At 63.1% G+C, this 56520-nt stretch carries 52 protein-coding genes and 7 tRNA genes; 22 read left to right on the plus strand and 37 right to left on the minus strand.

Annotation, left to right across the window (positions count from 1 at the left end):
* Window positions 1-254: 254 nt before the first annotated feature.
* From murA to L8V00_RS06230, 4 genes are all read right to left on the minus strand, one after another.
* Window positions 255-1511, minus strand: coding sequence for a UDP-N-acetylglucosamine 1-carboxyvinyltransferase (gene murA, locus L8V00_RS06215; RefSeq protein ID WP_239316422.1), 1257 nt, complete (start codon window positions 1509-1511; stop codon window positions 255-257).
* Between the two features lie 70 nt (window positions 1512-1581).
* Complete coding sequence (gene ramA / locus L8V00_RS06220; protein WP_035004588.1) at window positions 1582-2439, minus strand: acetate metabolism transcriptional regulator RamA; 858 nt, start codon at window positions 2437-2439, stop codon at window positions 1582-1584.
* Window positions 2440-2620: 181 nt separating this feature from the next.
* Window positions 2621-3157 (minus strand): DUF2505 family protein, encoded by a 537-nt coding sequence (locus tag L8V00_RS06225; protein WP_035004938.1) that lies wholly within the window; start codon window positions 3155-3157, stop codon window positions 2621-2623.
* A gap of 38 nt (window positions 3158-3195) precedes the next feature.
* Complete coding sequence (locus tag L8V00_RS06230) at window positions 3196-3993, minus strand: enoyl-CoA hydratase-related protein (RefSeq protein WP_420840043.1); 798 nt, start codon at window positions 3991-3993, stop codon at window positions 3196-3198.
* A gap of 193 nt (window positions 3994-4186) precedes the next feature.
* Between L8V00_RS06230 and cysK the strand changes: the two genes are divergently transcribed.
* Complete coding sequence (gene cysK, locus L8V00_RS06235) at window positions 4187-5122, plus strand: cysteine synthase A (RefSeq protein ID WP_239202224.1); 936 nt, start codon at window positions 4187-4189, stop codon at window positions 5120-5122.
* 186 nt (window positions 5123-5308) lie between these two features.
* Complete coding sequence (gene epsC / locus L8V00_RS06240) at window positions 5309-5893, plus strand: serine O-acetyltransferase EpsC (protein WP_034986168.1); 585 nt, start codon at window positions 5309-5311, stop codon at window positions 5891-5893.
* 15 nt (window positions 5894-5908) lie between these two features.
* On the opposite strand, the gene L8V00_RS06245 is transcribed toward epsC, so the two are convergent.
* From L8V00_RS06245 to L8V00_RS06275, 7 genes are all read right to left on the minus strand, one after another.
* Entirely contained in the window at window positions 5909-6193 is a 285-nt protein-coding gene (locus L8V00_RS06245; RefSeq protein ID WP_049049879.1) for a GNAT family N-acetyltransferase, read from the minus strand.
* A gap of 116 nt (window positions 6194-6309) precedes the next feature.
* Window positions 6310-6382: transfer RNA gene (locus L8V00_RS06250), tRNA-Phe, on the minus strand.
* Window positions 6383-6418: 36 nt separating this feature from the next.
* Window positions 6419-6492, minus strand: a tRNA-Asp gene (locus L8V00_RS06255).
* A 251-nt stretch (window positions 6493-6743) separates the two neighbouring features.
* Window positions 6744-6820: transfer RNA gene (locus L8V00_RS06260), tRNA-Asp, on the minus strand.
* 1 nt (window position 6821) lies between these two features.
* A tRNA-Glu gene (locus tag L8V00_RS06265) sits at window positions 6822-6894 on the minus strand.
* A 185-nt stretch (window positions 6895-7079) separates the two neighbouring features.
* Window positions 7080-7152, minus strand: a tRNA-Lys gene (locus tag L8V00_RS06270).
* Window positions 7153-7246: 94 nt separating this feature from the next.
* Complete coding sequence (locus L8V00_RS06275; protein WP_269944528.1) at window positions 7247-8752, minus strand: acetyl-CoA hydrolase/transferase family protein; 1506 nt, start codon at window positions 8750-8752, stop codon at window positions 7247-7249.
* A gap of 290 nt (window positions 8753-9042) precedes the next feature.
* Here L8V00_RS06275 and dusB point away from each other — a divergent pair, with 290 nt between their 5' ends.
* Both dusB and phoU read left to right on the plus strand, forming a co-directional pair.
* Complete coding sequence (dusB, locus tag L8V00_RS06280; RefSeq protein WP_035004594.1) at window positions 9043-10167, plus strand: tRNA dihydrouridine synthase DusB; 1125 nt, start codon at window positions 9043-9045, stop codon at window positions 10165-10167.
* Between the two features lie 88 nt (window positions 10168-10255).
* Window positions 10256-10996: a phosphate signaling complex protein PhoU gene (phoU, locus tag L8V00_RS06285; RefSeq protein ID WP_269944529.1), complete on the plus strand. Its 741-nt coding sequence runs from the start codon at window positions 10256-10258 to the stop codon at window positions 10994-10996.
* Between the two features lie 68 nt (window positions 10997-11064).
* Here phoU and L8V00_RS06290 read toward each other — a convergent pair whose 3' ends face one another.
* From L8V00_RS06290 to mshD, 6 genes are all read right to left on the minus strand, one after another.
* On the minus strand, window positions 11065-11616 hold the full coding sequence (locus L8V00_RS06290) for a gluconokinase (RefSeq protein ID WP_049050080.1): 552 nt from the start codon (window positions 11614-11616) through the stop codon (window positions 11065-11067).
* A gap of 199 nt (window positions 11617-11815) precedes the next feature.
* The gene (pstB, locus tag L8V00_RS06295) at window positions 11816-12592 is read right to left on the minus strand and encodes a phosphate ABC transporter ATP-binding protein PstB (protein WP_035004600.1); all 777 of its coding nucleotides are present in this window, start codon (window positions 12590-12592) and stop codon (window positions 11816-11818) included.
* Between the two features lie 71 nt (window positions 12593-12663).
* Window positions 12664-13584: a phosphate ABC transporter permease PstA gene (gene pstA / locus L8V00_RS06300; protein ID WP_049050081.1), complete on the minus strand. Its 921-nt coding sequence runs from the start codon at window positions 13582-13584 to the stop codon at window positions 12664-12666.
* Between the two features lie 12 nt (window positions 13585-13596).
* Complete coding sequence (gene pstC / locus L8V00_RS06305) at window positions 13597-14658, minus strand: phosphate ABC transporter permease subunit PstC (protein WP_049050082.1); 1062 nt, start codon at window positions 14656-14658, stop codon at window positions 13597-13599.
* Between the two features lie 142 nt (window positions 14659-14800).
* On the minus strand, window positions 14801-15898 hold the full coding sequence (gene pstS, locus L8V00_RS06310) for a phosphate ABC transporter substrate-binding protein PstS (protein ID WP_370642202.1): 1098 nt from the start codon (window positions 15896-15898) through the stop codon (window positions 14801-14803).
* A gap of 384 nt (window positions 15899-16282) precedes the next feature.
* Window positions 16283-17320, minus strand: a complete 1038-nt coding sequence (mshD, locus tag L8V00_RS06315) for a mycothiol synthase (protein ID WP_269944617.1) — start codon at window positions 17318-17320, stop codon at window positions 16283-16285.
* 165 nt (window positions 17321-17485) lie between these two features.
* Here mshD and L8V00_RS06320 point away from each other — a divergent pair, with 165 nt between their 5' ends.
* Together L8V00_RS06320 and L8V00_RS06325 are read left to right on the plus strand one after the other, a co-directional pair.
* The gene (locus L8V00_RS06320; RefSeq protein WP_269944530.1) at window positions 17486-18304 is read left to right on the plus strand and encodes an LmeA family phospholipid-binding protein; all 819 of its coding nucleotides are present in this window, start codon (window positions 17486-17488) and stop codon (window positions 18302-18304) included.
* A 10-nt stretch (window positions 18305-18314) separates the two neighbouring features.
* Window positions 18315-18956: a heme-binding beta-barrel domain-containing protein gene (locus L8V00_RS06325; RefSeq protein ID WP_034986150.1), complete on the plus strand. Its 642-nt coding sequence runs from the start codon at window positions 18315-18317 to the stop codon at window positions 18954-18956.
* Here the strand turns inward: L8V00_RS06325 and L8V00_RS06330 are convergent.
* Window positions 18953-19915 carry an aminodeoxychorismate lyase gene (locus tag L8V00_RS06330; RefSeq protein WP_269944531.1) on the minus strand — a complete coding sequence of 321 codons (963 nt, stop codon included), beginning with the start codon at window positions 19913-19915 and terminating at the stop codon, window positions 18953-18955. The two genes, L8V00_RS06325 and L8V00_RS06330, sit on opposite strands and share 4 nt — an antisense overlap.
* A gap of 81 nt (window positions 19916-19996) precedes the next feature.
* On the opposite strand from L8V00_RS06330, the gene ygfZ reads away from it, so the two are divergent.
* Both ygfZ and L8V00_RS06340 read left to right on the plus strand, forming a co-directional pair.
* Entirely contained in the window at window positions 19997-21247 is a 1251-nt protein-coding gene (gene ygfZ / locus L8V00_RS06335; RefSeq protein ID WP_269944618.1) for a CAF17-like 4Fe-4S cluster assembly/insertion protein YgfZ, read from the plus strand.
* Window positions 21248-21472: 225 nt separating this feature from the next.
* Window positions 21473-21727, plus strand: coding sequence for a DUF3073 domain-containing protein (locus L8V00_RS06340; RefSeq protein ID WP_035004612.1), 255 nt, complete (start codon window positions 21473-21475; stop codon window positions 21725-21727).
* A 115-nt stretch (window positions 21728-21842) separates the two neighbouring features.
* Here the strand turns inward: L8V00_RS06340 and purM are convergent, their stop codons facing one another.
* The 3 genes from purM to L8V00_RS06355 all read right to left on the minus strand — a co-directional run bounded on the left by purM (window position 21843) and on the right by L8V00_RS06355 (window position 24924).
* Entirely contained in the window at window positions 21843-22934 is a 1092-nt protein-coding gene (gene purM / locus L8V00_RS06345) for a phosphoribosylformylglycinamidine cyclo-ligase (RefSeq protein WP_269944532.1), read from the minus strand.
* Window positions 22935-22960: 26 nt separating this feature from the next.
* Window positions 22961-24433 (minus strand): amidophosphoribosyltransferase, encoded by a 1473-nt coding sequence (gene purF / locus L8V00_RS06350; RefSeq protein WP_153245992.1) that lies wholly within the window; start codon window positions 24431-24433, stop codon window positions 22961-22963.
* Window positions 24434-24543: 110 nt separating this feature from the next.
* Entirely contained in the window at window positions 24544-24924 is a 381-nt protein-coding gene (locus L8V00_RS06355) for a sterol carrier family protein (protein ID WP_269944533.1), read from the minus strand.
* Between the two features lie 146 nt (window positions 24925-25070).
* On the opposite strand from L8V00_RS06355, the gene L8V00_RS06360 reads away from it, so the two are divergent.
* Window positions 25071-26126: an acyl-CoA thioesterase gene (locus tag L8V00_RS06360; RefSeq protein ID WP_049050094.1), complete on the plus strand. Its 1056-nt coding sequence runs from the start codon at window positions 25071-25073 to the stop codon at window positions 26124-26126.
* 144 nt (window positions 26127-26270) lie between these two features.
* On the opposite strand, the gene purL is transcribed toward L8V00_RS06360, so the two are convergent.
* The 10 genes from purL to purD form a co-directional block, all read right to left on the minus strand.
* Window positions 26271-28700: a phosphoribosylformylglycinamidine synthase subunit PurL gene (gene purL / locus L8V00_RS06365; RefSeq protein ID WP_269944534.1), complete on the minus strand. Its 2430-nt coding sequence runs from the start codon at window positions 28698-28700 to the stop codon at window positions 26271-26273.
* Window positions 28701-28731: 31 nt separating this feature from the next.
* The gene (purQ, locus tag L8V00_RS06370) at window positions 28732-29403 is read right to left on the minus strand and encodes a phosphoribosylformylglycinamidine synthase subunit PurQ (protein WP_011273065.1); all 672 of its coding nucleotides are present in this window, start codon (window positions 29401-29403) and stop codon (window positions 28732-28734) included.
* Window positions 29404-29658: a phosphoribosylformylglycinamidine synthase subunit PurS gene (gene purS / locus L8V00_RS06375; RefSeq protein WP_011273064.1), complete on the minus strand. Its 255-nt coding sequence runs from the start codon at window positions 29656-29658 to the stop codon at window positions 29404-29406.
* Window positions 29659-29738: 80 nt separating this feature from the next.
* The gene (locus L8V00_RS06380) at window positions 29739-30473 is read right to left on the minus strand and encodes a DUF2334 domain-containing protein (protein ID WP_269944535.1); all 735 of its coding nucleotides are present in this window, start codon (window positions 30471-30473) and stop codon (window positions 29739-29741) included.
* A gap of 85 nt (window positions 30474-30558) precedes the next feature.
* A complete protein-coding gene (locus tag L8V00_RS06385; RefSeq protein WP_269944536.1) occupies window positions 30559-32793 on the minus strand; it encodes a S9 family peptidase in 2235 nt (744 codons plus the stop codon).
* Between the two features lie 50 nt (window positions 32794-32843).
* Window positions 32844-33737, minus strand: coding sequence for a phosphoribosylaminoimidazolesuccinocarboxamide synthase (locus L8V00_RS06390; RefSeq protein WP_035004628.1), 894 nt, complete (start codon window positions 33735-33737; stop codon window positions 32844-32846).
* A 110-nt stretch (window positions 33738-33847) separates the two neighbouring features.
* Window positions 33848-35278 (minus strand): adenylosuccinate lyase, encoded by a 1431-nt coding sequence (gene purB / locus L8V00_RS06395; RefSeq protein ID WP_269944537.1) that lies wholly within the window; start codon window positions 35276-35278, stop codon window positions 33848-33850.
* Window positions 35279-35307: 29 nt separating this feature from the next.
* Entirely contained in the window at window positions 35308-35967 is a 660-nt protein-coding gene (locus tag L8V00_RS06400) for a potassium channel family protein (RefSeq protein ID WP_269944538.1), read from the minus strand.
* On the minus strand, window positions 35960-37324 hold the full coding sequence (locus L8V00_RS06405) for a TrkH family potassium uptake protein (RefSeq protein ID WP_269944539.1): 1365 nt from the start codon (window positions 37322-37324) through the stop codon (window positions 35960-35962). The genes L8V00_RS06400 and L8V00_RS06405 overlap by 8 nt, the downstream gene beginning before the upstream one ends.
* Window positions 37325-37398: 74 nt before the next feature.
* Window positions 37399-38655: a phosphoribosylamine--glycine ligase gene (gene purD / locus L8V00_RS06410; protein ID WP_035004634.1), complete on the minus strand. Its 1257-nt coding sequence runs from the start codon at window positions 38653-38655 to the stop codon at window positions 37399-37401.
* 65 nt (window positions 38656-38720) lie between these two features.
* Between purD and L8V00_RS06415 the strand changes: the two genes are divergently transcribed.
* The gene (locus L8V00_RS06415) at window positions 38721-39158 is read left to right on the plus strand and encodes an HIT family protein (RefSeq protein WP_070488484.1); all 438 of its coding nucleotides are present in this window, start codon (window positions 38721-38723) and stop codon (window positions 39156-39158) included.
* A gap of 63 nt (window positions 39159-39221) precedes the next feature.
* Window positions 39222-40427 (plus strand): esterase/lipase family protein, encoded by a 1206-nt coding sequence (locus tag L8V00_RS06420; RefSeq protein ID WP_269944540.1) that lies wholly within the window; start codon window positions 39222-39224, stop codon window positions 40425-40427.
* A gap of 30 nt (window positions 40428-40457) precedes the next feature.
* Here the strand turns inward: L8V00_RS06420 and L8V00_RS06425 are convergent, their stop codons facing one another.
* Complete coding sequence (locus L8V00_RS06425; protein ID WP_269944541.1) at window positions 40458-42047, minus strand: sensor histidine kinase; 1590 nt, start codon at window positions 42045-42047, stop codon at window positions 40458-40460.
* A 12-nt stretch (window positions 42048-42059) separates the two neighbouring features.
* Window positions 42060-42767 (minus strand): response regulator transcription factor, encoded by a 708-nt coding sequence (locus L8V00_RS06430; protein WP_035004640.1) that lies wholly within the window; start codon window positions 42765-42767, stop codon window positions 42060-42062.
* A 263-nt stretch (window positions 42768-43030) separates the two neighbouring features.
* On the opposite strand from L8V00_RS06430, the gene L8V00_RS06435 reads away from it, so the two are divergent.
* Together L8V00_RS06435 and L8V00_RS06440 are read left to right on the plus strand one after the other, a co-directional pair.
* The gene (locus tag L8V00_RS06435; protein WP_239316392.1) at window positions 43031-43702 is read left to right on the plus strand and encodes a L,D-transpeptidase; all 672 of its coding nucleotides are present in this window, start codon (window positions 43031-43033) and stop codon (window positions 43700-43702) included.
* Window positions 43703-43824: 122 nt separating this feature from the next.
* A complete protein-coding gene (locus L8V00_RS06440) occupies window positions 43825-44337 on the plus strand; it encodes a GNAT family N-acetyltransferase (protein ID WP_035004644.1) in 513 nt (170 codons plus the stop codon).
* A 36-nt stretch (window positions 44338-44373) separates the two neighbouring features.
* On the opposite strand, the gene L8V00_RS06445 is transcribed toward L8V00_RS06440, so the two are convergent.
* Together L8V00_RS06445 and L8V00_RS06450 are read right to left on the minus strand one after the other, a co-directional pair.
* Window positions 44374-44444 (minus strand) — tRNA-Gly (locus L8V00_RS06445).
* A 110-nt stretch (window positions 44445-44554) separates the two neighbouring features.
* Window positions 44555-44627: transfer RNA gene (locus tag L8V00_RS06450), tRNA-Thr, on the minus strand.
* Window positions 44628-44822: 195 nt separating this feature from the next.
* On the opposite strand from L8V00_RS06450, the gene thrE reads away from it, so the two are divergent.
* From thrE to otsB, 5 genes are all read left to right on the plus strand, one after another.
* The gene (gene thrE, locus L8V00_RS06455; RefSeq protein WP_420840045.1) at window positions 44823-46415 is read left to right on the plus strand and encodes a threonine/serine exporter ThrE; all 1593 of its coding nucleotides are present in this window, start codon (window positions 44823-44825) and stop codon (window positions 46413-46415) included.
* 70 nt (window positions 46416-46485) lie between these two features.
* The gene (locus L8V00_RS06460; protein WP_269944543.1) at window positions 46486-46893 is read left to right on the plus strand and encodes a hypothetical protein; all 408 of its coding nucleotides are present in this window, start codon (window positions 46486-46488) and stop codon (window positions 46891-46893) included.
* 45 nt (window positions 46894-46938) lie between these two features.
* Window positions 46939-48405, plus strand: coding sequence for an alpha,alpha-trehalose-phosphate synthase (UDP-forming) (locus tag L8V00_RS06465; RefSeq protein WP_269944544.1), 1467 nt, complete (start codon window positions 46939-46941; stop codon window positions 48403-48405).
* On the plus strand, window positions 48405-48887 hold the full coding sequence (locus L8V00_RS06470; protein ID WP_070487279.1) for an META domain-containing protein: 483 nt from the start codon (window positions 48405-48407) through the stop codon (window positions 48885-48887). The genes L8V00_RS06465 and L8V00_RS06470 overlap by 1 nt, the downstream gene beginning before the upstream one ends.
* A 4-nt stretch (window positions 48888-48891) precedes the next feature.
* A complete protein-coding gene (gene otsB, locus L8V00_RS06475; protein WP_269944545.1) occupies window positions 48892-49728 on the plus strand; it encodes a trehalose-phosphatase in 837 nt (278 codons plus the stop codon).
* Here the strand turns inward: otsB and L8V00_RS06480 are convergent.
* Window positions 49693-50802 (minus strand): LacI family DNA-binding transcriptional regulator, encoded by a 1110-nt coding sequence (locus L8V00_RS06480; RefSeq protein ID WP_269944546.1) that lies wholly within the window; start codon window positions 50800-50802, stop codon window positions 49693-49695. The two genes, otsB and L8V00_RS06480, sit on opposite strands and share 36 nt — an antisense overlap.
* Before the next feature lie 139 nt (window positions 50803-50941).
* On the opposite strand from L8V00_RS06480, the gene L8V00_RS06485 reads away from it, so the two are divergent.
* From L8V00_RS06485 to L8V00_RS06500, 4 genes are all read left to right on the plus strand, one after another.
* Window positions 50942-51952, plus strand: a complete 1011-nt coding sequence (locus L8V00_RS06485; RefSeq protein ID WP_239388512.1) for a metal ABC transporter solute-binding protein, Zn/Mn family — start codon at window positions 50942-50944, stop codon at window positions 51950-51952.
* Window positions 51952-52653 carry a metal ABC transporter ATP-binding protein gene (locus L8V00_RS06490; protein WP_239388467.1) on the plus strand — a complete coding sequence of 234 codons (702 nt, stop codon included), beginning with the start codon at window positions 51952-51954 and terminating at the stop codon, window positions 52651-52653. Before L8V00_RS06485 ends, L8V00_RS06490 begins: the two co-directional genes overlap by 1 nt.
* Window positions 52650-53588: a metal ABC transporter permease gene (locus L8V00_RS06495; protein ID WP_269944547.1), complete on the plus strand. Its 939-nt coding sequence runs from the start codon at window positions 52650-52652 to the stop codon at window positions 53586-53588. The genes L8V00_RS06490 and L8V00_RS06495 overlap by 4 nt, the downstream gene beginning before the upstream one ends.
* An 87-nt stretch (window positions 53589-53675) precedes the next feature.
* Complete coding sequence (locus tag L8V00_RS06500; RefSeq protein ID WP_269944548.1) at window positions 53676-55331, plus strand: carboxylesterase/lipase family protein; 1656 nt, start codon at window positions 53676-53678, stop codon at window positions 55329-55331.
* Window positions 55332-55376: 45 nt separating this feature from the next.
* Here L8V00_RS06500 and rlmB read toward each other — a convergent pair whose 3' ends face one another.
* Complete coding sequence (gene rlmB, locus L8V00_RS06505) at window positions 55377-56333, minus strand: 23S rRNA (guanosine(2251)-2'-O)-methyltransferase RlmB (RefSeq protein WP_035004662.1); 957 nt, start codon at window positions 56331-56333, stop codon at window positions 55377-55379.
* Window positions 56334-56520 lie beyond the last annotated feature (187 nt).

The raw sequence follows: 56520 nt of genomic DNA on the forward strand, positions 1-56520 counted from the left end.
TTGCACTCGCACACAAACGAATCGTTCTTACAGCTTTAAAATGATTGGCCAGACGCTTATGACTTCCAGCGTTCCGAGAGTGTGTAACTCGCGGTGCTGTGTCGCGCTGACTTGGATTAATGTACACACACCCCACACCAAACACAAACCCGCAGGCCACAAGGTATTTTCACATGGCTTGAAATCACACTAAAGTGCACATGCGCCCACATAGAGCTTTCAACGCTGCATAGGCCGCTGCACAAGCGCACCCTTTAGCGCTTCACGCGCTCCACTTCTGCACCCAGCGAGCACAGCTGTTCCGGGAACTCCGGGTAGCCACGGTCAATGTGGTAGACGTCGTGCACTTCGGTCTTCCCATCCGCCACCAGGCCGGCCAGCACCAGACCCGCGCCTGCACGAATGTCGGAGCTCCACACCGGCGCAGAGGAAAGCTGCTCCCTACCCCGGATAACTACGTGGTGGCCGTCGATGCTGGCGTCCGCACCTAAGCGCATCATCTCATCAACAAACCGGAAGCGGGACTCGAAGATGTTTTCCGTGATCACGCTCATGCCTTCACTCACCGTGCACAGCGCAATAGCCATGGGCTGCAGGTCAGTCGGGAATCCTGGGAACGGAAGCGTTTGGTAGTCCACCGCCTTGGGGCGCTCGTGCTGCACCACCCTAAAGCCGGTCGGATACGTCTCGACCTGCGCCCCCGCGAGCTTTAGCTTCTCCAGAACCAGGTGCAGATGCTGCGGATCGATACCGCCGACTGTGATGTCTCCCCGCGTCATAGCTGCAGCGTATGCCCAGGTACCTGCGACGATGCGGTCGCCAACAACCTCGTGGTCCACCGGGTTGAGTCGCTCCACGCCCTCGACGGTGATGGTGTTGGAACCAGCGCCGCTGATCTTTGCGCCCATCGCCACCAGCATGTCGCACAGGTCCACGATCTCCGGCTCGCGCGCCGCATTGTCCAGCGTGGTTATGCCCTCAGCCAGCACAGCGGCGGTCAGAATGTTCTCTGTCGCGCCCACCGAGGGGAAGTCCAGCTTGATCTGCGCGCCATGGAGCTCTTCCGCTTCGGCGACCAGACAACCGTGCTCGATCTTGGTGGTTGCACCCAGCAGCTCTAGGCCGGATTGGTGCATGTCGAGCGGGCGGGAGCCGATGGCGTCACCACCAGGAAGAGCAACCCGCGCCTTGAGGCACCGTGAGGTCAGCGGCCCCAGCACCGCGACGGAAGCACGGAACTGGCGTACGGCCTCAAAGTCCGCGTTGTACTCGATGTGCTCGGGAGTCGTGATGCGCACAACGTCGCCATCGAGCTCCACCCCACAGCCCAGGCCGCGCAGAACCTCGGCCATGTAGGGCACGTCGGCGATTTCGGGGCAATTGGTCAACGTGGTGGTTCCGGGTGCCAAAAGCGCTGCCGACATGAGCTTAAGCACGCTGTTCTTGGCGCCGGACACCTTGATGGCGCCCTGCAGTCTGGTTCCACCTGTCACTACGAAGCTGTCTTTCACGCCACCCAGCCTATAAAAAAATCGCCCCGCGCAAAGCGGAGCGATTCTTCGAAGCAATATCAGGGCAATATCAGGGCAGCGCGCCGATGCGTCGGGCTGCGTTGACCGCCTCGTAGCGGGTGTGCGCACCGAGCTTGCGCATCACGGAGCGCAGGTAGCTCTTCACGGTCTCCGCGCCAATGCCCATCTCGGCCGCGGCCTCCACATTCGTGTGCCCCAGGGCCACGCAGGCCAACACGTCGAGCTCACGCGCCGAAAGCTTGGTGGTCTGCTTCACGCGCACCGGGGAAACCATCTGATCGCATAGAACCTCGAGGTCGCGGCGCAGGTCCTCGTCCTCCACGCGGTTTGCGAGCATGCGCAGCTTGCTGTGCGTGGCGCGGACCTGCTCCCATTCCGCCCCGGACATCGATCGGACCTGCTTGTTTGCGGTCGCTCCCGCCGTGGCACCGCGTCCAGCGTCGTTTGCGCGCAGCGCCTCGTTGACCGCGATCTCCTGCTCCAGGCAGCGGGCGGTCATGGTGACCTCTTCGAGCACCTTGTCGCCCATGCGGGCACGGGAGTGGACGCCAGCGTAGAGAACGCCCCTGACTTCCCGCTTCACAATCACGGGAACTGCGACGACGGAGTGCAGGCCCTCATCGCGGATGTGGCGATCGAAGTCATGGCTGATGGCCTTTGCCCGGGTGTAATCAGAAACTCCCACTGGGCGGCGGGTGGTCACCACGCGGCCACCAACTCCCGCACCCGGAGCGATCTCGAGGTTGTGCAATGCCGGGGTGCGCAGGCCCACCCACTTGGAGATCCGCAGCTTTCCATCCGCCGAGCTCGTGGCGTACATGGTCACCGGAATGCCGGTCGCGTTCTTTAGAGAATTCAGCGCAGAAATGATGACGTCGTCGTCATCGCGTTGCCGCTGCTGGTCCACCTGGTTCACTCCTCAAACTTGACCTGTGGCGCCCACCCCGAAGGGCTAAGACGTCGTGTGAGAGGGAGTATAGTTCACCCCCTTGCTACCCCCAAAACTGCCCCCATGTTTCTTTTACAAAAAGAGACGGGAGCGCACACAACCTTATCGGGGCTAATCGACTGGGTTTTCTCAGAAAAAGCTAAGCGCTACCTAGGTTTTTGATACGCGCCAAACTGTTGTCCACCGTCTTGTCGGCAGCCTTCAAAAGATGCTTTTCCAGCCTTCCGGCGATCAGCGGTACCGACACGTCTGCGGTCAGAATCGCCTCCACTGCGGTCTCCGCTGCACCCTCTGCGGCGACCTCCCCGCTACCTTCAGCGATAGGCGCGTAGACGAAGTGGGTATCCATCGTCCCCATCTTCATCGGTAGGTCCATCTCGGCCTTGACCTCGAACGCACCGGTCTCATCCGGGCGCGAAACATAGGTCTCTTGATATGCGATGGGCGACTCGCCGTCTTTGGAGAGTTCTTGTAGCTCTTTTTGTGACGCCCTCACGCCAACCCGCGCCCATACCCGACCATCGGGCAGAACCTCCCGCTCGGCCTCGATGATCTGGGATTCCGTTTGCTCCACCATTCCTTCGTCGGTCAGCAGGAACGCCTCGCTGGAGACGACCTCGTAGACATCATGAATGGACAGGTCAATGGTGCGGTTGACTTGCTTCGAATGCGACATATCCGCAATTGTGCCAGGAATGGCGCCCGGTGGCGCGACTAGCGGTGCTGCCACTCCGGCTTGCGCTTCTCCACGAAGGCCGCCATGCCTTCCTTCTGATCCGCGGTGTCGAAGAGTCGCCAGAACTGCTGGCGCTCCACCTCCACGCCCTCTTCCAGGGTGGTGCGGTAGGCCTCGTCCACCATTTCGGTGGCGGCAGCCGTTGCGACGTGGGACATGCTTGCCACCTTGGCGGCTACCTTCTGCACCTCGTCGGCGAAGCCCTCTGCCGGGAGCACGCGGGAAACCAGGCCGCTGCGCTCAGCTTCTTCGGCATCCATCATGCGACCGGTGAGGATCAAATCCATGGCCTTGTACTTCCCCACTGCGCGGGTCAGTCGCTGGGTGCCACCCATGCCCGGGATGATGCCCAGGGTGATCTCCGGCTGGCCGAACTTTGCGCTCTCGCTGGCCAGCAGAATGTCGCCGAGCATCGCCAGCTCGCAGCCGCCGCCCAGGGCGAAGCCGGATACGGCGGTGATCAGCGGGGTCTTCAGCTGCGCCAGCTTCTCCCAGTCGCCGAACAGGCGCTTCTCTGCCACCTCGGGGTAGGTTTCATCCTTCATTTCCTTGATATCCGCGCCGGCGGCGAATGCCTTTTCGCTGCCGGTGATGACGATGGCACCGATCTGCGGATCCGCGTCCAGCGCCTCCGCTGCCGGGACAATCTCAGAGAGCACTCCACTGTTCAGTGCGTTGAGGGCCTTCGGGCGGTCCAGGGTGATGGTCGCAACGGCGCCGTTAACGGCCACCTGGATGTTTTCGTAATTCTGGTTTTCGGTAGTCATGCTTGCCATTGAACCAAATCCCCTGCTGCCGTGCCTGAGAATCTGGCGAAGCTTGGGTGCGTAGGGGCGTCAATAAGAATCATTAGGCGCCCTTAAACACAGTGTTCAAGCAACCAACGAGGAATCACAGTGGTGCCCAGCGAACGAGCAGTGTAGACTACCCGGTATAGACCGATCAGTCTAGAACGAAAGGATCGCCCCAATGGCGAAGATTTACAACAACATCACCGACCTCATCGGCGGAACTCCGCTAGTTAAGCTGGGCGCATACGGCGAAGGCCTGAAGGCCAACGTCCTGCTGAAGCTGGAGGCCTTTAACCCGGCCAACTCCGTGAAGGACCGCATCGGTAAGGCCATCATCGAGGCAGCCGAGAAGGACGGCACCCTGAAGCCGGGCGGCACCATCGTCGAGGCAACCTCCGGAAACACCGGTATCGCGCTGGCCATGGTCGGCGCCGCTAAGGGCTACAAGGTAGTCCTGACCATGCCGGAAACCATGTCCAACGAGCGTCGCATCATGCTGCGTGCTCTGGGCGCAGAGCTGGTCCTTACCCCGGGCTCCGCCGGCATGCAGGGCGCAGTCGACAAGGCCAACGAGATCGTCGAGAACACCGACAACGCCATCCTGGCCCGCCAGTTCGCCAACCCGGCAAACCCGGAGATCCACTACAACACCACCGGCCCGGAGATCTGGGAAGACACCGACGGTGAAGTAGACATCTTCGTTGCCGGCGTGGGCACCGGCGGCACCATCTCCGGTGCGGCTAAGTACCTTAAGGAGAAGAACGACAAGATCGAGATCGTCGGCGTGGAGCCGGCGGACTCCCCGCTGCTGACCGAGGGCCGCTTCGGCCCGCACAAGATCCAGGGCCTGGGCACCAACTTCTTCCCGGAGAACCTGAACAAGGACATCCTGGACCGCGTAATTGACGCTCCGCTGGAGAACGCAACCAAGACCGCCCGCGAGCTGGCTGTCTCTGAGGGCATCCTCTCCGGCATCTCCTCCGGTGCAGCCGTGTGGGCAGCCGTGCAGGAAGCCCAGAAGGACGAGAACGAGGGCAAGACCATCGTCGTCATCGTTCCCGACTTCGGCGAGCGCTACGTCTCCACCCTGCTGTTCGACGACCTGCGCGACTAATTCCGCTCTGGCAGTCGGCCGCAATTTAGTGAATCTAGTGGCCGCGGCTGTCCAGTAGCTACTGGCTGCAGGCAAGTAGGCGCTACCGCCTTTCCACCCAGCGGTGGAATAGGGGGCAGCGCCTTCTCGTTATAGTGGCTGCGAAAGCTTTTAAGCCGATACCCAACCAACCGAAAGACCACACCGTTGAGCATTCTTGGACGCATCCGCGAAGACCTGGCCAATGCCCGCGAACATGACCCAGCAGCGCGCGGAGACGTAGAAAACGCCATTGTGTACTCCGGCCTGCACGCCATCTGGGCGCACCGCGTATCCCACGCACTGTGGAAGCGCGGGCACCGTGGCATCGCGCGCATCATTAGCCAAGCGACCCGTGGCTTCACCGGCATCGAAATCCACCCGGGCGCCACCATTGGCCGCAGATTCTTTATCGACCATGGCATGGGTGTGGTCATCGGCGAGACAGCGGAGATCGGCGATGACGTCATGCTCTACCACGGTGTGACGCTCGGCGGCTCCGAACTGGTGCAGCGCAAGCGCCACCCCACCATCGGCAACGGCGTGATGATCGGCGCAGGCGCGAAGGTGCTGGGCCCCATCACCATCGGCGAGGGCTCCGCGATCGGCGCCAACGCGGTGGTGACCAAGGACGCTCCCCCGAACTCCATCCTGACGGGCATCCCGGCGAAGATTCGCCCCCGCAAGCCCAACCAGAACACCCCGCTCGTCGACGCCGTGAAGTGGGTCGACGACATGCAGAACAACATCTAGGCGCGCAGCCAGAGCTTAGGCCAGCAGCTCCTTAAAGTCCGGATTCTTCTCCACGAAGGCCGCGACAGCGGAGCAGCTGGCCTTAATCTTTAGCCCCGCCTCCTTGGTCTCCAGCAGAGCCTCGCTAATCAGCGGCTTGGATAGCCCCTGGCCACGGAACGCTGGATCCACCACGGTGTGGTTGAAGTCGCGGACGTTGCCCTCCTGGGAGTACTCGGCGAAGCCTGCCTCCTGGTCGTCCACGTAGATGACGAAGCGGCTCTGCTCTTGATCGTGAACGATGCTCTTGGTGCCTGACATACTGCTGGGGCTCCCTTCCCTATTGCTCTTCTTATCCTCTAGTAGCTGTGCTAGCTTCTAGCCCCCAGTGTACGTACGGCAAAACCCCGGTAGCTTTCCGCTACCGGGGTGGAATGTGGCCAGAGCCGGGATCGAACCGGCGACCTTTCACTTTTCAGGCGAACGCTCTACCAACTGAGCTATCTGGCCTTCGTTGCCCGACCGCTTCCGATTCGAACATCGAAGCGACCCTGACGGGACTTGAACCCGCGACCTCCGCCGTGACAGGGCGGCGCGCTAACCAACTGCGCCACAGGGCCAATCTTGCCTGCGCAACTAAATAAAACGACCAGACAACAACTTGTCTAAGCCGTCCGTTGCACGAGAATAGACTCTACACAGTGTCAAAGTTCTTAAGCAAATCAGCTGTTCAAACGTCATTTCTGACAGGCTTTCACGTCACTGTTGAAGTGTCCAACACGCAAGCTAGGGGCGTCACAAAGAAAGACAAAAAGAAAAAGAACCTCCCCGGCGCGAAAAGCACCGGAAAGGCTCTCCATGAGGTCTTTTATGGCGACCCTGACGGGACTTGAACCCGCGACCTCCGCCGTGACAGGGCGGCGCGCTAACCAACTGCGCCACAGGGCCGTACTCCCAACGGGATTCGAACCCGTGTTACCGCCGTGAAAGGGCGGGGTCCTAGGCCTCTAGACGATGGGAGCTCTACAAAGTAAGCCAGCAAGAAACTCTAGCTTTCCTTAGCAGCTTGAACAGTTTAAACCAGGTGCGAGCGCCAGAACAAATCGCCCGGTGAAGTGGAGAAATAGACAGCCGCAGGCAACGCAAAACCCCGCCGCGGCGCGACCATGATCTCCATGGAAGCGCCCCGACGGGGTAATCGCGAACGTGGGCCCTGCGGGGCTCGAACCCGCGACCTGCGGATTAAAAGTCCGTAGCTCTACCAACTGAGCTAAAGGCCCAACGGGAGCATTCTATCTAACGTTTCTTTGAAGCAGAAAATTGCCCCCTAGCACAGCGCCGGCGCTGTGCCGGAGCCGGAGACTAGCACCAGCGCTAGCCCTTCATGGATCCCTTCTCCGCCAGGTTGAGGTGGAAGCTGAAGGCGGTCTTCAGGTCGTGCGGGGTCTGCAGGTGGTTGCCCTCGGCGCAGGCGCGCTCGTAGTACTCCTCCAGCAGTGGACGGTAGTCCGGGTGCGCAACGGAGATGATCTTCGGCACGCGATCGCGCGGTGCCAGGCCGCGCAGATCCGCGTAGCCGTACTCCGTGATGATGACCATCACGTCGTGCTCTGTGTGGTCGACGTGGGAGGCGAAGGGCACGATGGCGGAAATGGCGCCGTCCTTGGCCGTGGACGGGGAGATGAAGGTGGACAGGAAGGCGTTGCGCGTGAAGTCGCCGGAGCCACCGATGCCGTTCATGATGCGCGAACCAGACACGTTCGTGGAGTTCACGTTGCCGTAGATGTCACAGCCGATCATGCCGTTGGAGGCGATGAGGCCCGTGCGGCGGATGACCTCCGGGTGGTTGGAGATCTGCTGCGGGCGCAGGACGATGTGCTCGCGGTAGCGCTTCGCCTCTTCATTCATCTTCTTGGCGTACTCCGGGGTAAGCGCGAAGGAGGTTGCGGAGGCGACGGTCATCTTGCCGTTGTCGATGAGGTCCAGCATGCCGTCCTGGATCACCTCAGTGTAGGCCTGGATGTTCTCGAACTTGGAGTCCAGCAGGCCCGCCATCACGGCATTCGGCACGTTGCCCACGCCGGACTGCATGATGTAGCCGTCGTAGGTCAGGCGACCGGCTTCAACCTCGCCTTCCAGGAGGTCCAGGAAGTGCCCGGCGATCTTCTCGGAGATCTCGTCGGTCGGCTTGAACGGTGCGTTGCGGTCCTCGGCGTTGGTCTTCACTACGGCCACGACCTTGTTCTGGTCTACCGGGATGTACGGCGTGCCGATGCGGTCGCCAGGGCGGTTGATCGGGATCGGGGTGCGGTTCGGCAGGTCCTGGATCTTGTAGATGTCGTGCATGCCCTCCAGGTCGAGGGACTGCCACTCGTTGACCTCGATAATGATCTTGCGGGCGGAGTTGAGGTATTCCACGTTGTTGCCCACTGCCGAGGACGGGATGATGTTGCCCGCCTCGTCGATGCGCACGGCCTCTACAACGGCTACGTCCAGCTGTCCAAAGAAGCCTTCCTCGACCTGCTGGCCAAGGTGGGAAAGGTGGATGTCCTGGTACTTAATTTCGCCAGCGTTGATCTTCTTGCGCATCACCGGGTCGGAGGCGTAGGGGGTGCGGAAGCGCACAGCATCAGCCTCGGCCAGCACGCCGTCGCAGTCAGGTGCGGTGGAGGCGCCGGTAAAGAGGTCGATCTGGAAGTCTTCCCCGCGACCGTGCAGTTCCTTAGCCTTCTCGGCGATGGCCGTCGGCAGCGCCTTGGGGTAGCCCGCTCCCGTGAAGCCGGACATGCCGATCTTGTCGCCGTGGTTGATGAACTGCGCCGCCTCGTCGGCGGACATGACCTTGGACCTGTAGAACTCGTTGGCGATGCGCTCAGACATCGGTTCCTCCTCCATAGCTGTTTAGCGGTTTCTCCGCTCCTTTTCTCAGCCTACATAAGCGTGACGTGGCTCGCCCTCGCCCCTCATGCGAATTGTTGAACATTTATTGACGCTCTTTGCTTATTGACGCCCTTTGGTATTCACCCCTCCCCAGTGTGACAATGGTGGCCGTGACTACATCGACCGCAACCCCCACCTCCACCACGCAGCAGGACTCAACCACCCCGGCTGGTTCGCCTGGCGAAGTGCCCCAGCCCAACCAGCGATTCCAGGGCCTGAGAATCGGCAAGATGCAGCTCGACTCCCCCGTCGTACTCGCCCCGATGGCAGGCGTAACCAACGTGGCCTTCCGCAGCCTGTGCCGCGAACAGGAGCGCGAACGCATGGGCTCCGTCGCCGGGCTGTACGTCTGCGAAATGGTGACGGCTCGCGCTCTGGTCGAGCGCAATCCGAAAACCCTGCACATGACGACCTTCGCACCAGACGAGGATCCCCGCAGCCTGCAGCTGTACACCACCGACCCGGAGTACACCTACAAGGCGGCCAAGATGATCGTCGACGAGAACCTCGCCGATCACATCGACATGAACTTCGGCTGCCCCGTGCCCAAGGTCACCCGACGTGGCGGCGGCTCCGCCCTGCCCTACAAGCGCAGGCTCTTTGGAAACATCGTGGCTGCCGCGGTTAAGGCCACGGAAGGCACGGACATTCCAGTGACCGTGAAAATGCGCGTGGGAATCGACGACCAGCACCACACCCACCTGGATGCCGGCCGCATCGCCGTGGAAGAGGGTGCGGCCGCTGTGGCTTTGCACGGCCGTACCGCAGCACAGCGCTACTCCGGTCACGCGGATTGGAACGAGATCGCGCGCCTGAAGGAGCACCTGGCCCACACGGGCATCCCCGTGCTGGGCAACGGCGACATCTTTAAGGCCACGGATGCCCGCGCCATGATGGAGCAGACCGGCTGCGACGGCGTGGTCGTAGGCCGGGGTTGCCTGGGCCGCCCGTGGCTCTTCGCGGAGCTCTCCGCCGAGCTGCGCGGCCTGCCGATCCCCAGCGAACCCACCCTGGGCGAGGTAGCGCGCATCATCCTGCGCCACGCGGAACTATTGGCCGCCCACGACGGCGAGCAGAAGGCCTGCCGTGACCTGCGCAAGCACATGACGTGGTACCTACGCGGTTTCCCCGCCGGCGGGGAACTGCGCCGCAGCCTGTCCCGGGTGAGCAGCCTGGACGAGCTGAAGTCTGCACTTGCCGACGTATGGGACTCCCCCGCCCTGGCGGAGGACGCCGACGGCGCCCGCGGCCGCCAGGGATCCCCCGCAAAGGTGGCCCTGCCGGAGGGCTGGCTGGACGACCCGGAGGACGAGACTGTCCCGGACGGCGCCGACATCGAAAACAGTGGTGGTTAATAGTTTTCGGGGCTATGGCATTTTCGGGGCTATACGCGGGGGGCTAAACCTCAGCGCCACCGAGCTCCAGAGACTATAGTTTTTTCACATGCGTAGAGTGTACCGAAACCAACTCCGGGAATTTAAACACGACATTTCGCTGATGGCGGATTTCGTGCGCACTGCGCTCAATTCCGCTACCCGTTCTCTGCTAGAGACCGACTTGGAGCTTGCCGAAAAGGTCCTTAGCAGCGTGGATACACTCGAGGATCTGCGCGAGACCGCAGTAAAGGATGCCTTCCAGCTGCTAGCGCTGGAAGCGCCCGTGGCGCGGGACTTGCGCATCGTCGTTGCCGGCCAGCATATTGTCGAGGATTTCACCCGCATGGGCGCGCTTGCGGTGCATGTGGCAAAGGTGGCGCGGCGGCGTCATCCAGAAAATGCTGTACCCGAGTCCGTCCGCCCCTATATCGAAGAGATGGCTCGACAGTGCGACAACTCGGCGGCGAAGATCCAGACCCTGCTGCGCGAGCTCGACGTAAACACTGCCCTCGAGCTCGTCGAAGACGACGACGCGGTCGATGACATCCACCGCCACATCTTCCAGCTCACCACCCAGCGCGAATGGCCGCACACAGTGCGCGAGGCCGTGGACGTCACGCTGCTGTCGCGCTACTTCGAGCGCTATTCGGATCACGCGGTGGAGATCGCCAACCGCATCGTCTTCATCATCACCGGCCTCACGCCGGACGAATACCACCGCAAGCAGGAGAACGACGAGCTGCAGCAGCGCTTCCGCGAGCAGTTCGATGAGATGCGCTACCGCTACGACACGAACCTGGATTACTAGCCGGCCGCAGTGCGCCGCCGGCCGCTGCCGAGCGCAGCTAGGCGCAACCGGGCGCAGACCGCGATTATCTAGCGCGCGTACGCCTTCTTCGCGAACATGGCGGCGTTCAGTGCATCGTCGAGCAGCTGCTCTGGAGTGCGGCTAACGTCCAGCTGGATGCCCTTCTCCCCCGGCGTGAGGCGCTGCAGATCCTCCAGCTGCGCGGTCAACAGCTCGCGCGGCATGTCGGCTTCTCCCACACGGTTCTTCATGCGCTCCGCGAGCACGTCCTCGGTACCATACAGGTGCACGTAGAACACGGTCGCGTTCTCGCCCACGTCGTTGAGGATCTCGCGGTGGTCGATGCGCAGCGCGGTGCAGGCGGTGACGGTGTTGTTACCCTGGGCGGCCTCGTCCGCAATCCAGTCGCGCACGATCCCTAGCCACTTACGGCGCCCGGCCTCCGGCGGGAGCTTGCCGTCCTGCAGGATCTCCAGCGCCCCCTCTGGGTGCAGATCGTCGGCTTCCTGCAGCTGCCAGCCGGTCTTCTCGGCAAAGGCGCGCGCCAGGGTGGTCTTGCCGCTGCCGCTGACCCCCATCACGACGACGTGGAGGGTTGCCGGAGTCTCTTGGCTAGACATGTGGCTCCTTTCTTCTCTGCGGTGGTTCTCTGGGTTACCCGTTACTGCCTTCCAGTATGCCGTTTATTTTTATTATTGACGCCAAAAGCGGGGTTCCGGCGCTAACCGGAACCCCGCTAGTGGGTGGCAAGCTCAGCGGGAGCCTGCCGAAGACACTTTTTCTATGATCCTGTACCTGCTTGACGGGCAGGTAGGAGTTTTATCCGAAGCGACCGGAGATGTAGTCCTCGGTCTCCTTCTTCGTCGGGTTTTCGAAGATCTGCTTGGTCGGGCCAACCTCGACCAGCTGGCCGGGCTTGCCGGTTGCTTCCAGGGAGTAGAAGGCGGTCTGATCGGACACACGGGCTGCCTGCTGCATGTTGTGCGTCACGATGACGATGGTGAACTCTTCCTTCAGCTCGTGGATCAGATCCTCCACGGCCAGAGTGGAGATCGGGTCCAGTGCGGAGCAGGGCTCATCCATCAGCAGAACTTCCGGCTCGACCGCGATGGCGCGGGCGATGCAGAGGCGCTGCTGCTGACCACCGGACAGGCCGCCGCCCGGTCGGTCGAGACGATCCTTAACTTCGTCCCACAGGTTGGCGCCGCGCAGTGCGCGCTCTGCAACCTCGCGGAGCTTCTTCTTGTTCTTTTCGCCGGACAGCTTCAGTCCGGCCACTACGTTCTCTTCGATGGACATCGTCGGGAACGGGTTTGCCTTCTGGAAGACCATGCCGATGGTGTTACGGACAGCCACCGGGTCGATCTTCGGGCCGTAAATGTCTTCGCCGTCGAGCAGGATCTCGCCCTTGACGTAGGCGCCGGGGATAACCTCGTGCATACGGTTCAGGGTGCGCAGCACGGTGGACTTACCACAGCCGGACGGGCCGATGAAGGCGGTCACTGCCTTCGGCGGGATGTGCAGGTTGACGTCCTGTACGGCATGAAAGTCGCCGTAGTAGATGTTGACGTCGTTGAGGTCTAGGCGCTTAGCCATTGTGTTGTTCTCCTAGGAAAAGGCTTTGTTTGGGTTTAGGTCCCGGTGGGGTCAAAGGCTTGGGGTGAGCCTTAGACCTTCACCGAATAGCGCTTCGAGATCAGGCGGGCGCCAATCATCAGGATTGCCACGAGCAGCACCAGGGTCAGTGCGGAGCCCCACAGGCGCTCCAGCACGAACTCGTTACTGCCCGCGCCGTACAGGTCGACCATGTACAGCGGCAGGGACTGCTGGCCACCTTCGAACGGGTTCCAGTTGATCTTGGTGGTGGAGCCAACCAGGATCAGCACCGGTGCGGACTCACCCATCACGCGGGCTACGGCCAGCATGATGCCGGTAACGATGCCGGACAGCGCGGTGGGAAGGACGATCTTCACGATGGTCTTCCACTTCGGCACACCCAGTGCGTAAGAGGCCTCACGCAGATCCATCGGAACCACGCGCAGCATCTCTTCCGCGTTACGCACGATGATCGGAACCATCAGCAGAACCAGCGCAAGCGACACTGCGAAGCCGGAACGTTCGAAGCCAAACATGGTGATCCACATTGCGTAGACGAACAGGGCGGCGACGATGGAGGGAACACCGGTCAGAATGTCGACCATGAAGGTCGTGATGCGGCCGAGGAATCCGCCGCGGGAGTACTCCACCAGGTAGATAGCGGTGAACACACCGATCGGGATGGAGAGGGCGGAGGTAACCACGACCTGCATCAAGGTACCGATGATGGCGTGGACTGCACCACCACCGGCCTTGTTACGCGGCTGGCCGACCATGTCGTAAACCCACCAGTCGGGGTTAAGGATCGCAGGCAGGCCTTCGCTGAGAACCTTGATCAAGACCCACAGCAGTGGAACCAGAGCCAGCGCCATGGCGAAGTAGATGATGACGGTGGCAAGCTTGTCGACCGCCTTGCGCTTACCGGAAATCTGAGTAAACAGCTCGGAGGACGAAGAGGACTTCTTGTTTTCTACAGTTGCTGCATCTGTCATTGTTCTCTTCTCCTACTTCTTCGCCACAACGGCGCGGGCGGCAGCGTTAACCAGGAAGGTCAACAGGAACAGAACGAGGCCGGCGGAGATGTAGGCACCCGCCTTGAGCTCGTCGTTGAACTCCGGCGCGGCCGCGGCGATGGCGGTTGCGAAGGTTGTACCACCGTCCATTAGGGAGCCACGGAAACCCGGAGCACTAGCGATGACCATGTACAGCGCCATGGTTTCGCCCAGCGCGCGACCCAGACCCAGCATTGCACCGGAGATGTAGCCGGACAGGCCGAAGGGCAGCACGGTCATGCGGACAACTTCCCAGCGGGTTGCGCCCAGTGCCAGTGCGGCCTCGACGTGCCCCTTCGGGGTCTGCACGAAAACCTCACGGGTGGTAGCGGCGATAACCGGCAGAATCATGATTGCCAAGACGATGCCACCAGTGAAGATGTTGCGGGAGGTGGAGAACGGCGGGGAGCTACCCTGCTGGTGGTTGAACAGGAAGAAGCCACCGGCCCAGCCGGACAGCCATTCAAAGAAGTCGCCGAGTGCCGGGCCGAGGACGTAAGCACCCCAGATACCGAACACGATGGAGGGCACGGCTGCCAGCAGGTCGATCATGAAGCCCAGGGGCTTGATGAAACGCTTCGGGCAATAGTTGGACAGGAAGATCGCGATACCCAGCGCAACCGGCATGGCCAGCAGGAGGGCGACGATGGACACCAGGACGGTGGTGAAGAACAGGTTCGGGATACCGAACTGCATCCACCCGCCGTCGTTGTTGGTGTAGTCGGTGTTCCAGCGCTCACCGTAGGTGAAGAAGCTGAAAATACCGTCGCGCAGGCGGCTCAGTGCGGGGACTGCCTGCAAAATTAGGAACAAACCGATCAGGCCGATGATCACGGTGATCAGGATTGAGGAGGTCTTTGCCAGCGTTTCGAAAACAACATCGCCAGGGCGCTTAACGCTGCCACCGCCGGAGCGTTGGCTATCTTGCGCCAACTGGTGATCCTGCTTCGGCTGAGGGGCGTCGCCCTCTGCCTTTGCGGACTTGGCGACCTCAACCTTATTGGCGTTTGCCATGAGGGATCCTTAAAAGGTCGTTATTCAATACCAGAATAAAAGTGAAAAGTGTTTCGCGTCACTGTAGTTACCGCATTCAGACCGCAACCCCCGATCGAAGAACGAGCGGGGGTTACATCGCTGTCTAAATGCCAGCGTTTAACTACTTCAGAGCGTCGACAGACTCTTCCAGCTTGGACTTGAACTCGCCGTCCACCGGGATGTAACCCTGGTCAGCCAGCTCGTCGTTCTGGTTGTCCAGGATGGTGTTCAGGAAGTTCTTAACCAGCTTCGCGGTGTTGTCGTCGTAGCCAGCGGAGCAGACGATCTCGTAGGTGGTCAGAACCAGCGGGTACTCGTCCTCGCCGTTCATTGCGTACAGCTTGTCAGCGTCAACGACCAGGTCGTTGCCCTCGCCGGAGAACTCAACCTCGCCCAGAGCCTTGTTAACGTTGTCCTTGTTCAGCTCAACCGGGCCGGAGCCGAAGTCGATCTTGGCGATGTTGACTGCGTCGAGCTCCTCAGCGAAGCCGGACTCAACGTAGGTAATTGCGCCGTTGGTAGCTGCAACCTGGTCAGCGACACCCTTGGACTTCGGAGCACCGGTGCCGACCTCGGTCGGGAAGCTCTTGCCCTCGGAGTCCCACTCACCGCTGGAGGCAGCCAGGAACTTCTGGAAGTTGTCGGAGGTACCGGACTCGTCGGAGCGGTACACAACCTCGATCGGGTCGGACGGCAGATCAACGCCCTCGTTCTCAGCCTTGATAGCCTCGTCGTCCCACTTCTTGATCTCGCCCTTGAAGATCTTTGCAACGGTCTTGGTGGACAGGTTCAGCTCGTCCACGCCCTCCAGGTGGTAAGCAATTGCAACCGGGCCGATGACCATCGGCAGGTGCCATGCGTCGTTACCGTCGCAGCGCTTCTTAGCGTCTGCGATCTGGTCGTCCTTCAGCGGGGAGTCGGAACCAGCGAAGTCAGCCTGGCCAGCGATGAACTTCTTCTGGCCGTCACCGGAACCAGAAGCGTTGTAAGCCAGGGTAGCGCCGGTGCTGGAGAAAGCCGGGCCGAAGATGTTCTGGATTGCGTTGTCCTGAGAGGAAGCGCCTTCGCCGCGCAGTTCGCCGGTGGCCTCCTCCATCTCGCGAGAGCCTTCGCTGCTGCCGCCTTCGTTGTTGTCAGCGTTGGAGCAGCCGGTCAGGATCAGGGAACCAGCAAACAGGGTTGCAGCTGCAGCGCTGGCGCGCTTCATGGTGAACTTCACGAGGTTTTCCTCCGAAAAATTGTCAGAAGTACAGAAAAGTGCCTTACAGGAGAAGCCCGCAGTTGTAGGAGCCACTCTTGCGTCACCAAGAAAGTTAATCGGCGCTTATGGATTTAAAGAGTGCTGTAAGTGAACAGCAGGTGAACAACAGTATTTATGCAGCACAGCCAACTTTCTCGGTTCAGAAAGCAATGCCAAAGCACCCCCAGCACCACACCTAAACGCTACCCCCATGTGACAGAAAGTGGCTTCATTTAACCCGCAGTTAACCTACGGCGTTACTGAACCCACTTCACCCTTAGCGATACGCAGCAAGTGAGCATAAACGTTTCTCAGCATCTACCAATGAACGCTTAAGGCTCCTCGCTCCGTAACCCCCACTACTTAGAGACACCCACGGTAAACCACATCGGTGTGCACCACCTCGAAGCCAAGCCGCTTGTACGTAGAAACCGCGGGCGCGTTGTCCCCCTCCACATACAGCTCAATGCGACCGCAACCGTTGTCCAGCAGCAACTTCATTCCCAGCTGCGTGATCGCCTGTCCCAGTCCCCTACCACGAGCATCGTCAGCGAGGCAGACGACGTACACCTCACCCGCCCGCTCGCCGGCATCTTTTTCCTTCTCTTCCAGCGGGATCTTCGTCCAGTGGAAGCCCACCAGGCGGAACACATCGTCGTTCCCCTCGCCCCCATCGGCCGCACAGGGAATGCCCACCCGCTCGGCAGCGGAGTTTTCATCCCGCACCCACAGCATCAGGACCGCATCCGGATCGAACCAATTAGTGTCCCGGGCAGAACGCAGGTGGTCTACGTCCCAGCCACCTTGCTCGGGGTGCCATGCGAAGGCCTCATTATTGACGCGCACCCACTCGGCGTCCACGGAATCCGCGTCGAAGCGAGCAACGGATTCGGTGTAAGTCAGGACCTCAATTTCTTGCTCCTCGCAGCGTTTCTCGGCTTCTGCACCGCCCGCCTCGATGGCCTTGGCCGCCTTCGTAGCCGGGGCACAGTCCAGCGACATCTTCAGCAGTTCACGAGTTCGGCGGGCATCCAGCGACTCCACAAAGCGTTGGGCTCCGGCGGAATCTCCGTGCGCCCAGACGTCAATCGCGCCACTCACACCCAGCTGGTCGCGCAAAGCCTCGAACAGGGCGACCCCCACCCCGCTGTGACGAACATCCGGGGCTACAGCCAGCTCGATCACGCGGTCCGGGTCGATCGCCAGCACACCAACCACGCGTTCGTTGTTTCTTGCCACTACGTGCTTGTGGCCGCGATTCTCGTCGATGCCGCGCAGAAAAGCCTCGCTGATCGCAGGCACCCCATCTGCCTCAGCGACTTCGCCCAGCACCTCGTGAACCCCCTCCAACACCTCAGAGTGCTCCCACAGGTCTTCAAATGTGTCGTAGGTAATAGCCATGCCCCAATTGTCCCTCACTTTCGGCATTTTTGGGGCAGATTTCCGGGGTTTCTTAACGCTTCGCTGGGATTGCTGCGGCGGAGGCGTGGCGTCATAAAGAAGGAACAGGGGCACCTAGTAACCTGTAGGGAACAACAAAGAAACTCGAGAAGGGGGCCCGGCCAGGTGAAGAAAATCGCAATCCGCGGCGCGCTCACCCTCGTGCTGGTGCTGCTCGTAGCGCTGATCGTCGATAGTGTGATCGCCGCCCGCGCCGAGCACAAGATCTCCGAGGCGCTATATGCCGACTCGAACCTGGCCAACCCACCAAAGGTACAGGTGGCGGGCTTCCCCTATACCGGCGCCGCACTCAGCCACGAACTCCAGGCCGTCACCGTCGTCGCCAACGACGTCGACGTGCCTGGCTTCGGCCTGATGAGCGTGCAAACCTCGGCGCAGTACATTACGGTCTCCGCAGACGATGTTTTCAACGGCACCATTGAAAACGCCCCAGCGCGCAAGGTCTTTACCCGCCTGCAGTTGGACGGCGTGCTGCTGGGCAACCGCATGGGCATCGAGGCCCTGCAGATCCAGAACCTCGACGACATTTCGCCCCGCGGCGGCTGGGAGACAGAGGCCATCTTCGAGGGCAAGCCGAAGGGGTTCGCTAAACCCGCAAAGGTCGAGGTAAAGCTGCGCATCGTCAAGGGCACTATGGTGATCACCCCGACCAAGATCCTCTCCGTTCCCGACGGACTGGACATCAAGGCCAAGAACGTCACCGACGAAGCCACACTCGATCCGGACATCGAAAAGCGGGTTAATGACGCCTTTAGCTTGAGCATCCCGGGCAAGGAACTACCCATGCGGGGCGATCCGGAGCGGATCTTCGTCTCCGGTGGTTCGGTGTTCGTCGAAGCCTCGCAGGTCTACACGAAGATCAGCCTGTCTGATTTGGCTCCGCGATCCCGCCCCTTGAGTGAAGAAGAACTCCCCAGCCTATAGTCTTAAGGGCATGGCTGAAGAAGAAAAGAAGAAGTTCAAGGTAGACGCTAACGAAGCGGTCAACCTGGCCGCCGAGCAGTCCAAGTCCACCAGCGACAAGAACCTGCCGGAATTCGGCGACATGCCCATCCCCGACGACACAGCCAACCTGCGCAAGGGGCCCAACCTGCACGACGGTCTGCTGGCACTGCTACCGCTGATCGGCGTGTGGCGTGGCCAGGGCCAGGCGGCGCCTCCCGGCGAGGAGGAGTTCACCTTCGGCCAGCAGGTCGTCTTCGCCCACGATGGCGAGAACCGCATCAGCTACGATTCCCGCACCTGGCGCATGGACGACGACGGGCAGCCGACCGAGACTCCCGGCCGCCGCGAGTCCGGCTTCCTGCGCATCAATGACGACGACGAGATCGAAATGATCCTCACCCACTCCGATGGCATGGTGGAGATCCTGTACGGCAGCCCGCTGAACGAGCGCGCCTGGCAGCTGGAAAGCGCCTCGACGATGGCGACGGCGACCGGCCCGACGAACCTGGGGCCGGGCAAGCGCCTCTACGGCCTGATGCCGAACAACGACCTCGGCTGGGTCGACGAGCGCCTCATCGACGGCGAGATGGTTCCCTGGCAGTCCGCGCAGCTGTCCCGCGTGGTCGGCTAGCCGGTAACAGCCTCCCAGGCCATCTTTTCCACCTCGTCGGCGACCTCCGGACGGGGCAGCTGGGTGCCGTCTAGTTCTGTCACCCGTGCCTGCACGCGCACGGAGGAGACCAGCCACACGCCGGCGGCGGCTGTAAGGTCCTCGACCCGCAGCACCCTTTCCTCGGTGACCCATCCGCGCTGCTCGGCCAGCTTAAAGAGCGCGGCCTGCGAGGTGCCCTTCAAAATGCCCACATGCGCCGGCGGGGTGACGAGCTTCTTCTCCCCTGTCGTCGGGTCCACCTCCGCGGCAACCACGGTCGAGGTCGGCCCCTCCAGCACTAGCCCCTCGTCGGACAGGAAAATCACATCGTCCACCCCGCGGGCCTTCGCGCTGCGCAGGGCGGCCATGTTGGCTGCGTAGGATAGCGTCTTCGCGCCGATCAGCGCCCACGGGGAACGCTCCGATAGGTCGATGCGGAAGCCCCGCTCGGCCGTCATCACCCGCACGCCGTGCTCCCGGTCGTGCAGCACGTGCTCGCTGACCGGTGCCACCGTGACCCAGCCCGTCGGCTGGCCCGTGGATTCCCGCCCGCGCGAGTAGACCCAGCGCAGCGCGGCCTCCTGGCCCGGCCCGTTCTTCTCCTCGAAGTCGGCCACGGCAATGTCGGTGGCGCGGAACCAGCGCTCCAGGTTCGGCTCCGGCAGGTCCAGCATCGCGGAGCTGTTGAGGAAGCGTGTGGCGTGGCGCTCGCGGTTGCGCACGTTGCCGCCGCGCAGCATGAAGGTCTCGAACACCCCGTCGCCACGCACGGCGGCCAGATCGTCTGCGTAGATCATCGGCACGGTCGCGTCCCGAACCTTTGGGTCTTGGGTGGCAGCTGCCGTGCCAGCGCCCGTGCCAGCGCCTGTGCCGACCCCAGCCTCGCCCAGGACGTCAACGACCACGAACTTTGCTTCCTGATTACTCATGTTGCTCATTCTATTCCCGAGCTGTTCCCGGAAGTTTTGCATGTCCCATAGAGAGCCGCCATTGGCATGCCAGCCCCACCGCGTCCTACGATGGGAGGTGTGTTTGATCTGACTCACAGCCCGATCGTCGACCACGCACCTGCCGCCAGCCCGCTGACTGACAGTGAGGCCGCCGAAGTTTCAGAGGCACCGGAAGCTCAGAGCAGCGCCACTGCCTGGCACTACGGCAACCCCCTCGCCGAGCAGTCCCGCGTAAACGACGGCAAGCCCGGCCTCGTGGATTTTTGGGATCGCGTGGCCATCCGCGTGTCGGGTGCGGAACGCCGCGATTGGCTCAACAACCTGATCTCCCAGAAGGTCAACGCCATCGAGCCCGGCCAGGCCACCTTCGGCCTGATTCTCGACGTCAAAGGCCACGTCGAGCACTTCTTCGGAATCCTCGCCACCGACGACACCTTGATCCTCGACACCCCAGCCACCCACGCCGACGCGCTCGAGGATTATCTGAGCAAGATGGTCTTCTGGTCGCAGGTCTCCGTCGAGCGCCTGCCGTGGGCGCGACTCACGGTGATCGGCACGGATCTCGCCGCGGATTCTTCGCTCTTTACTGTTGACGCCACCTCCTCCGCCGCCCTGCCCGCTCAGCTGAACCTCGACGTTCCGGAAGATGTGGATCTGCAACGGTGGAGGACCAGGACTATCGGCGAGCTCCAGGCCCTGGACCTGTGGGTCCCCCGTGAAAGCTTCACCCGCGCCTGGGACGAGCTGACTAATGTCGCCCAGCCCACCGGGCGCATGGCCTACGACGCATTCCGCGTGCAGGCACGCCTACCGATCCTGGGTGTGGATACCGACGAGCGCGCCATCCCCCACGAGATCCCCGCCTTCATCGGCAAGGGAATCAGCGGCGCCACCCAGTTGGACGACGTTTCCGCCGGCCCCACCGAGGCCGCCGTGCACCTGAACAAGGGCTGCTACAGGGGGCAGGAGACGGTTTCCCGAGTGCATAACCTGGGCAAGTCTCCGCGCGTTCTGGTGATGCTGCACCTGGACGGATCCGCCAACCGGCTGCCCGAAGTAGGTGCCGAACTCACCGCGGGTGGCCGCGGAATCGGCCAGGTTGGGTCCAGTGTGCACGACTGCGACTACGGCCCTATCGCTCTGGCTTTGGTGAAGCGGAACGTGGTGGAGAAGGTGGCGTCCAAAAACAGCGACGTACCCCCGCTACTCGCCGATGGGATCGACGCATCGATCGACCCCAGCGACCTTGCGAATGCCGCGGGAGACAACTCGATCCGACCGGGGCGCGCGGCGATTAACCGCCTGCGCGGGAAAAATTAGAAAACCCTCACATTGGCTTGACCCCCTTGACTGCGCGATGATTACGCAGGTCACAGGGGGTATTCAGCGTGGAAACCCCCGCGCCTACGCCTTCGACGGGAGGGGGCTTTTGGGAAAAAATGATTGCTAACCGCTATGGTGTAGGGCAGGAAGAAACTTAACTTGTAAACGAAAAGGGTGGCCGAACTCCCGCGCCACTCGAGGACACCGCAAGGGGGTCAGGCCATGGGTCGCGGCCGTGCCAAGGCAAAGCAAGCCAAGGTTGCTCGTCAGTTGAAGTACAACGCTCCGGAAATGGATCTGGAGAGGCTGCAGAGGGAACTCTCTGGCCAGTCGCAGAACCGGGGTTCCGGTTCCCGCGGCGGTAGCGAGTACGACGAGTACGAGGATGACTACAGCGATTACGCTGCAGAATACGACGACTACAGCGACGAGTACGCCGACGACTACGAGGATAAATACTCCAACGGGTCGCGGTAAAAGCCAACCTATTCACTAGAAAAACTCCCGCAGCTGACGCTTTGAAAAGCGCAGCGCGGGAGTTTTTCTTGCTTTTGTTCTTGCCCCGGCACTGGTTGGCTCTAGTTAGTCGCCCCTAGTTCACGGGGCTGCGGTACTCGCCGTCCAGGATCGCGCCGGTCTGGCCGTCCTGTGCCGGGCGAACTTCGCCCAGTCGCCAGGCATCAATGTGGCGAGCAGTTAGCATCGCCAGTGCACGCTCGGCATCGTCTTCCGCGACGACGGCGACCATGCCCACGCCCATGTTGAAGGTCTTCTCCATCTCCTCCTGCGAGATCTGGCCTTCCTCCTGGATCAGGCGGAAGATCGGGCCAGGGGTCCAGGAAGAACGCTCCAACTCTGCGACCAGGCCGTCCGGGATCACGCGTCCCAGGTTGGCGGCCAAGCCACCGCCGGTGATGTGCGCGAAGGTGTGGACGTCGCACTCGCTGGCCAGCTTCAGGCAATCGAGGGCGTAGATGCGGGTCGGCTCCAGCAGCTCCTCCCCCAACGTGCGGCCGAGGGATTCGATGTGGCCATCCAGCGGCAGCTGCTTAATATCCAGCAGCACGTGGCGCGCCAGGGAGTAGCCGTTGGAGTGCAGGCCGGAGGAGGCCATGGCGATCACCACGTCACCCGGTCGCACGCGATCCGGCCCCAGCAGGTTGGCCTCTTCGACCACGCCGACGGAGGTGGCGGAGACGTCGTACTCGTGCGGTTCCATCACGCCCGGATGCTCAGCGGTCTCGCCGCCCAGCAACGCACAACCGGCTTCCTCACAGCCCGCGGCGATGCCGGAGACGATGCTGGCAACGTGTTCCGGCACGACCTTGCCGATGGCGATGTAATCCTGCAGGAACAGCGGCTCGGCACCGCAGACCACCAGGTCATCTACGCACATGGCGACCAGGTCGCGGCCGATCGTATCGTGCTTGTCCATCGCCTGGGCCACGGCCAGCTTGGTGCCCACGCCGTCGGAGGAGGCGGCCAGCAGCGGCTTTTCATAATCGCCCAGCGCGAACAGGCCGGCGAAGCCACCGAGCCCGCCGCGCACCTCGGGGCGGGTGGCCTTCTTAGCCAGCGGCGCGAAAAGCTCTACCGCGCGGTCGCCGGCCTCAATGTCTACACCGGCAGCGGCGTACGATGCGCCCTCTGCCTGCTTCGGGGTGTTATCGGGGTGGTCACTCATGGCTTGTCCTTGCTTTCTAAGCTTTCTTAATTCTTCGCCTGCTGCTTCAGCATCGTTTCTACCAACGCCGCGTTCGGGTTGTCGCTCGGCATGCCCAGCGGGAACACACCGTCGAAGCACGCCGCGCACAGCTCGTCGCTGCTTTGTTGTGACGCCTCAATCATCGCCTCGGTCGAAACGAATGCCAGGGAGTCCGCGTCGATCTCCCGGCGAATTCCCTCCACCGGGTCCGAAGGATCCACATTATTCGCAATCAGCTCGGTGGGCGAGGCGAAGTCGATGCCGTAGAAACACGGCCACTTTACGGGCGGCGAGGCGATGCGGACGTGCACTTCCTTCGCCCCGGCCTCGCGCAGCATTTTAATCAGCGCGCGCTGGGTGTTTCCGCGGACAATGGAATCGTCCACCACGACCAGGCGCTTGCCCTCGATGACCTCACGCAGGGGATTCAGCTTCAGGCGAATACCAAGTTGGCGGATGGTCTGCGACGGCTGGATGAAGGTGCGCCCCACGTAGGCGTTCTTCATCAACCCCTGGCCAAAGGGAATGTGCGAAGCCTGAGCGTAACCCACCGCCGCGGGCGTGCCGGACTCCGGCACGGGAATCACCAGGTCGCCCTCCGCCGGAGCCTCCTCTGCCAGCTTGCGGCCGATCTCCAGGCGGGTGCCGTTCACCGACCGGCCACGGATGACGGAATCCGGGCGAGCCAGGTAGACGTACTCGAACACACATCCCTTGTGCTTCGTCTCCGCGAAGCGGCGGGAACGCACGCCGTCGCCGTCGATAGCCACCAGCTCGCCCGGCTCGACGTCGCGGATGAAACGCGCGCCCACGATGTCCAGCGCCGCGGTTTCGGAAGCAACAACCCAGCCGCCGCTGGCCAGCTGGCCGATGGACAGCGGGCGCACGCCCTGCGGGTCTCGGACGGCGTACAGTGCGTCACCATCGGTAAACAGCACACAGAAGGCGCCCTTGACCTTGGGGAACAGCTCCATGGCTGCTTCCTCCACACCGTGCCCCTCGCGGGTGTCGGCGGCCAACAGGGCGCACATGACCAGCGAATCAGAGGGGTTTTCCTTCGGATCCACCAGACCCAACCGGGCGGCCTCCTGGGTGAGCTCGCGGTGATTCACCAGATTGCCGTTGTGGCCCAGAGCCACGTCGGTTCCGTCGGGTGCCATGCGGAACATGGGCTGCGCGTTCTCCCAGCTATTACCACCAGCAGTGGTGTAGCGGTTGTGCCCCATGCCGATGTGGCCCTTGAGGGCCTCGAGCGACTGCTCGTCAAACACCTGACTGACCAAGCCCAGATCCTTGAACACGACGATCTGGTCGCCATCCCCCACCGCGATACCCGCGGCCTCCTGGCCTCGGTGCTGCAGCGCGTACAGGCCGTAGTACGTCAGCTTAGAGACGTCCTCCCCCGGCGCCCATACCCCGAATACGCCACATTCCTCCCGGGGCTCGGTTTCGCCCCGGTCGTCGAACGGGCTCAGCAACGGTTCTGCCTCTGCTTGTTTTCTCTGGCCTTGAATGTTTGCCACTATGCCGACTCTACTAGCCCATCCGCACTAACCCAAAGGGATGCCCTTTCGCCGGCTGAGTGACCTCACATTCTCAACAGTGGAAGGTGCTCGGCGATGGCGGAGGCGCGGGTGCCGGAGGTGTCGGCGTCCGAACCAGAAAGCCCCTCAACCCCCACAACCAGGCGCAGCCACGTAATCGGCGAGCACTGAACAACGTTGGGCGGAGTGCCACGGCGATGCTCCAGTCCCGAGATGCACTGGATGGCGGCGAAGGGAGGAATGCGCACCTCGACGGAATGGCCGGGAGCCAGCTCCTCCAAGACAGCCGCGGACAGGCGAACCGCCGCAGCTACGTCGGCACGAGGCGGACGAGGCTGCTCCGCGGGGTTCTTTACCCAGGGCAACACCGCTTCAACGGCACTGCGAGCAGCGGTGGATAGTTCCGGGCCATGCAAATGCTTCATGTCTAGTAATTGTAGTTCTGAGTTTGTAGCGCTCTATCGAACACCGACGTGTGGGGCGCGTTAGTATTGGGGAGTTGAACACAAGAGAAGTACAGAAAATTCAGTACAGGGAATTCAGTACAGGGATTTAAGGAAGGCAGTGACCCGTGGCGGAAAGCGCAGAAAACACCACCCAAAGCGAGCACAATGCAGCTGATAACACGGCGGAGGCTCCCCACGAGCGCAGCCCGAAGGTGACGCTGCGCTTCCTCGCCGCCCCGACGGACGTGCTGATGGCAGGGGCGATGGGCGTACACGGCGGTCGCGTACTGGAATGGATCGATAAGGCCGCCTACGCCTGCGCCGTCGGCTGGGCTCAGTCTTACTGCGTCACCGCCTACGTGGGACACATCCACTTCACCCGCCCGATCCCCTCGGGCCACATGGTGGAGGTCCGCAGCCGCATCGCCTACACCGGCCGCAGCTCCATGCACATCGTCAACGAGGTGCTGTCCGCCGACCCGCGCGAGGGCGTGTTCACCCGCGCCTGCGACTGCCTGGTGATCTTCGTCGCCCTGGACGAAAACGGTAAGTCCAAGCAGATCCCCTCCTACGTGCCGACGACCGACGAGGAGAAGCGTGTGGAAGATGCCGCGCTTTCCCGCATCCAGCTGCGCAAGGCCATCGAAGAGGAGATGCTGCGTCAAACCTACACCGAAAAGTCCACCGCCCCGGAGCTGGTGAACCGCTTCCTCGCGAAACCGACGGACGTGAACTGGGGCGGCAACGTGCACGGTGGCACGGCCATGGAATGGATCGACGAGGCGGCCACTGCCTGCACGATGCAGTGGACCGGCGAGCGCACCACCGCGGTGTACGCCGGCGGTATTCGCTTCTACCGCCCGGTGCACATCGGCGACCTCGTGGAGGTGGATGCACGCCTGGTGCGCACCGACGAGCGTTCGATGACGGTGATGGTGCACCTGCGCGCTGGCGACCCGCGCGAGGGCAAGGGCAACCTGCCGGTGGCCATCCACGCATCCATGACGTACATCGCTATCGACCTGGACGGTAACCCGCTGCAGGCCCGCAAGTACACGCCGGTGACCAGCGAGGATAAGCGTCTGGAGGAGCACGCCGCCACGCTGCGTAACCTGCGCAAGGAGTTCCTGCCGCGGCCGCTGGTGAGCCCCAGCAACCGCGACTTCCGCTTCGTGGAGTAACGCCCGGGGAGCTGGGCGCAACTCCCCGCCCCGCTGAATACTCCTGAATACTCCGCACGGCGCATAGCAAAAGGGGCTCGCGACCACACCGGTCGCGGGCCCCTTTCTCAGCTCTAGCTCTTCAGCGCCTTACTCTTCGGCACCTTAGATGACGGAGTTGTTGCCTGCCGCGTGGCTAAACAGCGCGGGCAGCGTGGACGTCCACGCATTCTCGGCCGCCTCCAGGGCGATGACGACGTCGAAGTCCTCATCGTTCTGCTTGGCCGGGTCGAGTTCGACCTCTCCACCGAAGGGCAGCACCGGGAAGACGCCGGATCCGAAGCGAACAACAGGCTGGTCTGCCGCGTCGTTCACGCCGGTCAGGCCGATCCAGCCGCCGGTCAGGCCGGTATCGGCCAACTCGCGCATCAGGTCGCCGTAGTCCTCGCTGCGCACTGCCAGCAGCACGCGGGAGGCGGTCTCGGAGAACAGCCCCACCGCCGCCTGCTGAGCCAGCGTGCGGCCCTCCACGGCGGCGGACTCGTGCTGGCTGAGCATCGGGTTCACGGCTACTCCGCGGCCGGACTGGATTGCCAGCTCCACGACGGCCTGCGACAGGCCGCCCTCGGAGAGGTCGTGGGCCGCGACGATCTTGTCGCGCTGCGCGGTGATGAAGGCGCCCAGGCGCTGCTCCACGGACAGGTCCACCTGCGGCGGCATGCCGGCCAGCTCGTCGTGGACGACCTGCTGCCAGATGGAGCCGCCGAGCTCCTCGCGGGTTTCCGCGCCCACCAGGACCAGGTGGTACTCCTCCTGCTTCTCGCCCTCGGCAGCCGGCTTAGGCAGCTGCTGCGGAATCCGGCGAGCGCAGTCGTCGATGGTGCCCAGCACCGCGATAACCGGGGTCGGCAGAATGGCGGTGTCGCCGGTCTGGTTGTAGAAGGAGACGTTGCCGCCGGTGACCGGAATGCCCATCTCCTTACAACCATCGGCCAGGCCGTGCACGGCCTCGCGGAACTGCCACATCACGCCCGGATCCTCCGGGGAACCGAAGTTCAGGCAGTTGGACACTGCCACCGGGGTGGACCCCGTGACGGAAACGTTGCGGTAGGCCTCAGCCAGCGCCAGCTGGGCGCCGGTGCGGGGATCCAGGCGCGTGTAACGGCCGGAGGCGTCGGTGGAAACGGCGATGCCGCGACCGGTCTCCTCGTCGATGCGCAGCACACCCGCGTCTGCGTCCTTGGCCGCAACAGTGTTGCCGCGCACGTAGCGGTCATACTGCTCGGTAATGAACTCGCGGGAGCACAGCGCCGGGGAGGCCGCCAGGTCCAGAATCTGTTGGCGAACCTCCTGGGAGGTCTCCGGCAGCTCCACGCCGCGGGCCTTGTTCAGCTCTTCCTGCTCCGCCGGGCGCTCGTAGGGGCGCTCGTAGACCGGGCCTTCCTCAGCCATGGTGTGCGCCGAAGCGTCCACCACGATTTCACCGCAGTGTTCGATGACAAGGTGCTCGCCGTCGGTCACGCTGCCGATGTCGGAGGCCAGCACGTCCCACTTGCGGCAGATCTCCATGAACGCATCCACGTTCTCCGGCTCCACGACGGCGCACATGCGCTCCTGCGACTCGGAGGACAAGATCTCCGCGGCGGTCATGCCCTCAGCGCGCAGGTGCACGTTGTCCAGGTTGATGTGCATGCCGCCGTCACCGGCGGAAGCCAACTCTGCGGTGGCACAGGAAAGCCCGGCGCCGCCGAGGTCCTGAATGCCCACCACCACGTTGGCGCGGTACAGGTCCAGGCAGCACTCAATCAGTACCTTCTCTGCGAAGGGGTCGCCCACCTGCACGGCGGGCAGCTTGCGCTCTGCGCCTTCCTCAAAAGTGTCAGAGGCCAGCACGGACACGCCGCCGATGCCGTCCAGGCCCGTGCGGGAGCCGAAAAGGATCACTCGGTTGCCCTTGCCAGAGGCGAAGGCCAGCTTGAGGTCTTCGGTCTTCAAAGTGCCCACGCACAGTGCATTTACCAGCGGGTTACCCGCGTAGGTGGCGTCAAAAACAGTCTCGCCGCCAATGTTCGGCAGCCCCAGAGAGTTGCCATAACCGCCCACACCCGCGACCACGCCGGGCAGCACGCGCTGGGTATCCGGCAGGTCGGCCGGGCCGAAGCGCAGCTGATCCATCACGGCCACCGGGCGCGCGCCCATTGCCATGATGTCGCGGACGATACCGCCCACGCCGGTGGCTGCGCCCTGGTAGGGCTCCACGTAGGAGGGGTGGTTGTGGGACTCGACCTTGAAGGTCACCGCGTGGCCATCGCCGATGTCAATCACGCCAGCGTTCTCACCGATACCGGCGAGCATCTTGGACTTCATCTCTTCGGTCGTGGTCTCGCCGAAGTAACGCAGGTGCGTCTTCGAGGACTTGTACGAGCAGTGCTCGGACCACATGACGGAGTACATGGCCAGCTCCGCATCGGTCGGGCGGCGGCCCAGCAGTTCCTTGATGCGCGCGTACTCGTCGTCCTTTAGGCCCAGCTCGTGATACGGCTGCTCCAGGTCCGGGTTGGCCTTAGCATCGGCGACCGTGTCGTTGTGAATCATGAGGATCGGGTGCTCCTTGTAAGAAAAAAGATTAGGAAACGAGCGTAGACAGAACGGACTGGAACAGCCCCAGGCCATCCAAGGACGGGCCGGTCAGGGTTTCCACGGCGTGCTCCGGGTGCGGCATAAGGCCAACCACGCGACCGTTTTCGCTGCACACTCCGGCGATCGAGTTGCGGGAGCCGTTGTGGTTCTCGACGTAGCGGAACACCACGCGGCCTTCGCCCTCCAGGCGCTCCAGCGTTTCCTCGCTGGCCTGGAAGCGCCCCTCACCGTGCTTCGAGGGCACTAGGATCTTGGTGCCCTCGGCGAACTGGTTGGTCCATGCCGTGGATGTGTTTTCCACGTCCAGGTAGATGTCGCGGCACACGAAGTGGAGCCCCTCGTTACGGGTGAGGGCGCCGGGCAGCAGGCCGGCTTCCTGCAGAATCTGGAAGCCGTTGCAGATCCCCAGCACCGGGGTACCGCGCTCCGCGGCAGCCACCACGGACTTCATTGCCGGGGCGATGGCGGCGATAGCACCGGCGCGCAGGTAGTCGCCGTAGGAAAAGCCACCGGGGACGACCACAGCGTCGACGTTCTTCAGGTCCTCGTCTGCGTGCCACAGCTCCACCGGCTCTGCACCCGCCAGGCGCACAGCGCGCACGGCATCGACATCGTCGAGGGTGCCGGGGAAGGTGATCACTCCAATGCGGCTGGTCACTTACTTAGCCTCCACATCTGCGCCTTCGACGACCACGTCGTAGTCCTCGATCACGGTGTTTGCCAGCAGGTCGGAGGCGATCTTCTCCAGATCCTCGCGCGAGACACCCTCGCCGACCTCCAGCTCAAAGCGCTTCCCCTGACGCACGTCCTCTACCCCACTGATGCCGATGCGGCCCAGGGCACGAACGACGGCCTGACCCTGCGGATCGAGGATTTCCTTCTTGGGCATAACGTTGACGACAACACGAGCCATGGCTTCTACATTCTCCCAGCTTTGCGGTAATTTCCCGGTAGGTTACCGCCCCATCGTAACACTGCTGGGCGACCGCCCCCTTAAGCTACAGATGCCTGCTGGCGTTCCACGTAATCGCAGTAGTTCGCGGACTCGTAGCCGGCTTCGCGCAGCAACTCGAGAATGCGCAGCATATCGCCCGCCACGTCGTCCTTGCCAGCCTTCGCCGCGCTGATGGAAAGGCGGATGTCTTTGCCCTTCGCGGCGCTGCGGCGCGCGCTGTTGAGGACGTTGCGACGCCACCATTTCACCGACCCAAACCCATCGCCGAACGCGAGCACACGCACCGGATGGCGCTTTTCATTGATGAGATCCCGGATGGTGTACGCATCCGCCGCGACTGCGAAACCCACCTCGCCGGCAGCCTGCAGCGCGTCCTCCGACGCCAGCCAACGGGTCGGGGCGAAGGACTTCGGGCTCAACCCGAGGGCATCCAGCTGGCGGGTGGCCGCGGAGAGCCGCAGGGTGGCCTCGTGGCGGCCGAGCCGGTGGAACTCCCCCTTGCCGTGCGCCCCGCCCAGCGGTCCCAGCCCGCCGAGCAGCAGCTCGTGGCCGCGGGCAGCAGAATCGTGGATCAGTTCCAGCGCCGCGTGGTCATCCTTCAGCCGCCAGTTCGGCCCCTGCACTGTCAGCACCAAACCGGCGTGCAGGTCCAGCGCCCGCGCCGCATCCCGCATTTTCTCGGCCGCGGTCACCGTGTCCTGGCGCAGACCCGTGATGGTCAACAAAACGCGGGGGGCACGCTGGGCGCTGGGGACGGTCTGTGCGGGGCTCATAGATACTTAGCCTGCACAACACAGGTGAACGGGAGGTAACGCCCGCCCTACATCTGGGCGTCGAGTTGTTAAAGGCTCTGAGCCGCTATTCTTGACCCCTTTCAGGTCCACCAGCCACCAGCAGCTCGGTAGCCCCCATCCTGTCCAGCTCCCAGGCAGTCTCGAAAGCCGCCTGGCGCCACTTGGCGTAGCGGCCGGATACGCCGCCGTGGCCGGCCTCCATGTCGATGCGCAGCAGCGTGTTCTCGGCGCCCACCTCGCGCAGCTTTGCCACCCACTTCGCGGGTTCCACATACAGCACGCGGGTGTCGTTCAAGCTGGTCACCGCCAGGATCGGCGGATAGGTCAGGTCGGCCGAGACGTTCTCATAGGGAGCGTAGCCCGCCATGTAGTCGTAGACCTGCGGGTCGTGGAAGGGATCACCCCACTCGTCCCACTCCGTCACGGTCAGCGGCAGCTCCGGCATGAGCATGCTGGTCAGCGGATCCACGAAAGGAACCACGGCCTCGATGCCCGCGAAGCGATCGCCCGCCAGGTTAGCCACAGCACCCATCAACATGCCGCCGGCGGAGCCGCCCTCGGCCACCATCTGCTCGCGGGTGGTCATGCCCTCGCGCAGCAGATGGTCGGCGACGGCCACGAAGTCCGTAAACGTGTTGCGCTTCTCCAGTCCCTTGCCGTGGTCGTACCACTGCCGGCCCATCTCGCCACCCCCACGGACGTGTGCGATGGCGTACACCACGCCGCGGTCCAGCATGGACAGCCGGAACAGGGAGAATCCCGGGTCGATGCAGTTTTCATAGGAACCGTAGCCGTACAGCAACACCGGGTTGGCCTGAGTGATGTCCACGTCCGTGCGGTGGATCAGAGAAACCGGAACGCGCGCGCCATCCTCGGCCGTCACCCACAGCCGCTGCGAGGTGTACTGCGCAGGGTCGAACTCCCGGCCGTCCGGGTCGGTCAGCACCTGCTGTTCCTTGCGCAGGATCTTCTCCCCCGTCGCCAGGTCGATGTCGTAAATCCGCGGCGGGGTGGTGAAGGCGGTATAGGCCACGCGCAGCACCGGGCTCTCCCACTCGCTGTTGCCCACGGCCCCAACCCCGCAGAGTTCCCCGGGGAATTCGATCCGCTCGAACTCGCCAAAGGCCGGGGCGGAAGAGTCGCCGGTCGAGGTGTCGGCGTCACCAAGCTTCATGATGTAGCTGGTCTCCAGCGCATTCTCCCGAGCTTCGAGGACAATGTGGTCGCTGAAGACATCCACGCCCTCCAGGCGCGCATCCTCGCGGTGCGGCACTAGCGCTTGCACGTCGTCCCACGCGGCGATCTGGCCGGTTGGGTGGTAGCCGAGCTCGCTGTTCGCACCGGTCTTGTTATGCAGCACCAGCCACAGATCCAGGCCGCCCACAACTGCGTGATCCACTCCGTACTCCACATTGGCCTCGCGCGGGATTACACAGGTCAGCTCGGCATTCGGATCCTCCAGGTCGAGGTACCACACCTCGCTGGTCACCTTCGAGCCCGTGTGGACCAGCAAGTAGCGCTCGGAGCGGGTGGTTGCCACGCCCGTCCAGAATCGTTCGTCGTCTTCGCGGTACACCAGCTCGTCTTTATCGACGCCCTCACCGACTGTGTGGCGCCAAATTTCGTGTGGTCGCCACGCTTCATCCACGCGCTGGTAGTACACGGTATCCCTGCCGACCCAGGTGGCTCCGTAGAAGACATCCTCGATCTCGTCTTCCAGGTCCTCTCCCGTGGTGAGGTCGCGGATGCGCAGGGTGAAGCGCTCGGAGCCGGTCTCGTCCACCGAATAGGCCAAGCGCGTGCCGTCCTGGGTTACGCTGGCCGCGCCCAGGCTAAAGAACTCCTTGCCCTCGGCTAGGGCGTTGCAGTCCAGGAAGGTCTCCTCGCCCGGCGCGGGGATGCCCGGTTCGATCGTCGGCGGAGTCCAGTCGTTTTCGTCGGCGATGGGAACGCGGCACATGGTGCCGTAGCTCTTGCCTTCCTCGGTGCGGGAGAAGTACCACCAGCCCTCGGAACGCACGGGCAGGGACATGTCCGTCTCCTGCACCCTCGCCTTAACTTCCTCGAACAGGCGATCCTGCAGGGGCTTGAGGTGCTCCGTCTGCTGGGCAGTCCAGGCGTTTTCCGCCTCTAGGTACTGGCGGACTTCCGCATTTTCCTTGTCGCGCAACCACTCGTAGTTGTCGACGAACTCGCGGCCGTGGAAGGTGCGAGTGTGCGGCACCTGCTTGGCGATCGGCGGGGCCGCGATCGGGTTGTTAGCTGTCTGGGGCGCGTCGTTATTAGGCATACGCGCCATGCTACTCAGACAGGACTACTGGGAGCCGAATTGGTTGGGGCTGCAGTCGCCTAGACGCACTGGCCGATCCAGTCGGAGAAGCGCTTGCCGGATAGCTTCTCGTAGGCCTCGATGTAGCGCGAGCGGGTGGCCTCCACCACGGAGCCCGGCAGTGGCGGCGGGGGCGTGCCCTCGGACTTGTCCCAGCCGGACTTCGGGCCGGTCAGCCAGTTGCGCACGTACTGCTTATCGAAGCTGGGCTGCACCTTGCCCTCCTCGTAGCCCTCGGCGGGCCAGTAGCGGGAGGAGTCCGGAGTCAGAACCTCATCGGCCAGTACCAGGGTGCCGTCGGCATCCAGGCCAAACTCGAACTTGGTATCAGCCAGGATCAGGCCGCGCTCCTCGGCAATGGCGGCGGCCTTCTTGTAGATCGAGAGGGTCGCATCGCGCAGCTCGTTGGCGCGCTCCTCCCCCAAAGCCTCGACGACCACGTCAAAGCTCACGTTCTCGTCGTGGTCACCCAGCTCGGCCTTGGTGGCCGGGGTGAAGATCGGCTCCGGCAGGCGGGAGGCCTCCACGAGCCCCTCGGGCAGCTCCACACCGCACACGCTGCCGGTTTCCTGGTACTCCTTCAGGCCAGAGCCGGTCAGGTAGCCGCGGGCCACGCACTCGAAGGGGATCATATCCAGCTTCTTGCACAGCATGGCGCGGCCGAGGACGTACTCGGGGATCCGCTCGTCATCCAACGCACCGGCCAGGTGGTTGGGGAAATCGATCTCGTCAAAGAAAAAAGCGCTCACGGCAGTGAGCACCCGGCCCTTGTCTGGGATCTCAGTATCAAGGACGTAGTCGTAGGCACTGATCCGGTCACTGACAACCATCAGCAGGTTGTCCTCGTCGACTTCGTAGATCTCCCGCACTTTACCTGCGGAATGGTGCTCGTACTCGCACAGTTCTGGACGCATGAGTAGACAGTGTAGCCCTGTACCAGGCATTTGACTATTTGTGGCCGGAACTGTGCGAATCTTCGGCGTTTGCGCAGCTAAAAGAGCACTAGTAGCTGGGCAATACGCAGCTACAGAATCTCGCCCGGCGCGTAGGAAGCTGCCTCCGGGTGGCGGTTCTTAACTTCCTCGATGCGCGCCAGAACGCGGGACACCTGGGACTCGGCCGCGCCGATGAATGCGTGGCGATCCGCCAGAGCCTCCTCCAGCTGCGGTTCGTCCAGCGGGAAGCGGTCGTCGCCGGCGAGGCGCTGCACCAGATCCTGGTCGCCACCGTTCTCGCGCATGTTCAGCGCCACCGCCACGGCGTGCTCCTTGATCAGCTCGTGGGCCGTCTCGCGGCCTACCCCGGCGCGCACGGCTGCCATCAGGATGCGCGTGGTGGCCAGGAACGGCAGGTAGCGCTCGAGTTCCCGGTCGATCATCGCCGGGAAAACTCCGAACTCGTCCAGGACGGTCAGGAAGGTCTCACACATGCCGTCGAAGGTGAAGAAGGCGTCCGGAAGAGCAACGCGACGAACCACAGAGCAGAACACGTCGCCTTCGTTCCATTGCGCACCGGCCAGGTCGGCGGCCATGGTCAGGTAGCCGCGCAGCAGGACCTGCATGCCGCCCACGCGCTCGCAGGAGCGGGCGTTCATCTTGTGCGGCATGGCGGAGGAACCGACCTGGCCTTCCTTGAAGCCCTCCGTGACGGTCTCATTGCCCGCCATCAGGCGAATCGTCATCGACAGCGAGGACAGGGCGGCGCCGATTTGCGCCAGGGCGCTCAGCGCGTCCATGTCCAGGCTGCGCGGGTAAACCTGGCCGACGGAATCGAATACGCGGGAGAAGCCAAGGTCCTCGGCGATGGTGCTTTCCAGTGCCGCCAGCTTGGACTCGTCGCCGCCGACCAGGTCCAGCATGTCCTGGCTGGTTCCCATCGGCCCCTTAATGCCACGCAGCGGGTAGCGCCCCAGCAGGTCCTCGATGCGCTCCAGCCCTACCAGTAGCTCATCGGCGGCGGAGGCGAAGCGCTTGCCCAAGGTCGTTGCCTGGGCGGCCACGTTGTGAGAGCGCCCGGCCATCACCAGCGACTGGTTCTCCGCCGCACGGCGGCCGATGCGCGCCAGGACGGCAACGGCCTTGTCGCGGGCCAGCTGCAGGGAGCTGAAGATCTGCAGCTGCTCCACATTCTCCGTCAGGTCGCGGGAGGTCATGCCCTTGTGGATGTGCTCCTGGCCGGCCAGCGCGTTGAACTCCTCGATGCGGGCCTTCACGTCGTGGCGGGTGACCTTTTCCCGCTCGGCGATGGAAGCAAGGTCTACGTTCTCGATGACCTTCTCGTAAGCCTCGATGGCCTCGGCCGGGACATCGACCCCGAGGTCGGCTTGGGCCTTCATGACGGAGATCCAGAGCTTGCGCTCCATGATGATCTTGTCCTCCGGGGACCAAATGGCGGTCATCTCCGGGGAGGCGTAGCGGTTGGCAAGGACGTTGGAAATATTTTTCTTAGCAGGCACGTCCTCGAGTTTATGCGTACCGCTGACTTTTAGGAATCCGCGAACTTATCCAGGTCTTTGATCCGCCCCGCGGCGATCACGAGGTCGCCGGAGCGAATCACGTACTCCGCCGGCGGAGTAGAAAAGTGCCCGTCCGCCGAACGCACTGCAACGATGGCGATCCCCTGCGGGGTCTCCTCCACCTTGCGGCCGTGCATGCGCAGCGGGGGCGCCAGCTTTGCCATCGCAAAGTCGCGGTCGAACTCGATGTATTCCTGCACGTGGCCAGCGATCAGGTGCGCCACGCGCCGCCCAGTATCCCTTTCGGGTCGCACCACGTGGTGCACACCGATCTGCGTCAGGATCTTCGCGTGTTGCTGGTTGTCTGCCTTCGCCCAGACATTGGGTACCCCGAGGTCCATCACAGCGGAAGCTGTAAGTAGTGACGCCCCCATGTCTGAACCGATGCCGATTACAACACGGTGGGCATCCTGCACCCCGAGCTGGCGCAGCGCATCCTGATCGGTGGTTTCGGCGATGACCGCGTGCGTCAACAGCGGGGCGGCTTTCGTCACCACAGCTTCGTCCACGTCGATGCCCAGCACCTCCACGCCGGACTGCACGAGTTCTTCGCCGAGGGCCATGCCGAAGCGGCCCAGGCCGATGATGACGACGGGAGGGTTAGCAGGGCGGGAAAAGAACTTAGCCAATGAACGGCCTTTCTACTGGATAGGAATAGAGGCGTTGGTTAGTGCGGGCGGCCAGAGCCGCGACCACGGTGATGGGACCGATGCGTCCGAGGTACATCAGCACGACCAGCCATATGCGGGCGAAGTCCGGCAGCTCCGGGGTGATGCCGGTGGTCAGGCCCACGGTGGCGAAAGCGGAGATGGTCTCGAAGGTGATTTGATGGGAATCGTACTGTGGCAGCAAAAGTTGCAGCGCCATGATGGATACTCCGACCACCAGGAAGGCCATCATGAATACCGCCATCGCCTGGCGGACGATGCGGCTCGGAATTCGCCGACCGGCGACCAGCAGCTGCTCGTCGCCACGCACCTCCGCGATCAACACGGCCACCAGCACCGCAGCGGTCGTCACCTTCACGCCACCCGCGGTGCCGCCCGAGCCGCCGCCGATGAACATCAGAAAGTCCGTCAGCATCAGCGAGGACGGGCGCAGCTCCGTCAGATCCACTGAGTTGAAGCCGGCCGTGCGGGAGGAAACAGAGTGGAAGAACGCCGCCTGCAGCGCCGATAGCGGTGTGAGGTCGCGCAGGGCGTTGGTCCACTCCATCAGCGCGAAGCCGACCGTACCCACCACCAGCAGGATTGCGGTGCCGGTGAGCGTGAAGATCAAAGTCAGCGATGGCGGGCGCTTCACCTTCGAACGCCACCGCGCCCGCAGTTCCAGCAGCACGGGGAAACCCAGGCCGCCTATGACGATGCCGACGGCGATGGGCAGGATGATGCCCGCGTCGTTGACGTAGGGCATCAGGTTGTCGGAGCGCAGGCCGAAGCCAGCGTTGTTGAACGCGGAGATCGCGTGGAACGTACCCTCCCACACTGCCGGCAAGAAGCCGTATCCATAGCCAGAGGCAAAGCGGAAGGTCAGCACAATGGCTATCACCAGCTCAGTGGCCAGGGAAAAGCCGATGGTGCCGAAGATGATGGTGCGGATTTCGCCCAGGTTCCTTCCGCGTTGTTCCGCGGCGGCGCGCAGGCGGCCTTTGACGCCCATCTGTCCAGCCAAAACATAACTCACCACCGTGGCGAGTGTCATGATGCCGAGACCTCCGACCTGGATGAGCAGCATGATGACGACCTGCCCGAAATGGGACCAGTAGGTCGCGGTATCCACGACGGTGAGACCGGTCAAGCAAGTGGCCGAAGTGGCGGTGAAAAGAGCGGTGGTGAACTCCGGGCTCTCCGGTCCGCTGCGGGATATGGGCAACAGCAACAGCGCCGTGCCTGCGAGGATAAGCAGCAGGAAACTGACGGAGACCAGCTGCGCGGGGCTGAAGCCTTGCCAGCCCCGCCGGCGACTTTCGCCTGGGTGTGCAATCACAAGTGGTTACATTAAACCTATTGCCCCCAGTGCGAAACCCTTATGCGCGAGTTTTTCTCACAACATCCCGGGCGCTAGATGGAAATGCGGCCTTCAACTGCGGGAAGGGCGATGTCGGAGCGGTAGTGCGAACCTTCCAGCTGGATGCCCTGCAGGGTCTCATAGGCCTGCTTGCGTGCCTCTGCCAGGGTGGCGCCGGTGCCGATGACGTTCAGCACGCGGCCGCCGGAGCTCACCAGCTGACCATTCTGTTCCGCCACGCCCGCGGCCAAAATGCCGCGGGATTCGTTGCCCGGCTCCGCGCCGACAATCGGCTTGCCGGTAACCGGGCTGGCCGGGTAGTTCTCGGCGGCTAGCACGACAGTCAGCGCGTAACCGTCCTCCCACTCCAGCGGCGGAAGCTGGTCCAGGGTGCCGGTCGCCACAGCATTCAGCACCCCACCCAGCGGGGTCTTCAGCTGACGCAGCACGGGCTGAGTCTCCGGGTCGCCGAAGCGGCAGTTGAATTCCACCACAGCCGGACCTTCGCTACCCCAGGCCAGACCTGCGTACAGCAGGCCGTTGAAAGGCACGCCCTCGGCGACCATCTGCTTGGCCACCGGCTCCACAACCTCGGTCACGATGCGCTGCACGCCATCCGCCGGCAGCCACGGCAGCGGAGTGTAGGCGCCCATGCCGCCGGTGTTTGGGCCTTCGTCGTTGTCCCCCACTCGCTTGAAGTCCTGCGCGGGCAGCAGCGGCACCACGGTCTCGCCATCCACCAGGCAGAACAGGGAAACCTCCGGGCCATCCAGGAAGCTTTCCAGCAGCACCGGGTTGCCGCCTGCGTGCACGGCGTGGATGTGCTCCAGAGCCTCCGCACGGTCGGCCGTGACCACCACACCCTTTCCGCCGGCCAGTCCATCGTCCTTGACAACGTAAGTTGGGCCGAACTTGTCGAGGGTGGCGTCAATAAAAGAATCGCTAGACCCGACAGGGACAGCGACGGCATCGGCGGTACGGACCTGCGCCTTGGCCATGATGTCCTTCGCAAAGGCCTTCGAGCCCTCGATCTGTGCGGCGGCGGCCGACGGGCCGAACACGGCAAAGCCCGCCGCGCGCAGCTCGTCGGCAACCCCGGCAACCAGCGGGATCTCGGGGCCGATAACAACCAGATCCGCCTCGATCTCGCGGGCCAGGGCCACCGGATCGCCGTCCGGGTGCAGGGTGGCCACGGCCGTCATGCCGGCGTTACCCGGGCTGACGTGGACCTGTTCGACGGAGGGATCCAGGGACAAAGAATAAGCCAGTGCGTGCTCGCGGGCACCGCTGCCGATAACAAGAATGCGCATGGTTCCCCAGTCTAGCGAAGCTAACCCCCGCCACCAGATACGTTTAACGCGCTAACATCGGCAGCATGGCTACGGTATTCACGAAAATCCTGAACGGTGAGATTCCCGGTCGCATCGTCTACCGCGACGAAACCGCGGCGGCGTTTTTGACCATCGAACCCGCGGCATACGGCCACACGCTGGTCGTACCGATCGAGGAGGTCGACCGCTGGACCGATATGGATGCGACAACGTGGGCTCACTGCAACGAGGTCGCGCAGCTGGTGGGCAAGGCCATCGTCGAGGCTTTTGACGCCCCCCGCGCCGGCTACCTGATCGCTGGATTCGAGGTGCCACACGCCCACATCCACATTTTCCCGGCTTCCGACATGTCCGGCTACAGCCTGCAGAACGTGATGCGGATGGACGAGACGGATCCAGAGAAGATGGATGAGTCGGCGGCCAAGATTCGCCAAGCGCTGCAGGCTCAGGGCGTAGACGAGGCGAAGATCCCTTCCGCTTAAAGGCTTGAAAGTTTAGAGCACAGCCCCCTTCTTTCGTTTCATTGTCATTGCGGTGGATAACCAGTGGAAAACGACAACAACGACAACGTGGTTGACCCAGAGGTCTCCCCAGAGCTCGACCCAGAACTCGACCTAGAGGAACTAGCCGAGGTCGATCCCCCGGCGAGTGCAGCCGTGGCAGAGAACTTCAAGGACCCCGATAGCTTCGATAGCTACGACGGCTACGGCAACTATCGCAGTGGCTCTTCGGACGATGACTACGACCCCGCCAACGCGGGCGACGTCATCGGCCCCGACCCTGATATCCGCAGCTGGCTTAGCCGCCTTGGCAGCGGCATGGCCAGCGGTCTTTCCAACACCGGGCGCTTCCTTTGGGACATTCCGGGGCGCATGACCCGCCCGCAGCTACCGCAGCTCCGCGGTGCCATCCCCGACCCGCCGCTGGGCGCCCGCCAAGTCTCCCCCGGTTACGCGGACGACCTCTGGCAAGCCCGCCCCACTATCGACCGCCCGTACCCGGTAATCCTGATCCACGGGACGATCAGCTCGAAGAACGTGTGGCAGAACCTGGTTCTGCGCCTGCGGGACGACGACTTTGTGGTGTTCAGCCCGGACTATGGCGTGCACGGAACGCAGGATATTCCAACCTCCGCCCAGGACATCGGTGCCTACATCGAGCAGGTGCTGGCCGCCACGGGCGCGGAGGCTGTGGACATCGTGGGACATTCCCAGGGTGGGCTGCTGGCCCGCTATTGGATCAACGAGCTCGGCGGCGAGGATTACGTCCACCACCTCATCACGCTCGGCGCTCCGCACCAGGGCACCACACTCATGGGCATGTTGGGCGGCATGTTTACCACGGACATGAGCCAGCGCGTGGCGGCTGCCACCATTCGCCGGGTCTTCGGCGCGGCGGGCATGCAGCAGGTCATCGGTTCGCCGCTGATGGAAACCCTGGCGGCCTCCCCCGAAACCCGCAACCACATTCGCTACACCTGCTACGCCACTCGCAACGATGCCACCGTGGTGCCTCACGAAAATGCCTTCTTGGGTGACCGGCAGCCCACCATCCCCAGCGACCACACCACGTTCCAACTCGAGGACGGCCATTCAAACGACACGGGCGAGGCCATCATCACGAACTATTTCCTGCAGGACTTGGGCGTGTCCAAGTGCAAGCACGAGGAGCTGCCGACGAACCCGGACGTGCAGGACATCGTCCACTTGGCACTGCTCGACGGCTTGGAGGAAGGCGATACAGAAGCGTAGGCGGGGCGGCCTCACATGCCCCGCGGGGCGCTATTCCGCTTCGGGTGCTTCGGGCAACTCGATCCGGAAGCGCGTTCCCTTGCCTTCTTCGCTGTCCACGGTGACCGTGCCGCCGTGGACCTCCACCAGCCCCTTGACGATCGACAGCCCCAGCCCCGAGCCACCGGAAGCTCGGGAGCGCGAAACATCCGGGCGGTAGAACCTTTCAAACAGATGTGGCACGTCTTCAGCCGGGATGCCCTGGCCGTTGTCCTCCACATCCACGATCACGTTGCCGTCGCGCTTATCCAGGCGCAGCTTCACCTCAGCGTCTTCGCCCGCGTGCCGCAACGCATTGGTCACTAGGTTGCCCAGCACCTGGTGCAGGCGGTTCACGTCGCCGATGACGATCGGCACATCCCCGGTTTCGTTGACGACCTGCACCGTGCGGTTCGGGAATCCCGCGCGCGCCGACTCCGCGGTTTCCAGCACCAATTCCAGCATGTCCACGCGGTTCTTCGCCAGCGGTCGGCCTTCGTCCATGCGGACCAGTGCGAGGAGGTCTTCGACCAGCAGAATCATGCGGCCAGCCTCTTCCGAAATCCGGTCGATGACCATGGGGGCGTCATCAGTAGCACCCGATTGGTACAGCTCCGCGTATCCGCGCACCGACGTCAACGGCGTGCGCAGCTCGTGCGAAGCATCCCCGATGAAGCGGCGCATCGATGCCTCGGAGCGACGTGCCTGCCTTTCCGAAGCGCCAATGGCCACGAACGCCGCTTGGATCTGCGCGAGCATCTTGTTGAGCGCCTGCGAAAGCCGCCCGACCTCTGTGTTGGGCCGCCAATTCGGCACGCGCTGCCCGAGGTCACCGTTCGAAATTTTTGACGCCGTCAGTTCCACCTCGTTCAGTGGACGCAAAGCGCGGCGCACCAGATACATCGATGCCAGGATGACGAACGCGACGACCGTCAGGCCGATCACTGCCTGCAACAGCACGAGGCGGGAGATAATGTGCTCTTCTTCGGCCAAAGGCAAAGCGACGATCGTGATGGTGCCGTCGTCATTGCGGAAGCTGGTAGCACGCCAGCTGATGTGCGTGCCGGAGTCCTCGCGCGAGCCGACGGTCACGGGCATGGTGGGCTGCCCCAGACCGCGGATCTCGGGGCGAGCCTTCAGCGGGGAGTTGAAGTACTCATAGGAGACCTGGTCGTCGACCACCAGAATGTAGAAGTCGCTGGGTGGGCGGGTAACACCGGTGACGGGATTCGGCGGCTGCTGGAGGTTCAGTACACCGAAACCTTCCAGCCCCAGAGCGCTGCTGTCGCTCCCGCTCCCGCTCGGCGCACTCTGATCCTCGGAATTGCCGTCGGCGAGGCCGGACCGGTGAGCCCAACCGTTTGTCGCCTGATCCAGCTGCTCGTCAACCCTTTGAATGAGAAAACGCTGAAGGGTGGTCGTCACGGATACCCCGGAGACCGTCAACCCCATAGCGACCAGCACCGCGATCACCACGACCAGGGAGATGCGCAGCGGATAGTGAGACAGGAAATGCCCAGGATGGCCGGAGCGGACGGGGACGGCGGAGCCTACAGCAGACACAGCAGGCTCGGGCGCGCCGGTGTTTTCAGCGTTGGACATAGGAATCAGGTTTTAGCTGCGGGGCTTACGCAACACGTAACCCACACCGCGGACGGTCTGGATGAGGTGTGGCTCTTCCTTGTCGATCTTGCGGCGCAGGTAGGAAACATAGGACTCGACGACGTTGCCGTCGCCGCCAAAGTCGTAATTCCACACGTGATCCAGGATCTTCGCCTTGCTCAGCACAACCTCGGCGTTGACCAGCAGGTAGCGCAGCAATTTGAATTCCGTGGGCGATAGGTCGACGATCTCGCCGGCCTTCGTGACCTCGTGCATGTCGTCATCCAGAGTGATGTCCTCGTAAGTGATAAGGCTGGATTCCTGCTCTTCCTCGGAGGACACACGGCGCAGGATCACGCGCAGTCGGGTGATGACCTCTTCCAGGCTGAACGGCTTGGTCACATAGTCATCGGCGCCGATGGTCAGGCCGTGGATTCGGTCCTCCACACCATCCTTTGCGGTGAGGAAGAGCGCCGGGGCATCGTGGCCTGCGGCGCGGAGCTTGTTGAGGAGGGTGAAGCCATCCATGCCGGGCATCATGACGTCCAGGATGAAAGCGTCCGGTTGGTAGGTTTCCGCCAGCGCCAGCGCGTCTTGGCCGTTGTCGGCCGTTTCCACATCAAACCCCTGAAACTTCAGGCTTACCTTGAGGAGGTCAGAAATATTGGCCTCGTCGTCGACGACGAGGACCTTCACCGGCTGGGTGTTAGGCATTGTCATGCACCTCATTGTGCTGCAGAGAATTAGCGTCTATCTGCATGATAGCTGGATGTTTCCTGTGAACCCTGTAGCGGTTTCCCACCACGGCATGCCACCACGGCATACCAACGCGGAAAACTCTCGGAACTGTCTTCCTGCCTCCACGCGCCAGCTACCGCGCCAACTTCATTGCCTTCGAAAACTGCAGTGGTTCTGGAGAGAATCTAGGAATTAACTCGTGATTCAGTGCACGTATTCTTCATGCGACCCGATAAGCTATCCCCATGACGAAATCCAACTCTCGCTCCCTCCGCCGCCGCCTCGCCGCTGCCGGTGTCGCAACCATGATGGCTGCCTCCCTGGGCACCGGCGCCGCATCTGCCGCTCCTCTGGGCTCCTCCCAGCAAGACATCAACAACTTCGTTCTGGGCGCCCGCGATAACGTCCACAACAGCACCCGCGGTCTGCCAGAGCCCGTCCGTGGCCAGATCAACCGTGCAGCCGACGATGCCGCTAACTTCTTCGCCCCAGGCGCCTTGGCCGCCCGCGAGCGCGCCAACAAGCCCGCCCCGCGCCCGGCTCCGAAGCACCGTCCCGCTCCGCGCAACACTCAGTGCCCGGCTCAGGCTCGCGGTTGCGTTAACCTGCGCAACCAGACTGCTTGGCTGCAGCGCGGTGGGAAGACCAGCTATGGCCCGGTGAAGATCTCCAGCGGCAAGCGTGGCTACGAGACCCCGAAGGGCTGGCACGTGATCACCCGCAAGGTGAAGAACGAGGTTTCCCGCACCTACGGCAACGCCCCGATGCCCTACTCCGTGTACTTCACCAACAACGGCCACGCCTTCCACCAGGGTGATCCGAATGTGATGTCCCACGGCTGCATCCACCTGGCTTCCCCGCACGCCAAGAACTTCTTCAACGCGCTGAACGTCGGCGACCGGATCTACATCTACTAGGATTCAACAGCACTAGGGTTCAACAGCACCAGGGTTCACCAGCCTGTTCACCCCAACCCCCAAGGCGAGCGCCGCACCGGAGCAGCTTCGCCCTGGGGGTTGCTTTCGCTACGCTTACTCCTATGACTTCTTACAAAGAAAACCCTGAACTGTTCACTTTCCGTCGCGCGGTCGAAGCCGACCGCCCATTCATCCACAAGATGAACGCTGAGACGGATACCTGGGGCGATCCGAACAAGGAATACTCGGACACCTTCGACGAGGACACGATCTTCTACGTGGATGGCTGGACCGAAGGACAAGGTGGCGTCATCGTCGAAGAAAACGGTGAGTCCATCGGCGCAGCATGGCTGCTCGACTCTACGGAAGAAAACCACGGCTACGGCTACGTTTCTGCAGAATACCCTGAGGTGGCGATCGCCATGGCGCCCGGCAACACGGGCAAGGGGCTGGGCACGAAGCTGATGCAGGCAGTGCTGGATCAGGCGAAGGCCGACGGCAAGCCGGGCGTAAGCCTGTGCGTCGTCTTCGGCAACGACCGCGCGAAGCACGTCTACGAGAAGATCGGATACGTCGACAAGGGCGTGGACGAGGCCGAGCACGCGCACGTGATGCTGTACACGTTCGACAGCTAGCCCCCACTTGCTGCCCCAAGGCGAGAGAAAAATTTGAGCCGGCGACGAGAATCGAACTCGCACTCTCAGCTTGGGAAGCTGATGTTCTACCACTAAACTACGCCGGCAGTTCCAGCACACGGGTTGCATCAGTACAGCCCGCCACGTGCTGTCGAATACTCTAGCACCAGGGGTTCCGCCGCCACGAAAAGCGGGCGAACTCCCTGGGCGCGAGGTGAGCTGGAGACGAGACTTGAACTCGCAACCTACGGTTTACAAGACCGTTGCGCTACCGATTGCGCCACTCCAGCACTGATCCACCTTTAAAAGCGAGCTTCAGCAACCGGCGACGGCCGGGGCGCACCCGCAGGCGATGGACTTTCCAAGCCTAGCAAGCCGCACCTGCGAACAGTAAAACTTCCCCGCAGCACCCCATCCCACCTGGGGGAACAGGCTCTTGTGAAATCTCCCTAGCCCCGATGTACGGTGTGGGAGTGTCTAGTTTCATGTCGAGAGCATTGAGGAAGAGCTCTGACCTGCTATTTTCCGGCAACAGGGCAACGATCGATGCTATCCGCTTAGCGCCGCCGCCATCCCCTTTGGCGCCGGTGGATCTTTCCGATCCCGTGAAGATCCACGCAGTGATGGACCTGGCCAGCCGCATCGGCGACCAACTCCTCACCGCGGGCACCAGCAATTCGGATGCGAAGGCGCAGATCCGAAGCATCATGAGTGCCTACGGCCTGAACAATACGCACGTCGACATCACGTTGAACACGATCTACGTCTACTCGCGCTTCAACGAAAACACCCCGCCCACAAACATGTTCCGCGTGGTGCGGCAGCTTTCGACGGATTTCTCCCGCATCACTGAGGTCGACCGGCTCATCCGTTCGATCGTCGCAGGCGCCACCCCCCTGGAGATGGCGCAGAAGATCCTCTTCGACATTGAAACTTCCCTACTGCCCTACCGCAACCGCTACGCGCTGGCCAGCTGGGGTGGGTTCGCCGCTGCCGTCGCCCTGCTTCTCGGCGGCGGTTGGGCCGTGGCGATTGTTGCTGGCATCACCACGATCTTCACCATGTTTGCCAACGCCTGGCTGGCCTCGAAGTCCCTGCCGCTGTTCTTCCAGAACGTCCTCGGCGGATTCGCGGCGGTGATCCCGGCGGCGGTGACGTATTCGATTGCGGATCGGATCGATTTCTACCTGCCGCCCTCGTTGATTATTGGTTCTTCTATTGTCGCCCTGCTTGCGGGGTTGACCCTGGTCCAGGCGCTACAGGACGGCATAACGGGCGCCCCGGTCACCTCCGCTGCACGTTTCTATGAGACGGTTCTGCAGACCGGCGGCATCATTACCGGCATTGCTGCCGGTATTCAGACGATGGCCGTCATGGGCATTACCCTGCCACCGCTGGATACGACTCATACCTCGGGCGTGCTGGGGTCGGTGACCATTCAGATCATCTCGGGCGCTGTGGCCACGGCATTCTTCTGCAGCGCCTGCTTCTGCGAGCGACGCGCCACCGTGGTCGCCAGCCTGACGGCCTTAATCGCCTCGCTGGCGCTGTTCAGTGTGACGAACGTGCTCAACTGGCCCGGCACCTTCGGCACCGCAATGGCCGCCCTGGTCGTCGGCCTGGCCGGTGGTCTGCTTTCCCGTCGCTACATGATTCCCCCGCAGATCACCGCTGCCGCGGGCATCACCCCGTTCCTGCCCGGCCTGGCACTGTACCGGGGCATGAGCTCCGTCCTCAACGACCAATTCGTCGTCGGTATGTCCAACCTGGGCCTCGCGCTGACAACCGCGACCGCGCTGGCTGCGGGCGTGGTACTGGGCGAGTGGATCGCCCGCCGCATTCGCCGCCCCCGCATCCTGCACCGTTACCAGCAGTTGCGGCGCCCCCGCGTGGATCCCCGACGGACGAACCAGAACAAGCCCCGGATGGGCGCCGACGGACGGGTGCGCCAGCCCCTGCACTGGCGTAGGCGCCGCAAGAGCGCGTCGAAGAGTACGTGGCAGCTGGATAGCGAGATGCGCGCGGCGGAGGGCGAAGAACAGTCCGAAGACCACCCGGCGGGCACGAGCGAACACTAAATCGCGTAAAATATTTAAAGTTGAGACTTAAAGTTCCGTACGTCGACTTTGTAGAAATGGGGTCAGGCTCGTGCCTCCGAAGGTCACCGACAACCGTTCCGCCAACAATGAATCCCTGCACGCGGTAGAAGCGGAAACCGCACAGGCAGCGCAGCGCATCGTCGCGACCTTCTCCGAGGACTTCCTCGACGCTGCAACGCTGATGTGCATGCTGGGCGTGGAGCCGGAGGGTCTGATCCACCGCCGCGTGGTTGCCGAGCTCGAGGAGGCGGAGCAGGAGGCCAAGAAGTCCACCCGCAAGACCACCAAGAAGGCCGCAAAGAAGACTGCCAAGAAGTCGACGAAGAAGACCACCAAGAAGGCCGCGAAAAAGACGACCAAGAAGGCCGCCAAGAAGTCGACGAAGAAGACCACCAAGAATGCCGCAAAGAAAACCACTAAGAAGACGGCGAAGAAAGCTACCAAGGCTAGCGAGTAGCACGTAGCGAATAACCGCCTAACTGCACCGACACGGGTGATACACATGCAGTCTGATTTTCTGGTTGTCGCCAATCGCCTTCCCGTCGACCGCAACGTGGATAGCTCCACCGGGGAGGTCACGTGGGTTCCTTCTCCGGGTGGGCTGGTCACCGCGCTGAAGCCGGTGCTGGAATCCAACCGCGGCGCGTGGATCGGCTGGCCGGGGGCAACGGACGAGGTCACGGCCGAGGATATGCCCGCGCCGGAGGATGCCGGCATCCAGATGGTTCCGGTGAACCTGGACGCACAGGATTTCGCGCAGTTCTACGAGGGTTTTTCCAACGCCACCCTGTGGCCCCTGTACCACGACCTGATCGTGCATCCCACCTACGATAAGCGCTGGTGGGAACGCTATCAGCAGGTTAATCAGCGCTTTGCCCAGGCGGCGGCGGATACGGCCGCGCAGAACGCAACCGTCTGGGTGCAGGATTATCAGCTGCACCTGGTTCCCGGGCAGCTACGCAAACTACGCGACGATGTCTGCATCGGCTTCTTCCTGCACATCCCCTTCCCCGCCCCGGAGCTTTTCCGTCAGCTGCCGTGGCGCCGCCAGGTGTTGGACGGCACGCTGGGCGCGGACGTGGTGGGCTTTCACACCCAGGATTCCGCGCGGAACTTCATGGTGGCGCTGCGGGCCATGGATTATTCGGTGCAGATCGTGGACGATTCCGAGTCCGCGAACTTCCTGCGCGGCGCCCGCCTGCCGGAGGAAGCGCAGGTGGTCGGCACCGTCACGCTGGATTCTGGCCGCCAGGTCAAGGTGGGAGTGTTCCCCATTTCCATCGACTCCGCGAAGGTAAACGCGCAGGCCAATCAGCCGGACGTGCTGGCCCAGGCCAGCGACCTGCGGGCCCGCCTGGGCAATCCGAAGGTACTGATCGCGGGCGTGGATCGGCTGGACTACACCAAGGGCATTCAGCACCGGCTAGAGGCCATCGAGTTCCTGTTGGACTCCGGCCGCCTGGCTCCGGAAGACGTGGCTATGGTGCAGGTCGCCACCCCGTCGCGCGAGCGCCTGGATGATTATCGGCGCACCCGCCAGCAGGTGGAGGCCATCGTTTCCCGCATCAACGGCAACCATGGCAGCCTGGGGCGTTCGCTGATCCACTACATGCACTCCGGTTTGCCGTTCGAGCAGATCGTGGCGCTGTACACTGCGGCGGACGTCATGCTGATCACCCCGCTGAAGGATGGCATGAACCTGGTGGCTAAGGAGTATGTGGCCTGCCACTCGGATGGTTCAGGGGCACTGGTGCTCTCGGAGTTCGCGGGCGCGGCGACCCAGCTGGTGCAGGCGTACCTGTGCAATCCGCACGATGTCGATTCCATCGCCGACGCGCTGCAGCTGGCCATCGAGGACGAGCCTGCGAATAAGATTCGCCGCATGCGCCAGATGTGGGAGCACCTGCAGGATCACGACGTAAACCGTTGGGCCGATGCGTTTTTACAGCAGCTGCGGGAGGTTGAATAATGCGCCGTGCCGCTAGTTTCCTCGCGCTTGGTCTAAGCGCTGCAACCGTGGCCGGTCTTTCGGCGTGCTCCGACTCGGAGGCGCCACTGGGCAACTCCCAGTGGCAGGTTTCGGCGATTTACGATTCGGACGTGCGTGGCGGCCTACTGCCGGAGGCTCAGCAGGGCCGCAGTTACTTGATCTTCGGCATGGAATCGCTGAACGGCGCCAGCGGCTGCGTCCACTTGACCGGAAACGTGGAGTGGAAGGACGAGTCCATACACATCACCGACTTTTCCTCCTCCCGCATCGACGGCGCCCAGTGCCTGCCGGGCGACGAGGACACTGCCGACCGCCTGAAGTCCGTCCTCAACGACCAGGACCTCACCTACACCCGCCCTTCCGATAATTCGCTGAAGCTGCAGCAGCCCGCGCCGGAGGACAAGCAGGATTGGCAGTCCGTCCCGGCGGTTGAGTTCATTAGCGGCCCGCAGGAGGGTTAGGCGCATGGATGGTTCGTTACTGCCCCTTCTTTCTGACGCCGACCTCTCCGGCCTGGCCGCCACTCCAGACTTACTGGTAGCGATGGATTTCGACGGCACCCTGGCTCATTTCTCGGACGAGCCCACGGGCGTGCATGCCGTGCCGGGTGCAATGGAAGCCCTGGAGGGGCTGGCGGAGTTGCCGAACACGGTGGCGATGGTGATTTCCGGGCGCAACTTGGAGCAGCTTGCGCATGCGACGATGCTGCCGGTGCACGGCCCGGTGCGCCTGGTCGGCAGCCACGGCGCGGAACCCGCCGACGGTGGCACGGCGAACCTAAGCCCAGAGCAGCAAGCCTGGCTGGGCGAGCTGCGTTCCCACACGGAGGGCATTGCCGCTGAGCACGAGGGCGCGTGGGTGGAGGTCAAGCCCCTGGCGGTGGGACTGCACACCCGCCTGGTGTCGGATAAGGAACTGGCTGCACAGTTGAATCAGCGCCTGGCGAACTTCGCTGCCACCAGCGAGCTTTCTCACGTGACGTGGGGCAAGGACATCTTGGAGGTCGCGGTGGATAAGACCACCAAGGGCTCCTACATCGAGGATTTCCGCCGTGCCTACGCACGCCAGCACGACCGGGAGCTGCGAGTGCTATTCGCGGGGGATGACACGACGGACGAGACGGCGCTCTCCACGCTGCGTTACTCCCCTGCCATCGCGCCGGCCACCGCGCCCGCCCCGGACATCGGCATCCGCGTCGGCGGCGGCGAGACCTCCGCCACGCACCGCTTGGACACCCCGGAGGATGTACGGGATTTCCTGCAGGATCTATTGCGGCGCCGCGACGGACGTTCCGCGGATTAGCTCAGTCTCCAGCAGCACGCTCGGCGCCACAGCTCGACGAGCGGGCTTGGCCGGATTTTCACTCAGCCGCTGTTCGATGAGCTCGGCAAGCATATTGCCACTCTCCAGACCTTTGTCTTTGCTGGGTTGGCGGACGGTTGTGATGTGGGCGTCAATAGCTTCGGGAATACCGTCGAAACCCGTAACAGAGAGCTGGCTCGGTACGCCGATCCCCTGCTCCGCCGCGTAACGCACCACCCCAAGGGCCTGCGAATCGGTGGTGCAGGCGACGGCGGTGAGCTCGGGGTGGTTGGTCAGCAGCTCCTGGGCGGCTTCGAAGGCGGTCTGAGGATTGTTGATGTGCCGCTCGACGATGGGCGCGTCCGAGATCCCAGCCTCCTCGAGCACGTCCAGGATTCCCAGCACTCGCGAGCGCTGTACGTGCATGTGCGCGCCCTGGATGCGTTCGTTGCTCACCGGCCCGTTGTTCGGGGTGCGGTCCAGGCGGATGCACAGCACGCCGATGTGACGGTGACCTGCGTCGACGAGTTCGCGGATGGCCGGCTTGATGGCCTCGCGGTCGTCGATCCCCACGAAGGGGTCACCTACTCCGGCGGGCTGGTCGCACACCACGGTCGGCAGGCCGCGGTTGCGGACGGCGGCGAGGTACGGGTCGTCGACCGCCACGGAGTAGACGATGAACCCGTCCACGCTGGCCTGGTTCACCAGTTGTGCGGGGCGGTCGGCGCTGGGGGTATCGTCCACGCCCGCCGGGATGAGCAGCATGGAGGCATCCATCGACCCGCAGCTCACCGACACACCGGAGACGAATTCCAGCGAGGCCTGGTCCTCGAACGCATAGGGCAGTTCTTCGGTCAGCAGCACGCCGATCGCCCCCGCCCGGCGCGTGCGCAGCGAGCGCGCCATTGGGTCCGGCCCTGGGTAGCCGACCTTTTCTGCGAGATGCAGGATCTTGTCGCGCAGCTCGGGCGAAAGCTGGTCCGGGCGGTTGTACGCATTCGATACCGTGGTGCGCGAAACGCCCAGTTCGGCCGCAATGGAGGCCAAGGTGCCGCGCCGTGCTGGTCTGTTCATTCTCTTAAGGGTAGTCGCCGGTTCTTCCTTCTTGGGGGTTGACGCCACCTTCTCCTGGCTGCCGCGGGGTTCCGTGGAAGATTCAAACTTCATATTGACGATCGTTTTCGTGACCACTAACCTCGGAAGAATGAAGAAAATGGTTGCCAATATCGCAGCAGTGTTTAGTATCACAACGTTGGCGTTGGGCGTAACCGCCTGCGCCGGCGGCTCCGAGGATCCCGCCGCCGATGGAGACGAGATCAAGCTCGTCGCCTCCACCTCCATCTGGGGCAGCATTGCGGAAGACATCACCGAGGGGAACGATGACGTTGAGGTAACCACCATCCTCAGCAGCAAGGACGACGACCCGCACGAGTACGAGGCCACTGCCCGTGACATCGCGGCGGTCAAGGACGCGGACATCGTGGTCGCCAACGGCGCGGGCTACGACAACTGGCTGACCGACAACGTGGAGGAGGGCACTCCGCTGGTTACGGCCCAGCCGCTGGCCGAGGCGCACCACCACGGCGACGAGGGACACGAGCACGGTGCGGAGGGGCACGACCACGGTCATGACCACGAGCACGGCGAAGATGCCGAGCACGATGAACACGAGGGTCACGACCATGAGCATGGTGACGAGCACGATCACGAGGGTCACGACCACGGTGGAGCCAACCCCCACGTCTGGTTCGACCTGGACGTCGTCTCCGAGTTCGAGCAGAAGCTCTCCGCCGAGCTGCACAAGCTCAACTCCGACATCCCAGAATCCAACGAGGACGTAACCAAGAAGACTGACGAACTGAAGCAGCGCATCGAGAAGCTGAGCGGCAAGAACGTCATCCTCACCGAGTCCGTCGCCGCCGAGCTGGTGGACGATTCCGAGCTGAAGGACGTCACCCCGGAGGGCTTTGCCCACTCGGTGAATAACGAGTCCGAGCCTTCCGCAGCTGATCTGGCAACCACCCGCCAGCTGATCACGGACAAGAAGGCCGACATCCTCATCACCAACGAGCAGTCGGAAACCCCGGCGGCCGAACAGCTGACCGACGCCGCCAAGGAAGCTGGCATTAAGGTAGTAAACGTCAACGAAACCCCCGATGAGGGCCAGGACTACTTCGAGTACGCCGACGCCCTGATCAAGCAATTGGAGGATGCAACCAAGTAATGGTCCTCGCTCTCCGCGATGCGGCAGTCGAACCCCTCTGGCGCGACCTCAACCTCGAGGTCGCGCCAGGGGAGTTTTTGGCTATCTTGGGCCCCAACGGAGTGGGAAAATCCACCCTCCTGAACGTCGCCCTCGGCACCCGCAAACTCAGCCGCGGCAGCGTCAGTGTGACGGAAAAGCTGGGCTACATCCCCCAACAAAGGATGTTCGACCCGACCATTCCGCTACGCGCGAGAGATCTGGTCAGCCTCGCGCTCGCAGCGGGCGTCATAAAGAATAGGCGACCGAAGAAAGCCCAGATCGACGCGGCGCTCGAAGAAGTAGGTGCGACCGGCCTGGCCAATCGGCGGGTCGGCGAGCTGTCGGGCGGGCAGCAACAACTGATCCGGCAGGCGCAGGCGATGGCACAGGACCCAGAGCTGCTGCTGTGCGACGAGCCGCTGCTTTCCCTGGATCTGCGCGCGCAGAAGAAGACCGTGGAACTACTGGATCGCAGGCGGCGGGAACACAACACAGCAATCGTGTTTGTCACCCACGGCATCAACCCGATCCTGAACGTGACCGACCGGGTGCTGTACCTCGCCCCGCACGGCCACACGATCGGCACGGTGGATGAGGTCATGAACAGCGAGACGCTCTCCCGCCTGTACCAGACGGACGTGAAGGTAGTGAACGTAGACGGAAAGCTGGTGGTCGTATGAGCAGCCAATTCCACACCGGCGACTGGTGGGAAGACACCCTCGCACTGCTTTCGGTGGACTTCGTGCAGAATGCGCTGCTGGCGGCGCTGCTGCTGGGAATTGTCTCCGGCGCGATCGCCCCGCTGATCGTGATGCGGAAGATGAGCTTCGCCGCGCACTCCACCGGCGAGCTGGCGCTGATGGGCGCCGCCGCCGCGCTACTGTTCGGCTTTAGCGTGAGCTGGGGCGCGCTAATCGGCGCGGTGCTGGCCGCCGTAGCGCTGACGGCGTTGGGGCAAAGGGAGCAGGACGCCATCGTGGCGGTGATCTTGAGCTTCGGCATGGGCCTATCAGTGTTGTTTATCCACCTCTACCCCGGCAGGTCTTCCGCGGCTTTTAGCCTGCTGACGGGCCAGATTGTGGGCGTGAGCTCTGCCTCGCTGGGCATCCTAGCGGTACTGGCCGTGCTGGTGGTGGTGACGATGGCACTCCTGTGGCGGCCGCTACTGTTCGCCACGGTGGATCCGGTGCTGGCCGCAGCCTCGGGCGTGAAGGTGCGCGTACTGGCGCTGGTGTTCGCTGCCCTGATCGGTGTGGTGGCCAGCCAGGGCGTGCAGATCGTCGGCGCCCTGCTGTTGATCGCGCTGCTGATCACGCCCGGCGCGGCAGCGGTGAAGGTAACCAGCAACCCGGTGTTGGCCGTGGTGCTGTCGGGCGTTTTCTCCGTGGTGTCGGCGGTCGGCGGGCTGGTGGCCTCGTTGGCCCCGGGGCTGCCGGTTTCGGTGTTCGTGACTACCTTGAGCTTTGTGATCTACCTGATCTGCCGCGGGATCGCGTGGATACGTTCCCGGAATGTGCAGGCGGATGCGGTGCGGGCGCGGGAGTATTCGGCTGCTGGCGAGTCGCTCTCGAAGCAAACCAGCAACGAGGCCGCAGGTCACGCGCACCACGCCTAGGTCGGCCGGGCGCGTAAAGCGGATAAAAACATAATCACCGCCCCCAGAAGAGGGACAGGGGCAGTTCGGCTCGTTAAGGTAGCACTTGTGATTACCGAGACGACTGCGAACTCACAACCCACCAATCCCTGGATCGTCCGCACTACCACCGGACTGGTCAAAGGCCACGCGGAAACCGGCGTGACCGCCTTCCGCGGAATCCCCTACGCCGAAAAGCCCATCGGCACCCGCCGCTTCCGTCGGGCCGAGCCCATCGCACCCTGGGAGGGCGTGTTCAACGCCGCCACCTCCGGCGACGCCTGCTCGCAGTACCGCCCGGCGCGCAAGTCCGCAGGCAACTGGGAAGGCACGGAGGACTGCCTCTGGCTGAACGTGGTCGTTCCCCGCCCTGCAGGCTCACCTACGCCAGCCATCGATCCGGAAGCCGGCCGTCCGGTGGTGGTCTACTTCCACGGCGGATCGAACATCCACGGCTCCGCGAACAAGCCTTTGCTGTCCGGCGAGTACTTCGCCCAGGCCATCGATTGCGTGTACGTGGCCGTGAACTACCGCGTGGGCATCTTTGGCCAGCTGGCTCTGGGCGAAGGCACGCATACACCGGAGGGGATGGATAGCAACGCGGGCCACTCCGACCTACTGACGGCACTGCGCTGGATCCACGACAACGCCCGCGCTTTCGGCGGCGATCCTGACCGCGTGACCATCATGGGCGAATCCAGCGGTGGCTCCATGGTCACCGCACTGATGGCCACCCCGTCCGCAAAGGGGCTGTTCAGCGCGACCATCGCGCAATCCCCCGCCCCGATGATCGTCCACACCCGGGCGAATGCGAAGTATTGGACGGACTTCGCCGCCCGTTGGCTGCACCGCATGCGCGCGGAAGAATCTCTGCCGCTGGACCAGCGCACCCCTGTTCGTCAGGCCCCGCCGGAGCTCAGCGACGAGGAGCTTGCGGCTGCCACCGAAGACCTACTTACCGCCGAGCACACGATCCTGGGCCGCCTCTCCGACGAAATTGTGCGCTTCCACGCGGACAATCCGATCTCCAAGGCCGGCCCGTTCGCCCCGGTGATCGATGGCGACCTGTTGCCGGAACACCCGCTTTCCCCCGGCGCGATGATGGACGTGCCACTGCTGATCGGCACTAACCGTAACGAGTACGACATGATGCACCTGGAGCCAAAGCGTAGCTCCATGCAGTACACGCGCACGCGGACGTTCGCCCACGCGATTTCCGGTTCCGCCGCCCAGGCCACAAACATTCTGGAGCAGCACTATGGTGGCCCGAAATCCCGCAAGCTCAAGGGGCGTTTCTTCGGCGATGCGCTGTTCACCGGCCCTTCCTGGTACCTAGCGCAGAATCACCCGAGCGACCGGGCGTGGGTTTACCGCCTGGACACCACTACTCCATTCCTGCGCTATTCCGGCATGGGCGCGCTACACGCCCTGGACCTGCCAATCCTCTTCCAGCGCTATGACCAGGACAAGGGGCGCATTGCCGTGCTACTGGGCGGCCGCGACGAGATGCGCGCCACCACCGTCGCCATGCAGTCGCGGTGGAGGCAGTTCGTGCACTCTCACGACCCCGGTTTCGATCCCTATTCGCTGGGCTTCGCCACGCAGGTTTTTGACGCCCACTTCCCCACCGGCGAGGAAACCGTCTACGACCCACAGCCCGAGTTGCGGGAGGCGTGGGCGCAGGTTCAGTGGGATAAGCAGGAGGAAATGTTCGGCGAGGGCTAATGATCAGCTAGGGCTGGGCCCGGCTACGGCTGGGACGAAGGGGCGTCACTTAGCAGCGCGACGCTGGCGGGCGAACTCGCTGAGCACCACGCCCGCAGCGACCGACGCATTGAGGGATTCCACCCACTTGGCCATGGGGATCGACATGATCGTGTCGCAAGTCTCCGAAACCAGGCGGGACAGGCCCTTACCCTCCGAGCCGACGACGATGACAGTCGGGGTGGTGCCGTCGTAGGTATCGAGGGTGTGGTCGCCGCCTGCGTCCAGGCCTACGACCTGGTAGCCGGCCTGCTGGAACTGCTTCAAGGAACGCACCATGTTGGTGGCCTTCGCCACCGGCAGGCGCGCGGCCGTGCCCGCGGAAGTACGCCAAGCAACGGCGGTGACGGAGGCGCTGCGGCGCTCCGGGATGATCACGCCGTGGCCGCCGAACGCAGCGACGGAGCGGATGACTGCACCGAGGTTACGCGGGTCGGTGATGTTATCCAGCGCAACGACCAAGCCGGGCTGAGGCGCAGAGGCGGCCCGCTCGATCAGGTCCTCTACCTGCGTGTACTGGTAGGGCGGGATCTGCAGGCCAATGCCCTGGTGCATGCCGTTGCCGGTCATGCGGTCCAGCTCTGCGCGGGAAACCTCCAGCACGGAAATACCACGATCGGCACAGGTGTGGACGGCTTCGGCCAGGCGCTCGTCGTTCTTGGTGCCCTCCGCGACGTACAGCGCGGTGGCGGGAACCTTGGCGTGCAGGCACTCGATCACCGGATTGCGGCCGACCACCAGCTCCACCTGGTTGTCGTCCTTCGCGAAGCGGTCGTGCGCGCCGGATGCCCGGCGCTTGGCGGCCTGCTTGCGCTTGTATGCGGCGTGGTAGACGCGATCCTCCGCCTTCGGCGTGGCCCCCTTGCCCCGCAGGCTGCGGCGCCCCTGGCCACCGGAGCCCTTAGTTGCGCCCTTTTTGTTCTTCTTGCGCACGCCTCCGCTGCGCTGGGTGTTGCCCGCCACTGTGATTGCCCCTCTTACCTGGTCGACTACGTGCGTTTGTGTATGTTACTTCCCGGCACGCAAAACTGGAACCAGGCTCACGAGTACATGGACAGCAAAGCACCCCACCTGCTGTGAATTTGTTGCTTCCATTACCAATCTTGCCGGCAGCAGCTGAAACGAGCAATAGTTCTTCGCAGATGGGGTG

It is taken from the genome of Corynebacterium evansiae, from assembly GCF_027570065.1.
GTDB lineage: Bacteria > Actinomycetota > Actinomycetes > Mycobacteriales > Mycobacteriaceae > Corynebacterium > Corynebacterium evansiae.

Excerpts from the sequence above, each read along its gene's own strand:
- L8V00_RS06225 (WP_035004938.1), bottom strand. The coding sequence starts at position 3,157 with ATGTCGCATTCGAAGCAAGTCAACCGCACCATTGACCTGTCCATTCAT.
- L8V00_RS06230 (WP_420840043.1), bottom strand. The coding sequence starts at position 3,993 with ATGGCAAGCATGACTACCGAAAACCAGAATTACGAAAACATCCAGGTG.
- cysK (WP_239202224.1), top strand. The coding sequence starts at position 4,187 with ATGGCGAAGATTTACAACAACATCACCGACCTCATCGGCGGAACTCCG.
- L8V00_RS06245 (WP_049049879.1), bottom strand. The coding sequence starts at position 6,193 with ATGTCAGGCACCAAGAGCATCGTTCACGATCAAGAGCAGAGCCGCTTC.
- L8V00_RS06275 (WP_269944528.1), bottom strand. The coding sequence starts at position 8,752 with ATGTCTGAGCGCATCGCCAACGAGTTCTACAGGTCCAAGGTCATGTCC.
- dusB (WP_035004594.1), top strand. The coding sequence starts at position 9,043 with ATGCAGCTCGACTCCCCCGTCGTACTCGCCCCGATGGCAGGCGTAACC.
- phoU (WP_269944529.1), top strand. The coding sequence starts at position 10,256 with ATGCGTAGAGTGTACCGAAACCAACTCCGGGAATTTAAACACGACATT.
- L8V00_RS06290 (WP_049050080.1), bottom strand. The coding sequence starts at position 11,616 with ATGTCTAGCCAAGAGACTCCGGCAACCCTCCACGTCGTCGTGATGGGG.
- pstB (WP_035004600.1), bottom strand. The coding sequence starts at position 12,592 with ATGGCTAAGCGCCTAGACCTCAACGACGTCAACATCTACTACGGCGAC.
- pstA (WP_049050081.1), bottom strand. The coding sequence starts at position 13,584 with ATGACAGATGCAGCAACTGTAGAAAACAAGAAGTCCTCTTCGTCCTCC.
- pstC (WP_049050082.1), bottom strand. The coding sequence starts at position 14,658 with ATGGCAAACGCCAATAAGGTTGAGGTCGCCAAGTCCGCAAAGGCAGAG.
- mshD (WP_269944617.1), bottom strand. The coding sequence starts at position 17,320 with ATGGCTATTACCTACGACACATTTGAAGACCTGTGGGAGCACTCTGAG.
- L8V00_RS06325 (WP_034986150.1), top strand. The coding sequence starts at position 18,315 with ATGGCTGAAGAAGAAAAGAAGAAGTTCAAGGTAGACGCTAACGAAGCG.
- L8V00_RS06330 (WP_269944531.1), bottom strand. The coding sequence starts at position 19,915 with ATGAGCAACATGAGTAATCAGGAAGCAAAGTTCGTGGTCGTTGACGTC.
- ygfZ (WP_269944618.1), top strand. The coding sequence starts at position 19,997 with ATGGGAGGTGTGTTTGATCTGACTCACAGCCCGATCGTCGACCACGCA.
- L8V00_RS06340 (WP_035004612.1), top strand. The coding sequence starts at position 21,473 with ATGGGTCGCGGCCGTGCCAAGGCAAAGCAAGCCAAGGTTGCTCGTCAG.
- purM (WP_269944532.1), bottom strand. The coding sequence starts at position 22,934 with ATGAGTGACCACCCCGATAACACCCCGAAGCAGGCAGAGGGCGCATCG.
- L8V00_RS06355 (WP_269944533.1), bottom strand. The coding sequence starts at position 24,924 with ATGAAGCATTTGCATGGCCCGGAACTATCCACCGCTGCTCGCAGTGCC.
- purL (WP_269944534.1), bottom strand. The coding sequence starts at position 28,700 with ATGATTCACAACGACACGGTCGCCGATGCTAAGGCCAACCCGGACCTG.
- purS (WP_011273064.1), bottom strand. The coding sequence starts at position 29,658 with ATGGCTCGTGTTGTCGTCAACGTTATGCCCAAGAAGGAAATCCTCGAT.
- L8V00_RS06380 (WP_269944535.1), bottom strand. The coding sequence starts at position 30,473 with ATGAGCCCCGCACAGACCGTCCCCAGCGCCCAGCGTGCCCCCCGCGTT.
- L8V00_RS06385 (WP_269944536.1), bottom strand. The coding sequence starts at position 32,793 with ATGGCGCGTATGCCTAATAACGACGCGCCCCAGACAGCTAACAACCCG.
- L8V00_RS06390 (WP_035004628.1), bottom strand. The coding sequence starts at position 33,737 with ATGCGTCCAGAACTGTGCGAGTACGAGCACCATTCCGCAGGTAAAGTG.
- purD (WP_035004634.1), bottom strand. The coding sequence starts at position 38,655 with ATGCGCATTCTTGTTATCGGCAGCGGTGCCCGCGAGCACGCACTGGCT.
- L8V00_RS06415 (WP_070488484.1), top strand. The coding sequence starts at position 38,721 with ATGGCTACGGTATTCACGAAAATCCTGAACGGTGAGATTCCCGGTCGC.
- L8V00_RS06425 (WP_269944541.1), bottom strand. The coding sequence starts at position 42,047 with ATGTCCAACGCTGAAAACACCGGCGCGCCCGAGCCTGCTGTGTCTGCT.
- L8V00_RS06430 (WP_035004640.1), bottom strand. The coding sequence starts at position 42,767 with ATGACAATGCCTAACACCCAGCCGGTGAAGGTCCTCGTCGTCGACGAC.
- L8V00_RS06435 (WP_239316392.1), top strand. The coding sequence starts at position 43,031 with ATGACGAAATCCAACTCTCGCTCCCTCCGCCGCCGCCTCGCCGCTGCC.
- L8V00_RS06440 (WP_035004644.1), top strand. The coding sequence starts at position 43,825 with ATGACTTCTTACAAAGAAAACCCTGAACTGTTCACTTTCCGTCGCGCG.
- thrE (WP_420840045.1), top strand. The coding sequence starts at position 44,823 with ATGTCGAGAGCATTGAGGAAGAGCTCTGACCTGCTATTTTCCGGCAAC.
- L8V00_RS06465 (WP_269944544.1), top strand. The coding sequence starts at position 46,939 with ATGCAGTCTGATTTTCTGGTTGTCGCCAATCGCCTTCCCGTCGACCGC.
- L8V00_RS06470 (WP_070487279.1), top strand. The coding sequence starts at position 48,405 with ATGCGCCGTGCCGCTAGTTTCCTCGCGCTTGGTCTAAGCGCTGCAACC.
- otsB (WP_269944545.1), top strand. The coding sequence starts at position 48,892 with ATGGATGGTTCGTTACTGCCCCTTCTTTCTGACGCCGACCTCTCCGGC.
- L8V00_RS06480 (WP_269944546.1), bottom strand. The coding sequence starts at position 50,802 with ATGAACAGACCAGCACGGCGCGGCACCTTGGCCTCCATTGCGGCCGAA.
- L8V00_RS06485 (WP_239388512.1), top strand. The coding sequence starts at position 50,942 with ATGGTTGCCAATATCGCAGCAGTGTTTAGTATCACAACGTTGGCGTTG.
- L8V00_RS06490 (WP_239388467.1), top strand. The coding sequence starts at position 51,952 with ATGGTCCTCGCTCTCCGCGATGCGGCAGTCGAACCCCTCTGGCGCGAC.
- L8V00_RS06495 (WP_269944547.1), top strand. The coding sequence starts at position 52,650 with ATGAGCAGCCAATTCCACACCGGCGACTGGTGGGAAGACACCCTCGCA.